Below are 57,671 nucleotides of genomic sequence, written 5' to 3'. Positions count from 1 at the left end.
GTATCGGATAAGGATAGAATGCTAGTCTCAACGCCATTATTCCACTGTGCTGCAAGTCATGTTTTTGTTGTACCGGTAACGTATAAAGGTGGTTCAATCATTATCGAAGAAGCATTTTCCACAGTCCAAACCCTTAACCTGTTACAAGGGGCAGGCCCGACAATGTTTTTTGGTGTACCGGCAATGTACACAATCATTTTGAACTTACCTCAAATTCATGATATGAAGCTTCCGACACTTCGATTATTTGCGTACGGTGCAGCTCCGATGCCTTATGAATTAGTAAAGAAACTAAAAGAAACTTTCCCGAATGTCAAAGTGCAAAATCTATATGGTCAAACGGAAAATACGCCAGCCGCTTCGACATTAAAAGATCATCTTGCACTTGAAAAAATAGGTTCGGTAGGAGAGGCACTTCCGCAAACTGAAATCAGAGTAGTTGATGAATACGGAAAGCCGCTTCCGGTTGGTCAAGTGGGGGAAATTGTCGTCAAAGGACCACAAGTAATGAAAGGTTATTTAAGAAATGAGGCAGCAACCCTACAAGCGATTAAAGATGGCTGGCTTTACTCGGGCGACTTAGGAAGATTTGATGAAGATGGACTCCTATATATCGTTGATCGGAAAAAAGATATGATCAATCGCGGTGGAGAGAATGTCTATCCGGTTGAAGTGGAAGAAGTATTGTATCAAATTCAAGAGTTGTTGGAAGCGGCAGTTGTCGGTGTGCCGCATGAAGTTTATGGTGAAGTACCAAAAGCATTTGCAGTGATGAAAGAGGGGAAATCGATTACTGAAAAGCAGGTTATTGAATACTGCAGAACGCAACTCGCGAAGTACAAAGTGCCAATAGAAGTGGAGTTTTTGGATGAACTGCCGAGAAATGCATCCGGGAAAGTGTTGAAGCACACACTTTGGCCGAAAGTTGAGGCAAAGGCGTGAGTCAGGTTCTATATGAAGTGCAGGATTAACGCTATTGGTATTACATGAAAGCAACTATAGATAATGAGATAGCCGATTCAATGGGAGAAATAAAACTCACAGGAAATTGTGAGTTATGGGGAGAGGAAGATGGGATATGAGTAATGTATACATCGTCGATGGAGCACGAACGGCATTTACAGAGTTTGGAGGATCTTTTGCGAAGGTAGGTGCGACGGAGCTCGGTACAGCAACCGCAGTGGAAGCATTGAGGCGCTCGAATGTGCAACCTGAACAAGTCGATCATGTCATCTATGGCAATGTGATTCATACAGGAAAAGGGGCCGCATATATTGCGCGCCACATTGGATTAAAAGCGGGCGTTCCTGAAGAAGTTCCAGCACTGACGTTAAACCGACTATGCGGGTCAGGTATGCAATCCGTAGTAACAGCGGCACAACATATTTTATTGGGCGAAGCCGAGATTGTTTTAGCAGGTGGAGCGGAAAATATGTCGCAATCTCCGTACGCCAATTTTGAACAACGTTTCAGTGGTTCGAAGCTAGGAAATTTGCAATTTGAAGATATGTTAACGGCGACATTGACAGATCAACACACAGGAAGTGGTATGGGCATGACGGCAGAAAAACTGTCTGAACAGTATTCGATTTCCAGGGAAGAACAAGATGCGTTTGCCGTCGAGTCCCATCAACGTGCAGCGAAAGCAGTTGAGGACGGCTTGTTTGCTGAGGAAATTATTACCGTTGAAGTGAAAACACGCAGAAATACAGTGTTGGTCGATAAAGATGAGCATATTAGACCAGATGTGGATGGTGCCGGAATGGCAAAGCTCCGACCTGCATTTCAAAAAGAGGGAACGGTTACAGCTGGAAATGCCTCGGGGATTAATGACGGCGCAGCTTCCGTTGTTGTCGCCAGTGAAAAAGCTGTACAAGCGAATGGATTAAAGCCAATCGCACGTATTGTTTCATGGGGAGTCGTTGGTGTGGATCCAACAATTATGGGAATAGGTCCAGTTCCCGCCATCAAACAAGCATTAAAACGGGCGAATCTGACCATTGAAGATATGGATATTGTGGAAGTGAATGAAGCATTTGCAGCACAATACCTAGCCGTTGAAAAAGAGTTGGGACTAGATCGTTCGAAAACAAACGTCAATGGCGGCGCGATTGCACTGGGACATCCGGTAGGCGTAAGTGGTACAAGGATTTTATTGTCAGCTGCTTATGAATTAAAACGGCGTAATGCGAGATATGCCGTGGCGAGCCTGTGCATAGGCGGCGGACAAGGCATTGCAGTGGTGCTTGAAAATGCTTAAAATCCCTGTGATTATTGCCCCTATGTTTTTAGTTTCTACACCAAAAATGGTGATTGAGGCAGGAAAAGCAGGCGTCATTGGTTCATTCCCTCTATTAAATGCACGTCCAATAGAGAAATGTGCTGAATGGCTACAAGAAGTGAAGGAAGGGTTAAATGATATTCCTTGGGCAGTGAACTTTCTTTGCCATAAAAAAACAAATACACGCTATGAGGACGATCTGGAATTAATTCGGAAATACGAACCTCCTATTGTCATTACTTCCCTCGGGCATCCGGGGGAAGTGAAAGAAGTCGTTCATGGCTATGGGGGTCTCGTTTATTCAGACGTGGCACATGTAAAACACGCGAAAAAAGCTGCGCAATCGGGAGTAGATGGCTTAGTTTTAGTGTGCGCTGGTGCAGGGGGCCATGGTGGGACATTAAATCCATTTGCATTTATTGCAGCGGTAAAAAGCTTTTATAAGGGGACAATCATATTATCAGGAACCATTTCAACAGGCGCAGACATTGCGGCTGCACAGTTAATGGGGGCAGATTATGCCTATATGGGCACGCGTTTCTTAGCGGCAGAAGAAAGCAGCGCACAAGAGGAATTCAAACAAATGGTCATCGATTCGACAATTGATGACATTGTTTACTCAGATTCATTTAGCGGCGTCCATGCAAATTATCTAATTCCGAGCATCATAAAAGAAGGCATTGACCCAGCAACACTCAAACCAAAAGAGGAAGTAGATTTAACGCATTTGGTGGAAGTCAAAGCCTGGCGCGATATTTGGTCCGCGGGTCAAGGTGTAACAACCGTTACGAAACGTGAAACAACAAAAGAAATTGTGGATTTGCTAATTAAGGAGTATGAGGACGGGGTCGCCCTGCTTAGTAAATCCTGAATTACTTAAATGAAAGCAACAGAATGACCAAGACATTTTAAAAGGAGTAACAAAAGGGGTGACAGTATGATTAGGAAAATTGCAGTAGTTGGCGCAGGTACAATGGGCAATGGGATTGCTCAAGTAGCAGCGGAAGCAGGTCATGAAGTAATTTTGTTGGATAAAAACCCAGAAGGTCTTGACCGTGGAATTAAGCGAATTGAACAAACGTTAAAGCGCAATGTAGAAAAAGGGAAACTAGATCAATCAGCAGCTAATCAAATTAGAAACAGCATTCAGCCAACTACTTCAATAGAAGACCTTAAAGATGTAGACTTTGTCATAGAGGCAATTATTGAGCGGATAGAGCCTAAAAAAGAACTGTTTACAGAACTGGATCAAATATGTAAGCCTTCGACCATTTTTGTTTCTAATACGTCTGGGCTAAGCATTACCGAAATGGCGAGCGCAGTTAGTCGAAGTGAGCAGGTGATTGGCATGCATTTCTTCAATCCCGTCCCTGTTTTGGAATTGGTTGAAATCATCAGAGGCGAACAAACGAGTGATGAAACCTTCCAAACCGCTCATGAACTAGCTGAAGAGTTCCATAAAGTCGCCATTTCAGTAAAAGAAGCACCATTGTTCGCTGTGAATCGCATCTTAACACCGATGATCAACGAAGCGATTTTTGTATTATCAGAAGGAATTGCTTCAGCGGAAGACATTGATAAAGGGTTGATGCTTGGAGCGGGTCACCCAATCGGTCCACTTGCGCTAGCTGATTTAATTGGTCTGGATACGCTGCTTTTTGTCGTAGAAACGCTTTACAACGAAACCAATGATTCCAAATACCGCCCAGCCCCTTTACTCAGAAAATATGTACGCGCCGGACGTCTCGGAAGGAAAACAGGGGAAGGCTTCTTTAAATACTGAGTGTTTCATCTGATGGAGATTGGCTATTTGCATAAATAGCCAATCTTCATTTTGTTTTTATTCAATCGGATGAATTTGTTAGATTAAACATCTGGACTTCATGCAGTTGGAGAATGTCCACCGAACCAGAATAGGGGTAAACTGATGATGAAAAAGAGACTGCTATTCGTCCCTTAAATTTACTATATTTATGCCCTGATAAAACCAAAAGCACACCACTAAAATATCTTAGTGATGTGCTTTTTGTTAATAGTATATGCAGCATTATAAACAAGACATGATCTTAATTAACCTCATGGACAATCAGTTGTCCTTAATGTTACAGAGTATCTTCTTTTTTCATTCATTATTGTGCAGTATATCCGCCGTCGACGAAGACTGTTGTACCTGTAACAAAATCGTTTTCAGCCAAGAAGATGACCGCATGCGCAATTTCTTCAGGGTTTCCAAGTCTTCCAACTGGGTGCTTGGCAACAAGTCCGTCATAGAAATCACCTAAAGCTTCTTTGTTTACAAGTCCTGATTCGATGAATCCTGGCGCAATAGCGTTTACTCTGATATTTCGCTTTGCGTATTCAAGAGCTCCTGCTTTCGTCATTTGGTTGACGGCACCTTTTGAAGCGGCATAAGCGAAAGCACCCTCTTGTCCAACAGAGCCTAAAATAGACGCGGTATTGATAATAGAGCCGCCGCCTGTTTTCAAGAATTCACGAATCGCATATTTCATCCCGAAAAATACACCATCTTGGTTTACTTTTATGATTTTTTGATATGCTTCATACGTAAGTTCATGCGTATCTGTCATCCCGCCAATTCCAGCATTGTTAACGATTACATCTATTTTTCCAAAATGTTTAACCGTTTCAGAGACAAGATTAGCCACGGATTCTTCATTCCCGGCATCCACTTTAACGAATAGAACATCTAAGCCTTCTGCTTTTAATTCTGCTTCTTTCGCTTTACCAAGTTCTACATTAAAATCAGCAATAACTGCTTTTGCACCTTTTTCAGCAAAAGCTTTAACCGTTGCCAATCCAATTCCGCTTGCTCCACCTGTTACAACTGCTACTTTATTTTTCAAATCGGTCATGTAAAACACCCCTTAGAATAATAAATTGAATTCGATATAAAATTAAGAATATATCTTGTATTCAAGATAATAGGTTTTAATCAAAATGTCAAAAGAAAACCATTAAATTCAAGTTGTTGATACTCCTGCATGCGTCGCTCAAGCTCAACGCACGACGGCCCAAAAATCGTCTTCATTAGCCCGAAAACCACCACCAACCGCCCAACCCCCACACGCGACCGCCCGAAAACCGCCGTCAACCGCCCAATCCCCACACGCGACCGCCCGAAAACCGCCGTCAACCGCCCAATCTCCACACGCGACCGCCCGAAAACTGCCGTCAACCGCCCAACCCCCACGCACGACCGCCCAAAAATCGGCTTCAACCGCCCAATCCCCACACACAACCGCCCAAAAACCGCCTCCAACCGCCCAATCCCACCAAAAGAATATCCAACAAACCACCCCCTCGTGGTACTATTAAGAAAACACCAAAATCATCCAATGCACCCAAACCATAAACTACAACAAATGAGAAAGGGGTAGCTAGAGTGGAAGAACAAACTAGATATTCCAGGCTTGCTAATATTACGAAGTTAATCAATACGAAACTCGAACTACGGGATGTACTTGGAGTGGTCGTAACCGCCATTTCTGAAGAAATCGTTCAATGCGATTCAGTGGGCATCTATTTGCCGGAGGAGGACGGATCATTCAGGGGGGTCGTTGGGAAACCGGAAATCATTAATGGAATGACGCTCGATATGCAGGTCATCGAAACGGAATACGATTTGTTGGCAAAAGAAGTCATTGAGACGCAACAAACAATTTATATAGCCGATACAAGTAAGGACAACCGTCCCGATCCAAGAGCGGTGAATGCCTTTCAGATTAAATCATTATTGGCTCTGCCGATCTCTTATGAATCTGAACTGTTTGGGCTTGTTTTTCTATTCGACTATGGAATTCCTATGAACTTAACAGAGTCAGAGATTCAGTCGGTTGAAGCGTATGTCAATATGGCGGCTGTCGCGATTCAAAACGCTGCGAATTTAACGCGCAAGGAAAACTTGATCGCAGAAAAGCAATTGCTACTGGATGTGACGCGTGATCTATCCATGTGTTCGTCGATGCAAGAGGGGATTGAGAAATGCTTTTTCTACGTTGGAAAAGTGCTGAATAATAACAATGTTGGGGTGCACTTACTCGATCCTTCCGCAGAACGCCTTATTAAGCCTGCGCACTTAAGCAAGGACAGTGATTGGACGGAAGAAGATTGGATGGAGACCCACGGCAAAACTAAAATCGAAGCCAGTACGGATGCTGCGCTACAGGAAGTCCTTCGAACGAAAAAAGCGCTTCTCATTCCGGACGTTTTTGCGGATGAACGAACAAACCACGACGGTTGCCGTGAATTTGGCATTAAAGGAATGTTTCTACTTCCATTAGTGTCAATGGGCGAGAGTTTAGGTGTCATTGCCGTCGTCGATTTGAAGGAGACAGGTATGGTTTATTCAGTTGCCGACCAACAGCTTGCACAGTCAATTGTTGACGCAACTGCTTCCACGCTGTCGAATTTATTGTATATGGAAAAGCAGGAAGTCATTATCGAAGAGCGAACGTCGGAAATAACGGAAAAAAACAAGGAACTTGAAGACGTAGTGACAGAGCTGCAGCACCTAAGCCGTGAAAAAGAGCTTATTCTTAACTCGGCAGGGGAAGGCATATTCGGTTTGGACCTGGAAAGGAGGATTACATTTTGTAACCCGGCAGGTGAATCGATGCTGGGCTATGAAACAAAAGGCGCGCTGATTGGAAAAACGTACAAAATTATTTTCGATAAAGCCAAATCGCGAGACCTGGATTTAGTATCGGATTTTATAGAAGCAAAAGAAGAGAAGTACAGTGCAGAAGGCTGCTTTATCAGAAAAGATAAGTCCATCCTAGCGGTTGAATACGTCATTTCCACCATTATCGAGAGTGACGAAATTGTTGGGTACGTCGTGACGTTTAAAGACATCGTGCAAAGGAAGCGGATGGAAGAAGAGATAAAATACCATGCCTATTACGATAGCTTAACAAATTTGCCGAATCGAATTCTGTTAAAAGACAGACTGGAACAAGGGCTGACCTATTCCAAAAACCATGGAGGCAAATTGGCCGTTTTGTATATGGATCTGGATCGTTTCAAAACTGTCAATGACACACTTGGACATAGTTATGGGGATTTGCTGCTCGGTTATGTGGCAAAACGACTAGCCACCTGTATTCCAAAAGATGCCACGGTGTCGCGGCAAGGCGGAGACGAGTTCATCATCTTATTACCGAGTATTACGAGTGAATCCGATGTTTTAGATGTCATTAACTCCATCAATGAAACATTCGTCAAGCCGTTCACACTTAGAGAGACTGAAGTCTACATTAAAAGCAGTATTGGGATCAGTCTATTCCCTGAAAACGGGGATACAGCCGAACAGTTGATAAAAAATGCGGATATTGCGATGTATCAGTCTAAAAAACTGGCGGGGGACAGCTACCACTTCTATGAAGCCGGTATGGATGCGGTCACTTTTGAGAGTCTGATTATTGAAAATGCGTTGTATAAGGCTGTTGATAATGAGGAGCTCGTGATTGCTTATCAACCGCAAATCAATTTTAAAACGAAAACAGTTGTCGGAGTGGAAGCGTTAGTCCGATGGAATCATCCAATTGAGGGGATGATACAGCCCGACAAATTCATCCCGATTGCAGAAGAAACGGGTTTGATCGTCCCTATTGGCGAATGGGTGCTTGAGAATGCCTGCAGACAAATTAAGCAATGGCAGGAACAGGGATATCCACGGCTCAGCGTGGCCGTCAATTTATCGGTCCGTCAGTTTGAAAAAAATGATTTGTTTATGGTTGTAAAAACGATTTTGGATGAAGTCGAGTTATCCCCGGAATTTTTACACCTGGAACTCACGGAAAATCAAATCATTAAAAATACAGCGTTAACGTTAAAAACGATGGAGCAGCTAAAAGAAATCGGCATCAAAATAGCCATCGATGATTTCGGTACGGGCTATTCATCACTAGGCTATTTGAAGGACTTTCCCATAAATTTGTTGAAAATTGATAGATCATTCATTTCAGAATTACGAAAAGACGATGATAGTGCGGCGATTACAAATACCATTATTACGCTGGCTCAAAATCTTAACCTCGATGTCATTGCGGAAGGCGTCGAAACCATAGAACAGGCAGAGTTTTTGGCTTCAAGAAATTGTTACTTAATGCAGGGCTTTTACTTCGGCCGGCCAATGAATGCAGAAGAATTCGAACAAAAATATCTCATAAACCAAGGAGGAATCATATGAAAGCAGTACGCGCAGTTGTAGATTATTTAAAAGACAATGGGGTTACGCATATTTTTGGTATACCTGCAGGATCAGTCAATGCGTTTTTTGACGAACTGTATGATACGCCCGAAATCACACCTATCGTAACAAAGCATGAAGGGGCAGCTTCTTATATGGCAGCGGCTTATGCAAAGTATGCGGGAGAACTAGCAGTATGCATCGCTTGCAGTGGACCAGGCGGAACGAATCTTGTAACAGGAGCTGCCAACGCAATGCGGGAACATTTGCCAGTATTGTTCCTAACCGGTGCCGTTCCAGTCAACACCGTCGGATTAAATGCGTCTCAAGAACTGGATGCTGAACCCATCTTCCGTTCCGTGACAAAGTATAGTGTAACAATTACGGACGCTCAAGACCTATTGAAAGAAGTGGTGAAAGCAACTGAAATAGCGCTATCCGGCGTGCCGGGACCTGTTCACATCGCTATGCCGATTGATGTCCAACTTGAGGAAATAGAACCGCTTGAAATTCCGCGTTTTCCGCGTAGAGCGCCGATTGAACCGAACCGCGACACGATTAGAACCGTAGCCAAAGAGCTAGTGAATAGAGAAAATGGCTATCTATTTGTGGGACAAGGAATTCGAAATTCTGTTGAATCAGTGATCGAACTGGCGGAACTACTAAACTGGCCAATCATGACAACACCGGTGGCAAAAGGCTATATTCAAGAGGATCACCCCTTACTCGTAGGCGTGTTCGGGTTTGCGGGGCACGAAGAAGCCTCTTTGCTCATCAATGAAGGCGACAGCCAGGCACTGCTAGTCATCGGTTCAAGTTTAGGTGAAACAGCAACAAATAACTGGAATGCCAATCTGACAAAAGACCGTTTTACAGTTCAGATGGACTTTGACGAAACCGTCTTTAACCGGAAATATGCCATTGATATCCCAGTACTAGGTGATATCGAGTGGAGTGTACAAGTATTAATTGAGGAATTAAAGGCTCTTGGTCTAACGAAGAAAAGTGTGAAGGTAGTAAAACAGGATAAAAAGAGTGAAGATGCAATCGAATACAACACCAAAAACGTCTTAGTGCAACTCCAAAAATTCGTCCCAGCATCGACGCGTTACACAATCGATATCGGCGAATACATGGCTTACGTCATTCACCATATGAATGTGCTGGCTTCCGATACCTATAGCATTAATGTCCACTTTGGTGCCATGGGAAGCGGCATTGGATCAGCAATTGGCTCAAAATTAGCCGAACCTGAACGTCCAGTTGTCTGTATAACAGGCGACGGCAGTTTCTTCATGCACGGCATGGAAATACTGACGGCCAAAGAGCATAAATTGCCGATTGTGTTCGTCATTATGAATAACGCTCGTTTAGGAATGGTTTACCATGGCCATTCCCAGCAGTACAAACGCACGCATGCTTCTTTTGGACAAGAACCCGTTAATATTGCCGCAATGGCGGCGGCTATGAATATTCCGAGTGCGCGAATTGAATCTATGGACGATCTTCATCAAGACGTCTTGAATAGCTTACTCAAAGTAGATGGACCTTCCATCTTGGAAATCGTTTTGGTCGATGAAACGGTTCCACCAATGGGCGACCGTGTGAAATTCCTATCGTCGTTTGGTAAATAAAGTAGATGGAAGACGAGGACAGGCTAAGTACCTGTCCTCATCTGATTAAACATCAGCGCTCCATCTCCGAATTGTTTCAATTAGCATGTCCATTGTTTGTTTTTTAAAAGAATTGTGAACCGCTTCTCCTGTGGGATTTACATACGAATAGTGTCCCGTCTTCCCATCACGGGTATAACCGAGTTGTGTCAAAGAGTGTTGTAAGTCGCTAGGCAAATCAATCTCTCCAGTTTTTTCCGTGAAATAGTCCGTTGGAAAGATACGTACATCTACATCGCCAACTCCCGTATCGACAACAACTAAATCGGTGTCATGTTGAACAATCCATTGCCCTTTGGAATACAACGAAATGCCGGACATCTTAAGTGAAGCAATGCCAACTAAATTCATACCTAAAAAGTGATTGATCATCACCCGAACTTCGTCACCCGTCATCGTTTTGCCGTATTGAGTGATATACTCATCCATCAAGGCTCTAGTTGAGGGTACAACGCTTGAACCACGATAGCGGTCAGGTAAAAGAGGTGCCAATTCTAAATTGATACCGAAAACGTGTTGAACGACTTTGTGAATAGCCAAACTCGTTAATTCATCACCATAACCCGCAAGGCAATCGTCCATCATTTCTAACGGTGTCATCAATTCAATTTGTTCGTCTGCCTTTAAGTTTGCCATGCAATATCCCCCTTGTTGAATGAATGAAAAATGTACCAACTCAACGAAATTATATCACAAACCAAAAGTCCCACACGAATCGGCAATCTGTCGAACTAGCAGACATGCATTAATCCGAAATGTCGAACTTTGCGTGTTTCGCTACATCGTAGAACTTATACTAATTGTCTTACTCATTATCGTTGTTTCTACAGGGTATTTCTATCGCTTGACAGTCTCCTATCACAAGCGGATGGCGGATTGAATACATTGGACGGCCACGCGAAAAAAGAGTATACGACAAATCACCAATCAAGACAAAAAAGAAGAAAACGCACGAGACATTTTGTCTCAGCGTTTTCTTCTTTTTTTAGGTCGTTTCATAAACAAAATTAGCCGTAAAATGATGAGAAACGTAGCCGCGCCCGCCATATCGAGAAGTACGTCTTGAACCGCCGGCGTCCGTCCACCCGTCAAGGACTGGTGGTACTCATCGCCAATTGCAACAAACAGTGTCAGCCAAGTAGCCGTCATGAAACGAAACAGATGCTTCGGCAAAACGAGATAAATTGCAGTAGCGATGAAGCCGAAAATGAAGAAATGCGCACTCTTTCGAAGCAGAAACTCAACAAACGCGTAATAGCCACGCTCATCAACTGAAATCGTCTCACCCCAATACGGGATGCGCAAATTCGATAGCAATGATGCAAACGGCTCGCCCGGCAGCCACTTCTCCAAAGTTGGGATTAGCGATTGCTGCTCATACGTTTGCCCCGATGAAAAGAACAAAACACCTAATAGAATTATCAAAACAAGTAATTTTCTCATAGACAAATTATACCATACTACTTGCGAGAATACATATACGTTAATAGGCTAAACATCAAAAATGAATACCGTCTGTGCAAGAGGTTTTATTAAAACTATTTTACAGGCTGAGCTCCTTTTTGCATTTTCAAACATTATTATTTGTAAGTGTTTTTACAGCTAAGCAACGGAAGTGGGTACTGATTTTTCTGTACAATGTAATTTGTTTCTGATAATATATGTAGTTACCCAGGGTAATAGTTACCCACGCTAACTATTTAAAAGGAGTGTTACTAATACATACATATCGAAAGTTTTTTAGACAATTCATGTTATTGTATCGACCTTTTGAGCATCATCTTAACACCCAACTAAGTAAGTATGGGCTTTACAGAGCACAATGGTCTACTTTGACCTACATATACAATAATGGCTCGGGAACACTCGTTGAGATTTCCAATTATCAAAGCGTGGAAAAACCTACCGTTACCAGGACCATTCAACGTTTGGAGGAGATGGGTTATATTAGCCATGCTCCAAGCAAAGACAAACGAGAAAAAAGGATGCAGCTAACAGAGCTTGGGGAAAAAGTGTATATAGATATCCGTGCTACCATTGATCAATTCGAACAAGTTATTTTAAAAGGAATCTCAGAAGAAGAACAACTTGAGACAATCAGAATTATGGAAGAAATACAGAATAATTTGAGAGAATAAGGGGATAGCGTTTTGAATCAATCTAAACAAAAACTGTGGACAAAGGATTTTCTCGTTGTTTCCTCTGTCAATTTCTTATTAACGTTAATTTTTTATTTGTTAATGGTGACAATCGCCGTATATGCAGTCACGGAGTTAGGTGCTTCTACCAGTGATGCTGGACTCATTACAGGTATTTTTATTGTCGGGACTTTATTTGGAAGGCTCTATATTGGACGTGTCATTGATATAATCGGACGCAAGAAAACCTTGATAATCGGGTTAGTCCTGTTCATTTTGACAACAGCTTTGTATTTTATAAATCTAGGCGTTCCTTTCCTGTTGTTTAACCGGTTAATCCACGGGATGGCACTTGGGATGGCGAGTACGGCAGCCGGCACCATTGTGGCACAGATTATTCCACCAAGACGAAGGGGCGAAGGCATTGGCTACTTCAGCATGAGTGCGACACTGTCTACCGCGATTGGACCCTTCATAGGGCTTTACATGAGCCGAGTTACGAGCTTTCCAATGATCTTTACTTTCTGTCTTATTTTAGGAGTCATCTGTTTAATTGTTGCATTCTTTGTACATGTACCGAAACTTGAAGTAACTAAAATGAAAGAATCCAAAAAATTCAAGTTCTCGAATTTCATTGAACCCAAAGCATTACCTATCGCATTCATCACATTGATGGTTTCATTTTGCTACTCTAGCATCCTGTCGTTCATCAATTTCTATGCCATCGAAATTGATTTAGTGGAAACTGCAAGCTTTTTCTTCGTTGTCTATGCAGTCGTGATTCTATTATCCCGTCCATTCACGGGCCGCTTAATGGATAATAAAGGTGCGAATTTCGTGATGTATCCCGCTTTCATCATCTTTGCAGCTGGAATGTTCTTACTTAGTTCAGTAGGTACGGGAGCTACATTACTTATAGCAGGTGGCCTGATTGGCCTTGGCTTCGGTAATATGCAATCAAGCACCCAAGCCATCGCTGTAAAATTAACGTCACCACATCGATTAGGTCTGGCCACATCGACATTCTTCATTGCCCTTGATGCTGGCCTTGGTTTTGGACCATTCTTACTGGGCTTCGTCATACCAGTCACCGGTTACAGAATGTTATTTGTCATTTTAGCCTTTGTCATTTTGGGGACTGCCGTATTGTACTATTTCTTGCATGGCAAAAAAGAAAGTGCAGAGAGAAGAACTCTCATATAGGAACCAAATTTGATTACACAAAAAAAGGAGCTTGCCTAAGCAAACTCCTATTTAACCTATTAAAGTCGATTACGATTATTCAAAGGATCGGTCAAAGGATTGTCATTTAAATCACTTCGCTCAAATCGCTTCGCTTCCAATGGATCAATGACCGTTTCCTCATGTGCATCCAGCAGATTATCCGTCCGGTCGATATCCGCTTCTTCACGACGCACGCTTTCACTGACCGTTTCCGTGTCATGGACTTCGCGCTTGCCAACGATGATTTCTTCACTGACGACAGGACGTTTTGTTACTTCAACCCGTTCTTCCATGACGGGAATATGAATGTTTTCGCCATCATCAAAGACTTCGCCGGCAGCAGTCTCGTCAGTTACAGCGCGCCGCTCAATATACACTTCTTCCCGCGTCACGGGCACTTCAACTGTTTGTATATCTTCTACAACATGCTTAGTGACGTTCACTTCGCCCGCCTGATAGCGTTCTTTGTCGACATTGAGCTTCTCTTCATGCAGTTGCAGACTTTCTTCTCGTTCTGCATCCATTGCTATATTTGTATGTTCATAATCATCAACGACAAGATTTGAGCCGATGTTCGGATCTGTATACCCGGCTTGGTATTCCGTCTCAGGATTTCCATAGAGATTTCCGTATTCACGGTCTACGTAAAGCAAGATTCCGCCAGCTTTGACTTCATTGAAATAGCGGTTGGATTCATCTTCACTGAACCCCATGTTCGTAAATGCGCCTCTGACGGGTTCATCTCCGCTAAGGAAAGCCATGAATTTGTCCATCCAGTTGCCTTCCGGTGTGCGAAGGTCGACATCTGTTTCCCCACGGACAATCGATAATCGATCCGCATCATTTGTCACAATATAAATATCATCATCAGAATACCCCTGTAGTTTTAACTCATCAATCTTATTCAAAACCTCGGTTTCATTTTGGAATGTACCTACAAATTTTTTGTCAGTCATATCAATTTTCCTCCTAGGATTTTTATTATTTTAATAGTGTTGGTGCTAGTAAGTGAAATACCCTGCTATCAAATATTAAAACCTGTAAGAAGATTCGGATAAAAAATTACAGGTGCCTATTAATGAACAGATAGGTTTCAACAAACGCTAGGGAGTGTCCAACAAACCCCGAAAGTGTTCAACCAATAGGGAGGTTTCCAACAAACTCCCCAAAGTGTCCAACAGAGAGCCGAAGAATGAATTTCAGGTACGCTGTTCGTGAAATAAATCGGAGTATACGCTACAATTTGATAATAATACAATCAAAATCAGCTGTATGGCTGACTGTATGACTAACTACTGTGAAATGCTTGTCTACGACGTTTAATGCACAAGCATTATTTTTAAGTCGGTGTATCGTTTCTTGAATAAAATAATTTAGTTTTTGTGAAAAGTTTGGGATAGGGTTTAGGTTAGTAACATTGATTTGATCAATATTGCATACATTTATATATGAAAACTTTAAGTAGAGGTATTGATGGTATGAATGAGAAGTTAATGATAAATGCCGATGCAAGCTATCGGTTGGCGGAGCAGAAGGCTGCTGATTATTTTAAATCACTTTCTGAACAGCTCGTGCAAAAAACGTATGTCCCTGTTTTGATAAAAGATATACAGTCTTGGAAACAGAACCACATTCATCCTTTCCCGATGCTATCTGTTTGTTCGCGCAGAAAGAGAAAAACTGGTTCAGAGGGCTATCACACTTATATCCAATGGCTGAATTACACAGGTAAACTAGATAATTACTTGGATCGGAGTATCTCCTATATTTACATGCGCGATCTGGGTAAAGCATTGAACTCACCGGATACGCAATCCAGGGTTCAACGTACAGTTGATAGTTTGAAAAATCACCTCATTGATTCCAATCTGAAAAATCCTGGAAGCAATTTGGAGATGTTTAGCATGGCTGGAATGTATCGGCTCGCCCAGAAGGAAGGCGTTGAATCCAGCATGATCTGGGTGATGGACAAAATAAAGTCTGTATCCGCCCATATTCCAGAGGGGATGGATGCTGAGGAAGCCAAGCGAAAACTTATCAAAATCATAGCGGGGGTCATCCTGCATGTGATCGAAGAAATGGATGCTGAGATTACACCTGAAGAACGTACTCGAAAGCTTCATGAGGCGATTAGGCTTGGGTATGCCTATGGTCTGACGTATCCATTCATTGACGATCTTTTGGATGCCAGTATTTTATCAAGTGAAGAGAAAAAACGTTATTCCGAATTAATTCGGTCCACGCTTATCACAGAATCTGTTCCTGAATTGGATAAGTGGACTGGGGAAAACGCGGAACTCATCCGGTTTGCTCATGCGGAACTCCGAGATGCCTTTGAGTATATTAAGGGCCAACAGCTCCCGGAGACAAGAAAAAGTTTTTTCGAGCAGTCCTATGTGTTTTTTAATTCCCAGGAAGTGGATCGTGTAAAGGATCTATCTAATGCGAATTACACCAATGAAGAACTTTATATCCCAGTCATTTTAAAATCCTCTTCTTCACGATTGATTACACGTTCAGTCATAAGTGCGCCTGAAGACGAGGGCTTCCATAATCGAACATTCTTATATGGCATTTACAATCAGCTGGCGGATGATTTTGCGGATATGTTTGATGACTTAGATGAAGGAAGCGTCACACCTTATACCTATTATATGAAATACCATGATACACGCGCGGATCTCATAAATCCCTTTGAAATGTACTGGACGGTGATCTTCAATTTGATCCATAATGTCTATGACTCAGATAGCAAAACGCGTGAGGTGATACTCGATCGTGCCATCAACGGGCTGAAACGATTTAAAAAGCGTATGGGCACTAAAAAGTACAATGAGGTTATGGAGTTATTCGCTTCGGGAAATCCTTCATTCAATCGTGTCATTCAACATATGGTTCGAAAAGCAGATGATGTGGATTTCTTTGATAAACTGCTGCGCGATCATATGATTACGAATCTAAAGAGTGAACGGGAAGAGCAGGATTCCTTTTTAGATACAATCGAGACTGTACGCAATCAAATCAACGAATTTTTACCTATTCCAGAGGTAGGGAATACATTTTTGATGAAAGAGCCAATCATCGATGCGGCAAATTACAGTTTGGCAGGTGACGGCAAGCGACTCAGGCCAATCATGACCTGGGTTATGGGTGTTAACGGATACGGGCTAAATGAGTCGTCAATCGTGCCACTTCTGAAATCATTGGAATATATGCATACGGCATCCCTTATTTTCGACGATATGCCATCCCAGGATAATGCGCCCATGCGGAGAGGGCGTCCAACCCTACATCAGGTGTATGACAGTGCCACAGCCGAATTAACTGGACTTTTCCTGACCCAAAAAGCGGTTGAAGAACAAACCTCACTTGACGGGTACGAACCGAAAACGGTGCTCCGCTTGATTCGCTATTCGTCTCAAATCGTAGCGGATATATGTAGGGGACAGGCGATGGACTTGGACGCCAGAGGGAAACCATTGACACTGGAACAATTGAATGAGATGTGCTTTTATAAGACCGGAATCGCATTTGAAGCCTCTCTCATCATGCCTGCCATTCTCGCCCACGCAACGGAGTTGGAAATGGCAGCATTGAAAAAATTCGCCCGACATGCCGGCATTGCCTTTCAGATTAAGGATGACCTGCTGGATGTGGAAGGCGATCAGAATGTACTAGGAAAACCCATTGGAAAAGATATAGAAAACAACAATACGACATTTGTATCCATCCTAGGAGTGGTCGGTGCCAGAAAAGCAATGTGGGATCATTATTGTTCTGCGATGGAAACACTGCAAGAAATCCCACGCAATACGACTTTTTTGAAGCATTTCTTGAATTATATCGTGAACCGAGATCATTGAGATAGTTAGCGTTCGTAAGCGAATAGAATACCTGAGTCACGCGCCTTCTGTATAGGGAGGCGCGTGACTTTTTTAGTGTGCGATATATCACTAACTGGAGAGTAGATACGTAACTGCGTCCCTACTTTTTTTATCGACAATTGATGGGTTATGCTCAGCCAATCTTGTTACATAACTGCCATGAGATATAGAATATGAAATACAAAAATCACCCAAAATTCGCAGTTTCAACAATCGGGAAATAGTGAACTTTACTAGTTCTAAATATACAGTAATGAAGAAAAATTCGAAGTCACTACGAGTAGTTCAAAATGCACATATGGTCTGTAATGCTTATGAACTCTTCTTTCGTTAAAAGGTATGAGATTGTAACTGTTTTGATTTTAATGGAAGGGATTGGTAAGCAAGGAAGGGAATACCCCTTTGAGTAGTCAAAATTTTCAGGGGATAGGAGTGTGCTCATGTGAAGATGAAAAAGAAGTTTAGGATTGTCATGCTGACTGCTTTAATTGCTATATCTAGCATTAATGGTATGCCTGGACATGTTTTTGAGTCGGGGATTGCGGTTGCTGCATCGGAAAAAGGGCAAAGCAATGCGGCTTTCGATCAAAAGGTCATTGCTCGAATTAGTGCGGCAAACTTGTATACAGATGCGGCTTTTTTAAGTGAAACGATTGGTCCACGTGTGGCGGGAACCAAGGAAGAAAAATACACGGCAAACTTTATAAAGGAACGGCTTCTATCCTACGGGTATGAAATTGAGGTACAAGAATTCAGCATTCCGGATAAGACGATAGGTCATTTACAAACTGCTAATGGAGATGAAGTGCTTATTACCATTCCCGCAGGTTCAGCGGCTACAGCCGATGGAGGATTGGTAGCCCAGCTTTATGATGCGGGTTTAGGGCGTACGGCTGATTTCAATGCGGAATCCGCAGGGAAAATCGCATTAATTTCGAGGGGAGAATTAACATTCCAGCAGAAAGTGGAGAACGCCTATGCAGCTGGCGCAGTTGCTGTGCTGATTTACAACAATGTTGATCAGGCTAGCCCTTTGAATCCGTCCATTAGTGATAATGCGCCAATCCCAGTAGGTGGAATCACGAAAATGAGCGGTGAAGCTTTACGGGAAGATGTCTTGTTGAAAAATGAAACTGTCACACTAAACGTGAAGCTTTTAGGGAATATGACTTCGCAAAACATTATTGCAAAGCGTACCCCGAAAAAGAATGGCAAACACGATATTGTACATGTATCTGCACATTACGATAGTGTTCCATTTGCACCCGGTGCAAGCGACAATGCTTCAGGGACGGCCGTTGCATTGGAAATCGCGCGCGTATTAAAAAGTTATCCAATTGAAAAGGAATTAAGAATTGCTTTTGTAGGTGCTGAAGAAATCGGTTTGGTCGGTTCCCGCTTTTATGTCAGCCAATTGACCGCAGATGAAATCGGCCGCAGCATTGGTAACTTTAACATGGATATGGTCGGAACTTCGTGGGAAAATGCAACTGCGATTTATATGAACACGGTTGATGGCAATTCGAATCTAGTTTCACAGACAGCTGCTGAGACTGCAGCAAGAATCGCCACACCTTCCGAGTTAATTCTTTATCAAAGAGGGGCATCTGATCATGTTTCATTCCATGATGCAGGAATTGCGGCAGTGAATTTCATTCGCCGTGAACCAGGCACCGCCAACTTGGAGCCTTACTATCATACGCCGCAAGACACGATTGAACACATCAGTAGGGAAAGGCTTAAAGAAGCTGGAGATCTAGTTGGTGCCTCTGTTTATAAAATGATTGGAAAGTGAGAAGAAAACAGTGCAGGTGACAGGTATGTAAACGAAATGAATTAATAAGTACATCTATTAAGAAGAATAGAAACAGGGAGAGGATTTTATTGAAAAAAGTCGGAATTAATCAGAGTAGGATGAAGAAAACATTACTAACGTTTACGCTAGCTGGAATGATGGTACTAAGCTCCTCACCGTTTGCATTAGCAAGCGCTGCACCTGTTAAACAAGCGCCGATTAGTTACACGGTCGCTGGAGAAAATGGGGGATCTGGTGCCGCGCATGATAATAAAGTTGTAAAAAGGGTCGAAGCACAAAGAGCGGTTGAACATGTCAAATACTTGTCAGAAAAAATCGGTCCAAGACCCGGCGGACTAGAGGCTGAAAAACAAGCCGCCGATTATGTAGCGAATACATTAAAAAGCTATGGATATGAGATTGAGTATCAATATTTCCCTGTTGCGGATCAATTAATAGCGGACGTTACGTTTGCCGATGGATCTGTATGGCAAATGGGAGCGGCCGCGAATGGCGTAGTAAGTGATGTGCCAGTGAATTCAGAAGTTATCTACGTAGAGGATGGCACAAAGGCAAGTGACTTTCCAGAGAATACCGTAGGGAAGGTCGTATTAGTGAAGCAGGCAAGTTCGACAGCTAACTACCGTTTGCAAGTCGAGAATGCAATCAATGCTGGAGCAGAGGGTGTCATTCTTCATAGTGTTGGTGGAAGTCGTGGAAACTATGGATCGACATTTAATCCAAGCCTGACAAAAGCAGTTGATATCCCAGTGTTCGGAGCGGCTTATATCCAGGGTGAATGGTTAAAAGAACGGTTGGCTAAAGGAACCGTCACTGTTGGATTAACTGCAAAACGCCATTCGAACTTGCAATCTGTGAATGTAATCGGAACGAAAAAAGCGAAGAGTAAAAATGGGAATGGAAAAGAAGTGTTGTTAAGTGCACATATGGATAGTGTTGTTGGTGCACCTGGGGCCAATGATAATGCATCTGGCGTAGGCTTAATGCTTGAGTTAGCACGCGTTTACAAAGGATATAACACGGACAAGGACCTCAAGTTTATTGCCTTCGGATCAGAAGAACGGGGCTTGCTAGGGGCAAGGTATTATGTAGATCAATTAACCCCAGCTGAAAGAGCTAATATCGAAGTCGTCTTTAATCCGGATATGGTTGCAACAAAATACGAAGCGGCTACAAACCTTTACGCGATGACTGTCGATGGCAGTAAGAATCTTGCAACTAACGCGACTGTAGCGGCGGGCGCTCGGTTAGGTAATTCTGATATTTTACCAGGGAAATTTGGATCTAGTGACCATGTTCCTTTCCATAATGCAGGTATTCCTGCAGCACTGTTTATTTGGATGGGGATCGATAGCTGGGACCCACTAGTTTACCATATTGAAAAAGTGTATCACACGCCACAAGATACAATAGCAGACAATATCTCCGTTGAACGTATGCAATCTGCTTTAGAAATTATCGGAGCGGGTGTGTTCGATGTCGTGCGCAAAGATGTGCCGGGGTTGACTAGGTAAGTAGATTTATTGGAAGAAAAAGTTGGGTGAAAATGGCAAAGGGGAGTGTTTGTTTTATGAAGAAAAAAATTATGAGTACGGTTGGCATCCTGACGCTATGCGCAAGTCTCGCAATGCCTGCATATGCGGCGGAAAAGCCGGACAATCAAGAATCGCATCATAACAATTCCATCTCGGGATTCACGAATTATGGTGAGATGCAAAAGACGCTTCAGCAAATTGAGAAATCGAGCAAGGGGAATGTCGTTGTAGAAGTCGTCGGTCAATCCAATAGAGGCCGGGATATTTACAAAGCGACCGTTGGGACAGGCAAAAAGGTTATCCTCATTGAGAGCGAAATTCATGGGAATGAAAAGACTGGGACTGAAGCGGTCCTCAATTTGCTCAAATCAGTAGGGTCTAGTAATTCACCTGAAGCAAAGAAGATTCGCGATGAAGTAACACTCGTCTTTCTGCCGAAAATGAATCCTGATGCGTCAGAGATGGACAAAAGACGGAACGACATGACTTGGGAAGAGATACTTGCGGACTTCCCACAGTTAAGTGGAGTAGCTCCTGCTTGGAACTATTTGAACCGTGGCATTAGCCAAATGTATGACTATAGTAAAAATCCTGGCTTTGACGTCAATCGAGACTTCAATCCGGATCTAAACTATGTCCCTCAAGCAAAAGACTTTCCAGGTAACTCTAGTTCACCAGGCTGGTTTATCACACCTGAAGCGCAAACCGTACGCGATGTATACAAATCGTTACAAGAGGAGTATGGAAAAGTAGATGTCTTCGTCGACCTGCATCATCAAGGAATGTATTATGTCGATGGTACTGCCGATGAAGTAACATTATCCTTATCAGCGCAATTTGTTCCGGACCCGAATACTTCGGCGGGTGCAAAATATGCGCAGTACAAAGATATATATAATTATGATTTCTCAAGACAGTTGAACCTTGCTGCCTATAATGAATTACGGTCCTACGGCAATTCGCCGTTCAAGAATATTACGCTTTATTCGCAGGGGCTCGACCTTCCTGGGACAGCACTTGGTACATTTGCTTTGAATGGCAGCGGCACTGTACTCTTTGAAGTAACTGGCCAAACACAAAATATGGGGCAAAAGAAAAAAGGACAACTCGTAAAAGCCGTTGAAAGAGGTCTGAGTGGTATTATTCACGCAGTTGCTGACGGATCAGTCGAAAATTTAAACCCTGATGACTACGAGAACATTCCATTGACTGCTTACAGGCCAACGAACTGAAGCGGGAAATTGGTATCGTAAACAATTGATAGTTAAAGAAAAGGGAGAGAATTAAATGAAAAAATCAATACTCGCATTTTCACTTGCAGGCGCAATGGTACTTAGCGCATCACCGTTTGCATCACCTATTGCAGAAGCTGTAGGAAACGGGCCTAACTATGGCGGTAATGAAACCATAAATACATCCATCCTACACACGTATGACGAAATGGTGGAAAGTCTCAAGAAGCAGGAAGCCAAACAAAAGGATATGAAACTTGAAGTAATTGGTCAAAGCGTGAAAGGAAGAGATTTGTATCTGGTTAAATACATGAAAAACCCCGAAAATCCAACGATTCTTTTTCTTACGCAGCAGCATGGAAACGAGCAGCTGACGACAGAAGGGACACTTGAGTTCATCAAACATCTCGGTACAGGCAAGATGAAAGGTGTCACTGACGGGGTTAATATCTTAATTGTTCCAATGCTCAATGCAGACGGCGCAATGGGAGATGTCGATTTTTCCCTAGATGATTATATAGCTAGCGGTGGACGAAATTTAACCCGTTATAATGCGCTAGGGGTGGACTTGAATCGGGATCACGTAACGAAATTTCAACCTGAAACGAAAGCGCTTCATGACAATGTTATGCAGGCATATGATATTGACTATATGATTGATTTACACCACCAAGGCGCCCAAAGTGAGCGTGATGGAGAACTAGTGTCGGGCTCCATTCTTTACCCGACAACACCGAATGTCAGTCCAGATGTATTACTGAAGTCAAAACAACTGGGTGCGGTTGTGTTTGATGCAGTCGATTCAACAGGCTGGGGACACCTAGGTAAATACAATGGAGGATCAGCTGAAACGATTAGCCGTAATGGAATCGCGGTTGAATATGGTATTTCTACGCTGCTGTTTGAGATGCGCGGCATGTCGGATCATTACAATGAGTCTGCCGTTCTAGGACAAAAAAGCAACGGTTACTTGATTAAGCAGACAATCACAACGCTTGATGCAACGGTGCGTGCGATAGCAGACCGTTCTATCGAAAACCAAGACATTCGTTTCTGGGAGACACTGGGTACACAGCAAACACGTTCTTCTGAAGAGTAAATAATGAGTAGGTCGTCACTTTCGGTAATTACGGCATGCGTAGTATAAGAATAAATCCCCCTTCAAGGTATTGTGATATGGAGGGGGATTCTTTTGTTTCTTTTATGCACTACACTATATTACATAAAGCAAATAAAAGGAATGCAGCCATATCAACAAATGGTCGCTTTCCTCGTTTAATCCGTATTCAGAGCCTAGAGGGGGAATAGTCCCTTAAGGTTTTCATTTTTGCTATAATGATGGATAAGCTAAAATTATCTAATTAACAGAGGAGCGGCATATGGAAAACAACGTCTTTGAACAGATGGCAAAAAGATATGATACGGAGTTTAGAATTGAATTGGCTAATGTTGTAGTGAAGGAAGTAAGACCTGTATTACGAAATAGTAAATCATTATCATTAATCGACTATGGGAGTGGTACGGGGCTAGTTAGTTTAGAATTGTCAGATCTGGTAGGTTCTGTATTATTGGTGGATTCATCAGAGCAAATGTTGGAAGTTGCGAAAGCTAAAATTGCGCACAAAGGAATTACCAATGCCAAAGTACTTCATTCAGACTTCACTCAAGAAACTACTGAACTAAAGGCAGACATCGTTTTAATGTCGCTCGTTCTTCTTCATATACCAGATACTCCAAAAATTTTGCAAGGCTTGTTCAACATTTTAAATAAGGGCGGCAAGCTCATTATTATTGATTTTGATAAAAATGATAAAATAAATCATCCGAAAGTCCATAACGGTTTTTCGCATGAAGAACTGAAAAAAGGATTAGCCGAAGTTGGATTTAAATCAATTGAAATGAAGACATTCCATCATGGAAATGAACTTTTCATGAATCAGGACGCGTCGATGTTTATATCCAGTAGTATAAAGTGATTTTGGTTTCTTAGTTCACACAAACTCTAAAAAGAACCATTCATATCAAGGGTTTTGGTCTTGTTTATTCCTTGTTTATGTGACTGGTTCTTTGTTTATTTTGGGCTAGTTTGGCTTTCTCATGGAAAATAAAGGCGGTCCACCGAGTTTGCTATTTTTAGTTGTCGAATGAAAGAGGAATACGTATGAAAAATAACGAATACAGAACTATGCTCTTAATCAGCTACCATGAAAATAAAACACCAAACTTGGCAAAAATAGCAGTAAGTAGTTAAAACAATAAGGGGGAAACGAATATGACAGAAGCAAATAAACAGTTGTCACAAGAACAACGTGAGGAACTCCTCGCAACATTGCAAACTCGTTTTGAGAAAAATAGGAACCGCCATGAAGGTGTTGAATGGGCTACAGTACAAGCTAAGCTCGAAGCGAATCCTGAAAAACTATGGTCTCTTAATGAAATGGAAGCAACTGAAGGGGAACCAGATGTTGTTGGCTTTGATGAAAAGGCAGGCGAATACATTTTTTGTGATTGTTCCGTAGAAAGTCCCAAAGGTCGCAGAAGTGTTTGTTACGACCTTAAAGCACTCGAATCCAGGAAAAAACACAAACCAGAAAATAACGCTATGGATATGGCAAATGCCATGGGTATTGAAATTTTAACGGAAGAACAATATCGGGACCTGCAGAAAATGATGAGTTTCGATATGAAAACGTCGAGCTGGGTGCAAACACCTGCCAATATTAGAAATCTCGGCGGGGCTCTCTTTTGTGATCTTCGCTACGACACTGTCTTTCTATACCACAATGGAGCAGATTCCTACTATGCTGCAAGGGGCTTCCGTGGCTTGCTGAAGGTCTAATTCTAAGCTGAAATTCAATTTGGTTTTCATCAAAAAATTAAATAGAAACGATAGGATCTACTTCCAGGTTTCATATGGCATTTAAGAATACGATGCACTGAATTACTAGAGCAAAACAAAAAGAAGAAGGAACAGATCCCTCTTCATGTATACTTTTCAAGCTAACAAATGCATTACTGGAACAACAGTTACGCTTTTCATATAGTAAGTGAAGACGCTTTTTCACTAACGAGAAGAAATGAGGTGATTGTATGTTAGAAAAGCTTAGAAAAGTTAATATGAAAACGGCTGTAAATATGGGGATCTGTTTTTACTCTTTGACATTCTTAATACAATTTCTTATTATTAGCGGGATTATTCCATTTACGTGGGTAAATGGTGGAAGGTCAGAATCCTTAGCAACTCAACTGCCTATATCTATTTCCAATATTATTATTTCTATCATAGGATTAGTTTTCACGCTAATTGTTGGCAGAAATAAGATATACAAATACAAAAGAACAATAACTGTTATATGTTGGTTTTTTGTAGTACTTTGGTCTTTTGGATTCATACAACAATTGTTAGGAACGCCTTTTGAAAAAATGGTTATGTCGTTAATATTGCTTCTTGGTGTCTTCTCAAATATACGTATGGCAATCGAAAAAAAGTCCGCAATAAAAACTAACATTAAAATTTGAATCAAAGGAACTCGTTAACTGAGTCTTTTTAAGTATAAATCGACTTTTTTAGTTCAACTAACGAAAGCGTTTCTACAATAAGTGGAGACGCTTTTTCACTAATGATGCAAGTTAGTTCAACAATAATAATATAGATTAATAGCAGAAAATGAAACATATATCCATATTAAGGGGAGGAACACTAAATTGAAACTGATTTGTAAATCCTGTAATTTAGAAGTTTCCAAACCAGTATCGGAGTTAAAAGACCTGAATTTATTGGATATGAATGTTGGTCACGGTTATATTCCTGAAGGCTTTTATGTAGTTGATGATGGAATAACTTACAAAGTAGGATTAAAAGGTTTTATCATAATAAACATTAAGGATCTAATCAATTCAAACTATCATTCGGATCAAAGCAGATTAAACGGTTGTTGCGGATTAGATGGTTGTGATGGTATGAATAGGAATTGCTTAGATAATCACGAAATCGGTACGGAACACTCTGATTGTTGGATGCCTCATTTCGTAGCCTTTAATCCAGAGTTAGTACAACTAATTTAACATATATATTTATTTTCTTTTTTCGCTAATGGTTGCTTCACTTCAAGAAGGAGTAAAGCCTTTTTTCTAATTGAACTAAAGAGCAGGTTAGTTGAAGAGTGTTGTTTAACTTGAGTTCAAAGATCGGGCCAGATTGTTGAATAGAATTATAAAATAGATATGAAAGTGAGAGAGGATTTTTGAAACGAACAAAAATAATTGTAGCTATCATTTCTTTTTTTACTTGGATAATTGGGGTATTCTTTATTTTTAATATTTACAGCCGAAGTGAAAGACCAATATTCATTCTGATTCTTGGTGCAGCTATCATTGGTTTTCAAATTATTGTGTCTAGATATTTGAATAATAAAGAGAAACAATATTAGGCAAACTGGTGCGATTGTTTAATAAGCGTCTCTGTTCTTATTAAACTAACGGTTGCTTTAGTTGAATAACATGGGGTGCTTAGGCAGCTCTTTTTTTCTTATTGATCTAATGAAGCAATTTAGTTGAAGAGGAATCTTTTTAAATCTCTCGAACTAAGGGGTTATGTTGTGATATTATGTTTGGGGAATTATGATTTTTATAAGGGGAAATACTATTGAAAAATTCAATCATTGGCGGTGTGATTCTCATTGAAAACGATTCAAAAGATGTATGACCATTTAAATTGGGCTAACCAACGTATCCTTGAAACATTGCAAAGTATTGAAGGTGGAAATCAAGAGGCAAATCGTTTGTTTTCTCATATCCTGTTTGGAGAAAGAATTTGGATTGCCAGATTACAAGGAATGGACAGTTCACAATTGCCGGTCTGGGAAGACGTTGATATTGAAATCTGTGCAGAACTTGTAATGCGTAATGAAGTGAGTTTTAAAGAGTATCTTACTGATTTAGTAGAAGCTGATATAGATAAATTAATATTCTATACCAATAGCAAAGGAACAGAGTTTAAGGAATCTGCAAGGGATATTTTGACTCATGTAGCATTGCATGGTCAGTACCATCGAGGACAAATTAATTCAAGGCTTCGAGCAGATGGTTTTGAACCAGTTAATATCGACTTTATTACATTTGTTAGATAAATGTATTCGAGGTAGCCTTGTTAGTGGAACCTAGTTTATGAAATGCGTCTAGCTTCCACTAACAAGTGCAAAGTAGGCATTTATGCTCTTCAACAAAAGAGGAAATGAAGTTGGCAATACCAAGAAATTCACACTACCTAGACAGCAAGTTGTCGATCGACAGTCCTGATTCAACATAAACAAATTTCATTTTTTCTTTTTCTTTTTAGCGGCGAAAATTGCGATAAAGGTACCTGAGAAAACAGTAATCCACAAAAATAAATCCATTTTTCCAGCTCCATTCGTTAGTCTGAAAAGCCAATTATCTTTGACCAAGATGTGTTTTTTCGAAGGGCAGATTGGAAATTATTTAGAGGAATATACTCACTAATATATTGCTAGGATTGATAGGAAAATACATATTAATGCTAAAGTAAATAAAATGAAGGAGTTTCTAAAATTTCTTCTCATTTTAATACCATAAGCACAAAAAAAGATAGCAGCGGCTAATTTGGAACTACTTTGAAAGTAAGCATTACTCGAGAAAAATGAACTACTAAAAATTACTGAAATGAGCAAAGTTGTCGAGATTAATATTCTAAACCACATAGGCTCGTCTAGGAATTGTTTAAGCGCAAACTTTATCCGTTGCATAATTGTATAAATCCCTTCCGAGAAATTTTCTTGATTATATATATCGTATGTTTGTCGATGCGAATTAGCCATGATTTCGAGATTTTAGTCATGTAACATAATCGCTTTAAAATACAAAACAGTGTGAAGCATTTGCCTCACACTGTTTTGTTAAATTAATTTACCTTTAGACAATTTCATTGATTTCGTTTCACTCACAAATGTTGCACCTAAAAGCAATGCACCACCTAGCATTTGAATAAATGTCATTTGCTCTTGCAAGATAATAGCTGAAATTAGTAATGATGTGATTGGATCTGCGTAGCTTAGTGCAGCGATGCTTTGCCCTTTTAATTTCTGCATACCTGAGAAGAATAACAAGAATCCAATACCTGTATGTACAATCCCTATGATTAAAATAAATGGAATGGAGGAGCTCGATACTTCCAAAATTCCGAATCCCTCCGTAAAGAAAACATACGGAATGAGAAGTATTGTCGCCGTTCCAAGTTGAAGTAATGTGGTTTCTAACCCATCCATATTTTTGATGAATTTATTTAATAGCATCAATGAAGCATATAGTACAGCTGCCATTAATCCATATCCAATCCCAATTAAATCATCCATTCCAGACGTGCTAATCCCAACATTACCAACAATGAATAACATCCCTAGCATGGCTATACCAATGCAGATTATTTTCTTAGCAGATAACTTTTCCTTGAGGACAAGTGGTGAAAGAATCAGGACAATCACAGGTGCAAAATAGTAACTTAATGTTGCGTTAGAAATGGTCGTATGCTTGAATGCCTGGAAAAAGAAAATCCAATTCCCCCCCAGTGCAATACTCGATAGGATTAAAACGAAAGCATTTACTTTAACCAATGCCCATGATATTTTTTTCTTCATGATGAACATGACTACCGTTAAAAACATACCGCCAATTAAACCACGCAATAAAGCGATTTCACTCGAAGATAAATCAATGTATCTTACAAATACACCAATTGTCCCGAAGAGTATCATTGATAGTAAGAACTGAATGTTAGATTTCATGGTCTACTCCTTCGAATCTGCGAAAGAGCGTATAGCTCTCAGATTATTATTTTGTTATTTATGTAAGTTTATAGATGGAGTAAACGGTGATGTTGAAAATGGCATGATAATTCCCCCCGTTTCTGAATGAACTCATTATACTGAATAAAATCATATTAGCCTATCTGGTTGCTTTATTGATCGAACAATAATGCCTTTCTTATTCGCTAACACTGCAAGGTAGCAGGTTTTTACTAGTAAGTCATAGAAGTAGTTATTGAACGAATAATTTTGACCTTTTAAAATAAAAAGTGAGGTATTCAAAATAATGATGAAAATAGTACCCCCTAAGCCTTTTGTCTATAAAGGTGGAGAGAAAGCTGTATTACTCTTACATTCATTTACAAGCAATCCCACTGATATGAAAAAGTTGGGAAAGTATTTACAAAAGGAAAATTATACTTGTTATGCACCATTATACAGTGGACATGGTCAAACAGCGGAAGAGCTTCTCACATATAGACCGTCAGATTGGTGGCAAGATGTACGAAACGGGTATCAGTTGTTAAAGGATGAAGGGTTTGAAAAAATAGCCGTGATTGGTCTCTCTCTTGGTGGTGTGTTTGCATTAAAAGTGGGGCAGGAGTTGGAGGTAAATGGCGTTGTTACAATGTCAGTGCCTATACATAGAGAAGCTACTTTTCTACAAAAGCGAGTCTTTTATTATGCAAAAAGATACAAACAACTTGAAGGGAAAAATGAAGAACAAATAAATTTAGAAATGAAACAGCTTGAAAATATGTCTATCGATTCATTAGTTGAGTTCCAACAGCTAATTGATAGTACGATGGATGAATTAACACTTTTAAAATCACCAATTCGTATTATGTATGGTGAATTAGATGAACCATTATATAAGGAGAGTGCAAAAGTAGTATTTCAAAGCGTTGCGACGCATCAAAAAACAATCATGGGGTATCCAAACTCTAAACATTTAATGACATTAGGTCCGGACATTAACGATGTGAACAAAGATATTCTTACATTCTTAAATGATCTAACTTGGTAGTTTTACTTCAAGAAGGAGTACTCGAACTTCATGATTAAATCACTTAACTAAAATAAATGAAACAGGGGTGCTCTATTACATGATTACACCTATCTTTCGAATTTTTGATATTGAAAAAGCCAACTCATTTTACATAACTTACTTAGGTTTTGGTATACACATTGAATTAAGTGAGGTCTTTATGGGGGTACTGAATTATAATGAATAATGAAATTACTTTGGAGGCCAGAAGACTGGTCGATAGAATTAAGATGAAATATCCCGATTTTGTTGGTGAAACAGTAAGCGAAAGTGACATAGCAAAATTAGAAAAAGAATTGAAGATAAAGTTACCGAATTGGTATATCGAACTTTATACAACTGTTCCTTTAATTGATACGGAGTTTGGGTTCCAAGAAGATGAGCCAGATGAGGATTATGACGGAATTTCTTATATGATATGTGGTGGTGTTGACGACATAATTGAAGAAAGCACTGAATTTGAACCTGGAATATCTGCATTAAAAGATGGATACGTTTTTCTAGCTAGTTGCTCTCATGGTAGCGGCGACCCCATATTTGTCAAACTAAACTCAGACGAGACAAGAGTGTACCGTATATATCACGATGATTTTACTAAAGCTCAACTAGTAGAAAACCTTGCATCTTTATTTGAGAATGCAATAGTCTAACGAATTCGATATCTGCACAGCTATTCAACGAAACCTTGTTCAACTAACGGAAATTTTAAGTCAATAACAAAAACACCAAATCTAATGTGAAATTTGATTAAGGAAAGGCGGGGAAATTGTTGGAGATATATCAAGCGACGATTGAGGATTTAGAAGGTGTGTCAAATTTATTTAATTTGTATCGGATGTTTTATGAACAGGAATCGGATTTAGAAGGTGCAAAAAATTACATAAAAGAACGTATAGAAGGCAAGGAATCCATTCTATTTGTCGTCAAAGCCAAACAAAAGTATGTAGGATTTACGCAGCTTTATCCTGCATTTTCATCCATATCTATGAAAAGAGCTTGGATACTAAATGACTTATATGTAGATGTAGAAGCCAGAAAACAAGGAGTTGGAGAAATACTCTTACATAAAGCTAGATCTTTCGCTGTCGAATCAGGCGCTAAAAGTATTAGTCTGAGTACAGCACCAGATAACGATTATGCCCAAAGGCTATATGAAAGAAATGGATATATTCGGGATTCACAATACTATCATTATGAATTAAGTCTGAAATAGTATATTCCAATATTGGGCTAACGGGTGCTAAGAAGGTTCTTTTTTCTTGTTCAACTAAAGGGCTTAGTTGAACAAGAATATTGTCTTATAACAAGGATATACTACCTAAAATTAGGTAGGTGGTTAGATGAAAAAAATATCATTAATATGTGTACTATTACTATTAAGTCTAACAACGTTGTTATATGTAACTTGGGGAAAACCAACAAAAGTAAAGGCAATAAACAAAGAGAAGCAACAATTATTAGAAGCCATTTCAGAGCCGTGTAGTCTAATATTGGAACCTGTTGATAAAAGTCTGACGAATGCAAAAGGTGTTGCATTAATCTATAAAGTGCAGTTAAACCCACCAAGTTTTGCAAGAACTAATATAAGTATTCTTGCTGTTCATCTTCCCAAACCATCTACTTATGGTGACTTCGATAGCTATGAAGGCTTTGCGTCTATTCCCAAAGAAATAAGTTGGCGTTTTAAGCTTTATCCAACGCCAGAGGATAATGGTCCAAGTTGGGCTGGACGATTTGATTTAATTACTGCAGAAATGAAGAATGTCGAAGTTCAGGTACGCCTCTCAAATTCTAAAACAGGACAGTTAGGACCAAGTGTTTTAACAAACAGTATTAGCAACTGTAAATAGTTAATGCAAAGTAACGGGTGCTTTACTTCAAGAATGGAGTAAAGCTTTTTTTCTTGTTCAACTAACGAGTGCGATTGTGAAATATAATCTTTCTTTATTGTATAAATAATAGTTCAGTTTTCATTAAGGACGATTAATTTGTAAGATATCGAATTCTGATTCCGAATGATATTATTGAAAGTTATACAATGATTGAAATTCCGGAAAAATATCATGATGAAATAAAGAATGAAATTATCTAAAGGAATGTATGTTACAGGAGAAGTATTTAACAATGTCATTTGAGTTTATGGGTATGTGGAGATGTAATGAAAAAGTTTAATAAACGGAGCTTGAGGTGAAGTGATGTATATTTTAGATCAAACGAACGAATGGGATGCCGATTTACCTGAGTTCGATGTGCGAAATGACGAAGTTGAAAATCAGCGGAAAATGCTTTTTGATTATTTTATTACGAAGGCCTCTACTGTGGATATATTGGTATACCGAGGTTTAGATGAAGAAAAGATGATAAAGCAAATGAAGAAGCTTTTTAAAAATAAGCGAGTAAAAACAGATCATCATGGTAAATGCTACAAGTTCTTTTTAGATGACGCAACAAGAAGTTGGATTTTAGCAAATAATATAAGTGAATGTACAAGCGTTATATATGATGAAAATGGCAAAGCGATTGCAGATTTTAATAGACATGTGTCCTTTTATGAAAAAGTGCCTGTGCCATGTAGTGTGTTGTCGGTGAAAGAGCTACCCATTCAACTTGAAATTTATATTCGTGAAGATGATAGAGAGTGTGATGTAGATTTACAAGAACAGGCTAAATCGTATTATATTAGTACGGACTATGATTGTATAGAAAAACTTGCTTTTGAAACAATTGAAAACCTTTATGTTTATCCATTGTCTATTTATATTGAAACGCACGATGGAGAGCAGCATCAAATGCAAAAGGATTGGGCAAAGTATGCTGTAGAATATATAGACTCCGGACAGCGTGTGTTTACCCTCTCTTCAAAAGGAATGTATCATGCAGAGGTCCCAGGTTTCTTTTTAACAGTAAAAAATACCGATGAATTAAAAGTTGTGTTCGAAGAGCTATTTTACTTAGCCTATCAAAACGACACATTCATCGTGTCTCAAAATAAGCTGAATATCCGAACTGGTCGTAATCGAATTTTCAATTCAGGTGATGAAATGGTTTTAACGTTCGATCATGATGCACAAGGGATTGTCCTATACACTGCACTAAATTTCGAAAAAATAACGAGCTATTTTACCAATTATATGATTACGCACATACAACAAGAGAGTTAGGAAACTAACTCTCTTATTAAATATCTTACAAAAGGGAGAGTGAAGGTTGATTATGAACCAATTATATTTGTCATTGAATAAAGCAGGTTTGATGTTTAAGGGTGAAACAGATAAAGGAGTGGTTGATTTCATTCTATTTGAAACCTACGAGAATGGAAACACAACATCAGTGGATGTAAATACATTCGAAACGCTATTCGAGGGTGTAAAAGGGAGTCCAACCTATGAAGCCTTGTCGGGATCTCATACTTTTACATTGGGGGATACGCAATACACCATGACTGCTGAAGAAATGGGTTATCAAAAGTATTTCGATCAATGGAAAGAACAAGGAGTGTTTAAATAACGAGTGCTTTGCTGCTTAGACGGCTCTTTTTCTTGTTCAACTAAAGGAGCAGGATTGCTGAATAACAAAGTTCCGGTAAAATATGCAAAATTCTCCTTGTAGGTAGAAATGATGAGTAGAATGCACGCACAATCAGAAATGCAGATGTCTTTTTATCATAGTAATCGTCCATTTGTTAATACTAGAATTTGAATAAAGGATATTACAAAATAACAGGATCATAGGAGGTATGAAAATTGAGGATTCGAAGAATGGATCATGTGGGTGTAATCGTAAATGATCTCTCTGCCGCTAAAGAGTTTTTTCTCGATTTTGGACTTGAGGTGAAAGGGGAATGGGAAATGGAAGGAGAGTTGATGGGATATGCAGTTGGGCTTAATGATGCTAAAGTTGCGTGTGTAGGATTGGGGATGCCAGAAGGCAAGACATGGATAGAGCTAATCAAATTTTTTACGCCGTTAGATGAAAAAGGTATTCAGCAAACCTTTGCAAATACACTGGGTATCCGACATATTGCATTTACTGTGGAAGATATTGAAGCTGTTGTTGCCAAATTGAAAAAGAAGGGCACGGAAATCTTTAGTGAGATACAGCAATACGAAGAAAGTTATAAATTATGCTATGTTCGTGGTCCAGAGGGAATTATTTTGGAGTTGGCTGAGGAAATCAAATAAGTACTATTAGTTAAAATGAAAGTACGACTCTTTGTTACTTTCAATTTTTTTAGTTTGTGAAGAAATGTACTTCGACTAACGGTTGCGTTAGTTGAGGAGTGTTGTTTATCTAGTGTTCAAAAACCGGGTGGAAAAATACAAGGGTGGGGTTAGTATGCTTTTACTTTGGTATGCTTCATTTTTGACATCAATTATCACATTGGCATTCGGGGTTTCTAGACGCTCTTGGCTTTTCTAACGAAAGGAGAAGGGAGTAGTACAAATGAAGAAATATATTAATAAAGGAAATATAAAGTTTTTTCTATTAGGATGTTTAACATATTTTATAATTTCAACGATAATAGAACTAATCAGATAAGGCTTCACTAAGATTAAAATGATGAATAGATAAAAAAAATTGAGGTAACGGGTGCGCCAGTTGAAAATCATCGAGTTGGTAATGTAGCTCTTTTTTCTCATTGAACTCCCATGAAAATTAAAAAACGCTCAAAATCTATAAAACTGCATAACAAAAAAAGCTCAGAAAAAGTTTTTTTAAAAAAGGCTGAGCCTTCAAAATGATTATATTAAGTTGAAAGTTAATCAGTAACCAACTCCATTCTTCATAGAATAAAGGCAGGCTGGTGCAATAACCAGAGTAGGATTAATCTCCCATGAGTGCTACTCGTATAGAGTGCGACAGTCTGTGATGCACCGTGGTCGTTGGAGTCAGACTAACGGATGGGCTCAATGGCACCATAGTTCATCGACCTTCTTCGCCAGCCGTAGTATCCAATACCCGTTCTGCATATATTTTCATCCTCTGTGGTGTAGCGCTGACTTTGCGCTACATGTATGGCTAACGGGCCAGGTTAGTTTAATAAGAGAGGTCAAATCTTTATTCTGAAGGATAGTCACCTTCTTTAAAGATGAAGAAAACGCACATTTTTAATAGGTTAAAATTGTGCGTTCGGTATATTATTCATCTAATAATTAGACAGTAAGGACAACTTTACCTTGAGCGTGACCTTTCTGGAAATATTTGAATGCTTCAGATACTTCGCTTAAATCAAACCGTTTATCAATTACTGGTTTTACTTTGCCAGTCTCAAGTAATTCCTTTATATAAATTAAATCTTTTTGGTTTGCTCTCTGTAAAAGGTTACTTATTTTCTTACTTCCAGTCATTGAAATAAAAGGTCCAAGAACTAACGTTTGAAACATTTGGGATTCGGCTCCACCTACGTGAACAAAATGCCCATTTGGTTTTAAAACACGTTTATAAGCTGAAATGGAATTAGACCCGTTAACACCAAGGATCAAATCATAACGCTCCTTTTTTTGGGTGAAATCCTCTTTTGTATAATCAATGATGTGGTCTGCTCCTATTGAATGCACTATTTCTAAATTTCTTGTACTACATACACCTGTTACTTCAGCCCCAAATGATTTGGCTATTTGTACCGCGAAAGTACCGACGCCTCCAGATGCCCCATAAATTAATACCTTCTGTCCTGCCTTAATCTTTCCTTTATCGCGTAGTCCCTGTAAGGCTGTCACACTTGCCATAGGTGAGGCAGCAGCTTCCTCGAAGGAGATGTTGGTTGGCTTTAAAGCTAAAGCAAATTCCGGGACAGACACATATTCAGCAAAACCACCCCAGCCACAACCTGAGAGGTCACCGAATATCTCATCCCCTGGTTGAAACTGCTTCACATTCTTGCCAACAGCTTCGACTATACCCGCTATGTCACCTCCCGGTATAGCGTATTTTGGTCTCAGTAGCCCAAAAGCCAAGCGAGCTAAGAACGGTTTGCCTTTCAAAAGAACCAAGTTACTAAAGTTCAAGGATGCTGTATGAACTTTTACCAATACTTGATTCTCTAAAGGCAAAGGCTTTTCTATCTCTTTTAATTCAAGTAGGTCAGGTGATCCATATTTGTTACAAACGATAGCTTTCATAAAATCCCTCCAATTTTATTAGATTTAATTGTATTACAAAGATATAAATGACCGGAAAAGAGAGATAGTAAAGTGTTATTATTAATATGGAATTACGAGTTGAAAGATTCTAAAGATATTTTAGGTTGGGAGTACTTTGAACAATGGAGAGTGAAATGTGTCTGGAGATTACACTTCAACTAACTGGCCATTTTGGGAAAGTTTAAAATGTAACATATCTTTATAACAGTCGTCTAAGGCTTAATTGAAATAGAATTCCTTATTGGACTAACGGGGTTAGTGGAAGAAGCACGAGGCTTTAGCCAAGAAAGAGACACTTATTTTTATTTTATAACGATACCCCTCTATCCTTATCCAACTCTTTTTTCTTGTCCTGGACCCGTTCTTTAAAGATTCCAAGACTCGCAGAGATGCGTTCTGTCCTCTCTTGTAACGGTTCATGCATATGTTTTTTAAACCGCTTAGAAAAAGAATCAACAACATTTGCAGCTGTCAGTGTTACAGCTTTTGAAGCGACGGAAACCACTGGTTTTTCTGCCATCGAAATTTTTTCCTGTGAACTTGCTTTTGAAAATGGGCTAAATTCGTTTAACCAACGAGACATTTTGTGTTCTTCTTCGGTCCATTTTTCACGGTTAAGTACGTCATCAGTACCACCAAAACGTTTTGGGAAGCAAAAACTTCCAAAATCAAATATATCTTTGGCAATAAACCTTATTGATTCATCATTTAACCCTTGAATGTCGACGTCTAAAAATCCGTCTACTCCATTTTCGCCACCTTGTGGCATTTGTTTATCGTAAACTTTAACGATTCGATACAAATTTTCTCTTACTTGATTTTTCAGAAATTCTTCCGTTTCTGCTTTTTCTCCCACAGCTCTTGAATCTGCAATTTCTTTTATTACTTCATTAAACTTTTCCATCGCCAATTTTTGCACATGTGGTTTAAGAGTGTACTTGCGATAAGCGATGTACTTTAACTCCTCATTTCTATGTATAGTCCACTCTGTATCTTCGTCCGCAATTTCTATAATTTTTTCTTGGAAACTGCCGTCCTCAATATCCGATAAAGATAATAAGTAATTTGATACCCGGGAAATTGAGTAATGATGGTACTCCTCGTTTAGTTTGAATTCCGGAAATCCCGTAAAACTAACAATGAATGGTTTATCCAAAGAGTTGATAATGTCCTTTAAAAACGCAATGTAACGGTTCGCGCTGTATCTATCTATTGTATAGGTTGTCCCTAAAATCATTAGTCTCGTATCTTCCATTTCGTACATCTCCTCTAAATAGTAGTTAGACACCATTTAAACCTCTTAATCAACTCGTTTCACACTTTTTCCAAACTGTATTTCTCTACGGAAAGATGCGATGAAAAACGCGAAACTCTCGAAGCTTTTGAGTGATTCAAGGATTGTTTCGGTTTCAAAGAAGCGCTCGGACTCAGACATGTCCAAAACAATCATAAGTACCGATAAAACGTACTCTTCCCCATACTCCCGAAGTTTGATGTAGTCATCAATAGGAAAACTTAAATCAACTTCTTCTGAAGGTATTTCAAAGACGATTTCGATTGCGTTTTTAACAGCAATTTGATTTAAATCATACAAGTCATTTCTCAAAAAAATGAAGTTATCATAATCCTCTTTTGATAAATCATGTTCGAGGACAACAGGAAGACTATCAGACTGCTGCACTGTGTATTTAACCGAGCCTTTAATCATTTTGTCTATGTATTCATCACTGTGGACGTACTTCGGTTTTGTTATGGTCATAGAACCGTCCTGTTGATTGATTACAGATAGGAAGTAGTTACAGACATCAAGATGCATTCAAAAACGTCTCGAACTCTTCTAGAGGCAAGTAATATATTTCAACGCCCAATGATTGATGTACATCCATTAACCAATGACTACACCTCACCAGGTCTCCAAGTGATTACGGGCAGTGGAGAATCTATCAGAATCGCATCAAACTTGGTCTTAAAGTGGTATTCATAACCTATCTTCAGTAACGTCAAAATTTCACGTAATGTTGCTGCTTTTCAAGTTCAACAACCGTCTCCACTATGCCCTTATCTTCCTTACCCAATCCCAATAAATTCAACAAACCCATCTCCAACACTCCTTTAATCTATATTATTATACCTCAAAACACTCAAAATTCAGCTTTTTCTTTTTTGTATCCAAACATCAGGCAGTTTTGAGTGTGAAAAAGCCGTTTTTCGTTGATTTAATAAGTTCAATAAGAAAAAAGAGTTCAAAGTGATATGATTAAACAAGAAATTTTACAGGGGCTTAATAGGGGAGATGGAAATATTGAAAATATTAAAAGTTATCTTATCAGTTATTGTTATAGCATTAGCAGGTTATGGTCTAATTACTAAAAAATTTGAGTTTATGCCATATATGATATTGTTCTTAGGTGTGTTTATGTTGGTTACGGGGATTTCGGAACTACAAGCAAAAAAGAAAACAAGTGCGGTATTTTTTATCCTTGCAGCAGCGTTTTTATTTTTTGTTGCCATTTACACTTTTTAAGCTAACGGGTGCTTTACTTCAAGAAGGAGTGAAGCTTTTTTCTTATTGAACTAACGGAGCAGTTTAGTTCAATAAGAATGCTAAAATAAATTGCCTAAATCTATTAATGGTTTATGGAGGTGTAAAATTATGAAAAGGTTCTTAACAGCAGCACTATCTGCTATTTTATTTGCAACAATATTTTCTTGGTTTTTCTTTGTACCCAGCTCTCAACGGGAACCTAATGTGTATTATTCGAGTTTTTTAGAAACGTTTACCTTAGTCATTATTTATGCCGGACCTGTTTTTTTCTGGTAGGATTACCTCTTTCAATCTTTATTGATAAGTTAGTTGCGAAGTTTAACAAAAGTTTAAGATGGGCACGTTACTTTTTCGGGTTAGGTCTATATTCGATAGCTGGTATACTTTTTGGTGTTGTTTTTCTAAATATACTTAACCCAAATATCTATCTAGAAGATGTTATTCCATTTTCAATATGCTGTTTTATAGCGTCTAATATTTACTATCACTTGCTATTGTGGTTTCGAAAAAAGATTCAGTATTCAACTAACGGGTGCTTTAATTTAACAAGGGTTGTCTTGAAGGGTAGCTTTTCTTTTTGAGCTAAAAGGTGTTGAAGAAAGTCTAAGAAGATTGTTGAGAAATATATACTAACAAAGGGGGGGGATAAAATGACGAATTATTATTATTTTGCATCAGACCAGAAGATGGGGTTAGGTAATAGTTCACTTGATTTTACAGAGACAGAATTACACATTCCAGGATTCGATTATCCGATTCAGGTAGAAATCTATAATGGGATTGAAAAAGCTTGGGAGTTGCGGGAACTACTACAGTATATTCTTCATCACACCGAACCTTATAAGGTTTGTATTGTACAAATAGCTCATTTAATAAATTCAAATCGGATTGAACTAAAGGTACAAAAAAAATCTAATTTATTATTGCACCAAATTGTTGACCCGAAGCAACTTTTACTACAAGAAGGACATTTGTTGACAATCAAAAAAGTACCAACCTTTTAATAGCTCTTTTAAGGAAGATAAACTAAAAAGGTTGTTTTTACGATAGTGCTTGTTAAACTAACGGGTGCTTTATTTCAATTAGAAAAGGAGCGTCGTTCAGCGTTTGAATTCCTTCTCACACTAACGAGGCAGTTAAGTTGAATAAGGATTAGTTTAAAATTTAATCGATGAAGGAGTTTTAAAATGGAGCTAATCTTGATTAGTATCTTCTCAGCTATAATAATATTTACAACGGTTTATTTCATGATTAAAGTATTAAATATTGCCTATAAAAGGGAAGAAATATCGCTTCGAAAATGTAGACTCTTAGTAGCTTCTTCAATCATAATAGGTTTACTCGTAAGTTCGATTTTGCCCTTTGTTTATCAAAAAATAATTGATGCAATTCTCTAAGTACTTTTGTAGCAATTTTGTCGAGTAATACCTGTCTAGTGTTGAGCGTATTCTATTAACGGGGCAGGTTTGTTCAATAACAAGTATTGAAAGGAGATTTTTTGTGAGAACTATATGGTTTCCGTTATTATCATCAGTTGGGACAATGGCTCTATTATATTGGATTGGAAATAAATTTAATTTATCTCTTCTTAGGTTTTCAATTGATCTAAATGAACCGTTAGAAAATGGGTTGATTTTTGATGCGAATATTGCAATACTTCCCCTTGCTATCGGCTTAATAGTTGGATTTATTGTTCAACGTATAGTTAAAGTTAAAAGCAAACCAGGTACAATGAAGAGGAAGAGATAAGATGAAGGATAAAAATGGGATCAATAAGGTCAGCTTTTGATGAAGGTGTTATTCTACTAAGGGGTGCTTTACTTGAAGATTGTTGAGCTGCTTAGACGGCTCTTTTTTTGTTCCACTAAAGCAGGAGGTTACATCAATAAGCAAACATGGATTATTTATAAATTCAGGTTCATTTTTTATGATAAAATATATACTCAAAAACTTAAATGGAGGGAAAGTTATGAAAATAACTCAGCAATGGAATCAAGAAGACAGTGATTTTATTCGTAAAAAGGTAATTGAACACAATCTTTCTAAACTACCGGATGATGTAAAACACCCAGTCAAAAACATTAGCTTTATCCTTAGAGATGAAGAGGAGAAAATTTTAGGTGGCATTACAGGAACGATTTTTTGGTATCACTTACATATTAATTTCTTATGGGTTGATGAATCTCTAAGAGGTAAAGGATACGGAAAACAGTTATTAGATAATATAGAGGATATTGCAAGAGAAAATAGGTGCAAACTCATACAACTAGATACATTTAGCTTTCAAGCACCGAATTTCTATCAAAAACATGGTTATGAAGTAGTTGGTATTATAGAAGAACATCCTATTAAAGATAATCAACAGTATTATCTTTCGAAGAAACTAGTTCATTGAGATACCTTGTTCAACTAACGAGCGCTTTAGTTAAAGAACGAGGGTTTTCTTAGGTAACTCTTTTTCAGGTTTGTTGAATAAACGAGTATGTCCCATTTTTACAAGAATTAGAAGTACCACTCAGGTTAGAATAGAGATGAAGAATATTTAAGAATTAATTCTAATAGGAGGTATATGTATGAATGACAAAATAACAGAAAGTGAGTTTCAAGAGATTATCCGTAGAAGAAGTAACGGCGAGATAACCTTTTCGCAATTCCTAGAAGAACTGTCTCAAAGAGGCATAAAAGAATACGAAATAGAAGTTGCTACGGGTCAAGCCACATATAAAGGAGTTCATGCGGCGTTTAAAACAGATTCCCAAGTAAGCTTGGTTATCTCAGATAAATTCAATAGAAATAAGGTGGTTGAGGCAATCTCTAACATCTCACTTCCCTTCTTAGCCTTCTTAGAAGAGATTGCTGAGGGTGGAATTGTAACCTATCGTGTGGACATACCTGAGAAAAAGGTTACTTATATTGGAATCGGAGAAGAAAGTATTGAAGAACAGCTTAAAATTTAAAGAAATTCTAGAAATAGGAGAGTCCTAAAATGAAAAAGAAAATGAACTATTTAATCTTACTGTTAACGACCATCTTTATGGTGGGTTGTACCAACTTAGAAGAAGCATCCATTTCAGAAGTAGAAACAGATCCACAAGAGGTAACCACAGAAGAATCTATCACTACGGTTGTTGAAGAACCAGTAGTAGAGGAAACACCAACCCAACCAAATAAGGAACTGTTCACAGGATATAAACTTATTGAAGTCGATGGTGGTGATTTGTCTGGATATCGTGAGCCTAACGTCGTCGTTGACATTGGTTACGGGGACCGTGAATATTGGGCATTTACTAATGAATACGGGCAACTAGTACGTGTCATTACCGACGAAGTCATTATGCAAGATGACAGCAATGAAACTGTATTATCGTCTGGCAGATACTATTCTGATGAGGCAAAGGTTCCTGGCGTCGAAAGTGACGTTCTAGATGAAGGACATATAATTGCGGATTCTCTCGGAGGTGTATCGAATGCTTATAATATTACCCCACAAGATAGTACGCTCAACCGACATGGTGATCAAGCTTATATGGAAAACGTGATTCGTAGCACAGGTGGAGCTACGAATTTTGAGGCAATAATCACATATCCGAATACGAAAACGCAGATTCCTTCGAGTTATCAGTATACCTATACTTTAATGGGTAACGAGATCGTTGATATATTTGACAATGTGAACCCTGATGAAGTAAACGCATCGCTCGGTTTAACAGGTAGTGAGCCTTCTGATTCAACTAGTTCAAACACAAACGGTGATATTTCTAGTGTTGATACAAACGGTAATGGACAGGTGACGATCAAAGAAGCAAAAGCAGCAGGTTTTAGTATGCCAATAACGAGCGATCATTGGTTATACCCCTATATGCGCGATAATGATAATGACGGTATGGTGGGCGAGTAAGCCCCCTAGAACTTTGAGGCAATATGAATGAACGCAAGAACATTTTTCTCGTTGGTCGATTTATAACAATTTGTAAACGGGTGTCTATGCAGTAACAACTGAAGTAAATGGTCATATCATCTATAAAATTTGTTAGTGAAAATATATATAATTTTCACTAACAAGTGCTTTACTTCAAGAAGGAGTAAAGCCTTTTTTCTTCATCCACTAACGAAGCAGGTTAGTGGAAGAAAAGGTATTTATAGAGGCGTGTTGAAGTAGTTAATATATGTAGATAATTCAATTCAACATCTTTTTAGGGGGAAATTGATTTGAAGAAAATAATCAATTTATTATTTACAATAATGCTTTTAACAGCTTGTTCAGAGACTACGTACAATGATTATAAATTTAGTGGAGAAAGTGAACATTGGGAAGCTGAATACACCTATAAAGGAACTGAGAAATCGGGAGGAAAAGACGGTTCTTCGAATAAAGATAGTTATGAGTTTAGATTGAAATATAAAGGTACTTTAGAAGAGTTGTCTTCATTACAAAAACTTGAATACTCTTATGAAACTAATAGTAGTGGAGGAGATAGCACTGAAGAGTTCACGGAACCCCCATCAACAGTAACGTTTTCGTCTTCAGGTCGTTCAAAAGGGGGAGCAAAAATAGGGGAAGACGAAGTTATAAAAGTAAATGTAAAATGGGATGACTTTGAAGAGTCATTTGAACTGCATAATAAAAGTAAGTAACTCTGTTGAACTAAAGGGTGCTTTAGTGAAAAGTAATGGGGTTGCCAGAGGTAACATTATGAAACAGTGCTTTAATAAAGGAGTTGTATAAAATGAATGAAAATAAAGGTACAGAAATAAAACGCTCTTCAAAAGCAGAAAACATTCTCCCTCAGATCAATAGTAAAACTAAGCTAGGCGACTTACGAAAAATCGCGAAGGACATTAAAAAAGATCACGAACTAGCTATGGAACTTTGGTCAACCGAAGAGTTTTTGCCCAGACTATTAGCAATCTTAATTATGGACAAAAAACTACTTTCACAAGATGTGCTAAATAAGCTTGATAAGGATATGCAGACTCACACTTTTGATGAGCGAAATAACTTAATGGATTGGTTAATGGCCAATCAGCTCACCAAAGACAAGAAGAAAATTGCATTGATGGAGTCATGGGAAAATAATCCTTCTGCTCTTCAAAGGCGAGCTTTCTGGTATTATCAAGGGCGATTGAGATGGACTGGACAAACACCGCCTGATAACACCGCAGACTTGCTATCTGCAATAGAAGCTAATATTACGCAGGAAGAACCGGAAGTTCAGTGGGCTATGAATTTCACCGCATGCTGGATAGGCGTTTATGATGAAAATAATCGTGCACGTTGTATTAAACTTGGTGAGAAAACGGGTCTTTACAAAGATGAAATAGTAGCAAAAGGATGTACTCCCAGCTATTTGCCGGAGTTCATTACGATTGAAGTTAACAAACGACATAATAATTAGTTACCTCTGAAAAGTTCATTTAACTATTCTTAACAGATGATCTGATTGTGAATGTATACACTTAAACTAACGAAGCGAGTTAGTTCAATAATGGTGTTACTAATGACGCTTCTCTTGCATAATATACAGATACATTATGTGAAAGGCGGCCATTTTCAATGGTAAACCAAATGCCTAATAATAGTCAGCGAATCACTACCGAACAGGCAATACAAATCGCCCTTCAAATGATACCTGGGCAGGTTCTACATGTAGACCTGGATATGGAAAACGGTATTTTGTTCTATGAAGTCTTCATTTTAACACCTCAGAACATGACATACGAAGTTGAGGTAAATTCAAAAACAGGAAGAATTCATAAGATTGATCAAGAAAATGATTTTGATTAAACCATAAAGTAGTTGTTTCACTATCGGGTAGCTTTAGTTCAAGAAGAATAGGACTTGCGTTTATGATTAAACTTCATATATGTAAGTCCTTTTGTTATGCCTTCACACATAGATAAGTAATAGAGCGATGACTCTATCGCCTGCTAGTGGTTCTTAGGATTCTTTGGGTAATAGGAAATTATAAATCACATGGTTGTTATGCAAACACCAATCTTCTATATCACCTCTCTACACCAATATTTGTAAATGTGTTACGCTATACCTAACGACTGACTATTCTGCTATTAAACTAACTAGGCAGGATTGTTCAATACGAATGAAAAGTAAAGGTGAATTGTAAAGCGAAGTGAGGATGATGAATCAACATGAAAGAATGTTGTTTTAAGATTAATTTATCTTTAGAAGAAGCTAAAAAAAGTTATTGTAGTTGAATGAATGAAGAGATTGAATTTGAATTGGATGAGTAGGACGAAACTAGCAAATGGTAGATCTGTTATCTATGTTTACTATGATGAAGGTTTAAATGTAGAGCTTATAGTAATAAAAAATGGTGCGTTAATAAGAGAGTTTTCACTTTATGAAGATGAACCAGATGCTAATGTGAATTTTGGAGCATTTGAATATGAAGAACATTCACCAATAGAAGATTGGATTGATGTAGTTACTTTTCTTGAAAAAGAATTCCGAGCCTAGATGATAGTTAAATCAGGAACCAACTCCATTATTCTTATAATAAAAGCAGGCTAGTGAAAAAATCAGAATAGGATTAATCTCCCATGAGTGCTACTCATATAGAGTGCGACAGTCTGTGGTGCAGCGTTTTTTGCAGCGTGGATGGCTAACAGGTTTGTGAAATTAAAATAAAGAACAGAATCCCCCAAAAAGAGGACAACGAATGACAAAGCTCAATGCTGTTATCAATCGTTGTCCTCTGGTTGGCCAAGGGGACTTATTTAATCTAAACCACAGTTCTAAGCAGAATATAGTAAAAAAATGAAGTAGCCGTCTTACATCATTTTAGCTCATTGCCGCTTCTTCGTTTTCTTATTATTATGTCTCTCTGCCGGTGTCAAGGGTTTGTTTGCAAGTTCATGATCGAACTCCCTTGATAAATTCTTACTATCCGCTTGCTTATCACTAGCGTTACCACTTAAATTGTTCTTCGGGCTGTTGCTCACTATATACACCTCCATGATTTTAGTTTGCCACGTGGTGTCCTTAATATGCATTTTTGTTAAATCTTACGGCTGTTTTTTCTTGTTCACTAAAAGTAGCAGGTTACTTCAATAAAATTGCATTATGCTAGGATAGGTTTCAATCAAGTTGTACTGAAACAATAACTGATAATGACCAAAACACTCTAATTTTTGATGAAGGGAGAAACATCATGTATATTCCTAATCATTTTAAGGTCACAAATTTTGAGGAAATCAGGAGATTCATTTGGAACACTTATCACCACCAAGAAAGGGAAACCAATTGCAACTCACTTACCCTTGCAGTTGAACAAAAAAGAAGATGATTACTATATAACAGGGCATATGGCTTATGGGAATCCTCAATGGAGAACATTCGAAACCTGTGAAGATGTATTGATTACTTTCCAAGGACCACACGCATATATCTCTTCTTCTTGGTATGAACAGGAAAATGTCCCGACATGGAATTATCAAGCGGTCCATGTATATGGCGCAGGCGTTATTATGGACGTAGAAGAATCGAAAGAGGACCTGACAATGTTGCTGCAAAAATACGAAAAACATCGAGAGAGTCCAATTTTGTGGGAAAAACTTTCTCCACAGTTATTAGAAAAAGAACTAAAAGGTATTGTTGGATTTAAGATTAAGGTCCAAGAAATTCAAGCTGCCGATAAACTAAGTCAAAATCGTAACGAAGAGGACTATCAAAACATCGTTAATAAACTATATGAGGAAAAGGATATGAACTCTCAACAAATCGCACAAGTTATGGAGAGGAAATTAAAATAGGACAAATAATTAGATAGATAAAACTATCTTCAACTATTGAGTAGCTTTAGTTGAACAAGGTACCCCTTTATACGAATTAATTTAGGTGATAAGGAATAGGAGGTAGACTATGAAAGAGAATGAGCTGTATGTTTATCACATTGTTACTAGAAATAAAATGAGTCTAGGTCAAATAATTAGCTTTGACAAGAACCATAGAAATACCTTATATAGCTTCTTTTTTGAAAGAGAGCAATTGAATTCTAAAGGAGAAGACTTTTTTTAGATTTTAACAGAACATTATTCAACTGAAGGCTTGTACTTGAATAAGGAAAATGCCGATGTAGCTATGAAGTACGCAGACCAAACAATAAGAGCTATCAGAGAAATGATAGTTGAAACGGTCAGACTACAAGAATATCCACAATACCCTTCAAGAATGTCTTGTTTATTTGCTGCAAAAAACTATGAAGATGTAATGAAATGGAAAGAATTATTCGATTCATATAATCGGGAGGTTTTGCAGATTGTTAAACTTCGAGTGATTGGTAATTCTTTTGAGGGCGATGGAAACCTTTTACCAAAAGAAGATGGGATTCCATTCTCTCGGAAATTTGAACAAGCTAGGGAATATTGGCAGGGAAATGTAAATAACGAACTTCCTGAACTTTTATTTGACGGGAAAATAGAAGTGGTTGAAGTTATTGATGATTTCACTGCTTAAAAACAAATTTGTTAGTAACAGATTGTTTTATTTTACAGAGAGACAGATCAATCCTTCTGTTCAGCTTCATTAGTTGCTAACTGAACTAACAAAAGTTTCTCCTTATCGGTGCCTGTAAGTACTTAAATTATACTTAAAGGAGTGGAAAAATAATGGTGAAAAAGTTTCTAAGTATTATTACAATAATTGGATTATTAACGGCTTGTAGTAACGAGGGTAGTCAAACAAATAAAAATCAAATCATCAATGATCCGGAAAAAGAAATACCGGAAAATGATAAAAATCAATCGAATTCAAAAGATGAGGTTGAAGATAATGAAACTAGCATGGAGATTCATACAGGCTCTACCGAAACAGTCATTAGAAAAAATGAAGGACAGGACCAGGAAATTAAAGTTATTAATTATCATATACCAACCTATGGTGTTGCTTATCAATTAGATGAAGTATTCGGTGTACCTGAAGTGAGCAACAACCAAATAACTTATTCAACTCAATACGATGACTATGAGATAACGTTAGAGATGATAGAGCACGCAAATCTTGAAAAAGCTGTATCGAATCTGCAAGAAAGATTTGAAACAGAAGGATATGAAGAAAGTTTTGAAGAAGGTTATGAATTGAAAAGCACACCGGTTGAAGAAAATGGTTTGATAGGAAAAACACAATTTTATGGCGACCATCCAATGAAAGGATTTATTGCATATGAGATTGATGAACATGCACTAGTGATTACTTTTCAATATCCAATAGAAGGTGCAGATGCGATAAACCCACTTTTAGAAGACTTACGAAAATCGATTCATGTACAATAATTAATTATTGAACATAGCAGGTTGGTTCAATTAGAAGTCACAAGTGAGGTAGGTAACGAAAAATAAATGTGATTATATCGTTTATAACATCAGTATTTGTACTTTCAGTTTCAGCTTACACTTTCCTCCATTAACGGGTGCTTTACTTCAAATAGGAGTTAAGTACCCTTTTCTAGTTCAACTAAAGTGGAAGGATTGCTGAAAAGACATACATAGATTTTGTCGAGATTGTACAACTAATATACAATAAAATTAAGAGGAAATTGGATACAAAATTTGTTAGGAGTGATCATTTTGACAGTAGAAAAAAGTGCAAGGGTTTGTGAAAAGGGACATACGTATTACAAAAGCAGTGAGTGTACAAGTTGTCCTACGTGCGACAAAGAGAATAAGCCTAAAAGTGGCTTCCTTGCGAAACTTAGTTCACCAGCAAGAAATGCTTTGATTCACGCAGGGATTGACACGTTGAAAGAACTATCACAGTACACTGAAAATGAAATCTTAAAAATTCACGGCATCGGACCAGCTTCCTTACCTACTATGAGAACTTTTTTAGAAGAAGAAGGGTTGTCATTTAAAAAATGAAATTAATCGCATAAATCGAATTCGATGAGCAAGACTTGAACGTTTTAAATGTTCGCTTGAAGTCGGCAGGCCTTTAAGGATTGTTGGGAGAATCCCTCAATCCTTTTATTAGCTTTATCTAGAAGAATGGAGGGAAGTTATTATGAGAAAAACTGAAATCCGTCCTTGGACTGAAGAATGGGAAAAGCGATATAGTCACGAAGAGAAATTATTAAAAGGGATATTGATTGATGAACTAGTTGATATTTTTCATATCGGAAGCACCTCTGTACCAGCAGTAGGTTACGCAAAACCAATAATTGATATTTTAGTTGTCGTTAAGAATATTGAAAAGATTGATATATTTAATGATGAATTACGGAGTTTTGGATATGAACCTAAAGGTGAGAACGGGATCACAGGAAGAAGGTACTTTCCGAAGGGGAATGAAAATAGAAGCCATCACCTACATATATTTCAAGTAGGTAATGAAAATATAAAGACGCATTTGGATTTCAAAGAATACTTAGTAAAACATCCGGAATATGCTATAAAGTATGGAGAAGTTAAAATAGAATTGGCAAAACAGTACCCAGATAATCATTATAAGTATCAAGATGGAAAGCAGAAATTTGTTAATGAATTAGTTCTTAGGGCAAAAGACTGGGCTGCAAAAAGAAAACAGACAGGAGATTGCAGCAGCAACTGAAGAAGAGAATGGGGGTTTTTAGGTCGCATTTGACACGAAATAAGAAACAAAGGGGATGTGCAGAAATGAATAACAAAACTAAATCAACTGTTTCTACAGGCATTACATTCGGTTCAGCTTTAGCTATTGCAATTTCTTGGAGTGTACACAAATCTATATTGTGGGCTTGTATACACGGGGTATTTAGCTGGCTGTATGTAATTTATTATGCAGTGACTCGTTAAATTATTTCAAAAGTCGAATAGGACTGACAACTTTAAATTCATGATTTTGAACTAATGGGTGCTTTAGTTGAACAAGAAATAGTAAAACGGATTTTATTCATCTTCAACAAACGGGTGCTTTACTTCCATTAGGGGTTAAGCACCCTTTGCATATTCAACTAAAGAAGCAGTAGAGTTTAAGAGTTAACATTAAAAATGCGAAGAAAGACAGGCTGAGGAGTAAATGAAAAAAATAATAAAGATGATTTTTGGTATCAGTTTCATATTCTATTTGTTAGTACTGGTAATGCTGTTGTTTGTGGGAGTTATGTTTGTGGGAATTAGAGGTCATATATGGACAGACTTATCGTTGATAGAATATATAAAAGATTCTTCAAATTTTGTTCCGTTTAAAACAATCAGTACATATATTCAGGCGTTATTTGATGGCAGTATGAAAATTGATATACCTATCAAAAACCTTGTTGGTAATTTATTTATGTTTTTGCCAATGGGTATTTTTCTCCCATTTTTCATAGTCAAAATAAATAAAGTCAGGATATTTACTATTTCAATGATTATATTGTTATTCTTTATCGAAGCTATACAATTAGTTACAAGAAGGGGAAGTTTTGATATAGATGATTTCATTCTTAATACGCTTGGTGCTTTGATAGGTTTTGGGATTTGGAAATCGAAACTCGTTCAGAAATTACTTAATTAACATTTATTTCTTCTTATTAAGCTAACGGGTGCTTTACTATATGAAGTAATAAAGCCTTTTTCTTATTGAACTAACGAAGCAGATTAGTTCAATAAGGAAAAGAAAAAAATACCATATCAATTACATTGATATATTGTTAATATTTGAAATGTAAAAAAACTGATATAAGAAAATTGGAGGATATTATGACTTTTGAAGAGCTAACAAAAAACAAACCAACGGTAGAATGGAAACAAAGAATGGATGAAGATGAAGATGATGACCTTTTTACCGACGAAAATATTTATGCAACTAATGAGGTTCTTAATTCTTACATCAATAACCTAAAAAAACTTGGAGATAATACGACAGAGGAAGACATATTGGAATGTGTTAAAGAAGTGGTAATCAATTTAAATGAACTAAATGAGAAATATGATAACTTTATTGAGACAATGGAGAGAGAAGAACTATGTGATTTTATTATTGAGGCAACAAGTATAGTTGGCTTTGAGTCCGAAGAAGACATAACTGAAGAATGGAGAGAGTGGTAAGAAACGGAAATGCTTATTGAACTAACGGGTGCTTTACTTGAAGATTGTTGAGCTGCTTAGACGGCTCTTTTTTCTTGTTCAACTAAAGGGGCAACAATCGGACCATATTACTGCATAAACTGCGAGGGTGAGAGGTAATGAAAAAAATATATAGAGCTATCCAAGTACTCTTAGTGATATTATCTATAGCGATAATTATGGTTAGCAGCTATTCTACAACGGCAGTAAATGTATTAGGAACAATAGGTATAGCGGTTTCTTTGTTTTATATATATTTTCATAGGAAACTTAAAAAGGATCACGTTCAAGATTAAGTCAGCAATCGAGCGCGATTTTTTAATAAGCGTCTCTGTTCTTACTAAACTAAAGGGTTAGTTGAAGAGTGTTGTACAAAAAAACTTCATTGAATCACGGATTTATAGTTTTGTCACACAGGGAGGAGGAATAGATATGAAGAAAAAAATTATATGGTTTGCTATAGGTTTAATTATACTCATTATCGTGGCGATTCCTTTTGGTTTCTTTTATGTGCTAAGCAACGGAAACCCTTATACAAACTATATAGCGGATAAAAATGTTCCAGTATATTTAGAGGAAAAGGGATACACGGAAAACGATATAGAAGAATCGCATTATGTAGAGCCGAAACACATCATAAATAATGACTTTTATCAAGGTCATTATATGGTTATCTTTCAAGATGAACCAGATGTGACGTATTATTATGGTATAACCAAAAAGGGAAAACAGGTTAAGCAATTTTGTAAAAAAGACAAATTATTATCTGATGGTGTTACAGACATAGTTAAAACTGAAACAAAATATAGTGAAAAAAAATGCGTTAATTCTCTCGATAATCGAAATTAAGGCTTAAAGCAATTTCGTTAGATGCTTCGTGGATCCTTTTTAAGAATAGGGTGCGAATGTTCAATAAGCGTCTCTGTTCTTATTAAACTAACGGTGCAGTTTAGTTGAATAGTGTTGTTTAACTTGTGTTCAACAACCGGATCAGATTGCAGGAGGGTAGAGAAGTTGAAATTTAAAATCGTGGTGACTCTGTTGACGCTCAGTATAGCTGTGAATTTTTTCGTATTAGGAAAATGGCTACTCTTTGAACAATGGTATACGCCTTCTTCAGAGGAAAATATTATCTTAAGCGAAATGATTCAAAAAACAGTCGAGAGCGAAGATTATAAAAAGATTGCTGAAGCTGAGAAGATAATTGCTATTGAAGAGAGAATGGACAGGAACAAAGGTGGAGTTTTTCCTTATTATTTCGGTGTCAGTGTTCGCACTGATAAACAAACCTACATATTCTCTTGCAGCAATAAGCAATGCAATACAATGGAAAATGGTTCGTGGACATACTCCAGATATCAAGACGAAAAACCCCGTCTTCCCTTTAGCAAATAAAAGTGCATATGGATATTCAACTAACGGGTGCTTTCGTATTATAAGGTTAACCAGTAATTTCTGGTTGACCTTTTTTTAATAGGATTTAATATATCAGTAGCCAGGGTAGGACGTACGGGTGCGTGGGACAGTGATCCCGTCAACTAAACTGTCCACCCCCTACTTGTAGAAACATGTTTGAGGCTGGTTGGGACGTAGATCTCGTATAACAAGCGAAGCTATGATACTACAAGAAGGATTAGGGGTACTGGCAAGTAGAAATTTGAGGAGGAATAAAAATGAATCCAGTAGTTGGCCTGGATGTGGCAAAAGGAGAAAGCCAAGTTCAGGCATTCTTAGATAAATCAAAACCGTTTGGAAAGAGCTTTTCTGTGAAGCATACGAGAGAGGAATTACATCGCTTTATTGGATTTTTAAAAGAGATTGAAAAGATGACAGGACAAATGCCTATGGTCATTCTAGAATCCACAGGTCATTATCATACCCCCGTTGTTCAATACATGGAGGAACATGATGTTTTATATATCTTGCTTAACCCTATAATTTCTTATCAGGCTAAGAAGTCCAGTTTAAGAAAGGTGAAAACGGACGCGATCGATGCGTATCAGTTATGTGTGCTTTATTACAAAGAAGATTTTGAACCTCATAAAAACAGAGGACTTCAGCTTTTAGACCTTCGAAATCTTTCAAGACAACAGGAGATCGTTACGAATATGTATGTAGAAGCAAAACTTCAGTTTCATACTATTTTAGATCAAGTATTTCCTGAATATCGGAGGGTTTTTGGTGATCTATATTCAAAGGTTTCATTATTGATGTTAGAAGAATTTCCGACTTCAGAAGCCGTATTATCAGCTGGGGAAAGTAAACTAGCCGTGCGTGTTGCAGAGTTCTGTCCTAGTCGTTCTGTCCAATGGGCAAGAGAAAAGGCAAAAAAATAATGGATGCCGCAATGCGAAATCCATTTCAAAAAGTCGTGTATCAAAGTCATTTAATCAATCTTCAAATGTATATTGAGATGCTTTTTCAGTACCAAGGACACCTTTCAATTTTAGAGAATCGTATTGTGACCTTGGCAAATGATCTAGAAGACTACAAGATAGTCCAATCGATTCCTGGAATAGGAGAAAAAATCGCTGCAACGATTATCTCCGAAATTGGTGAAATCGATCGGTTTAGTCATCCCAAAAAACTAGTTGCCTTTGCAGGAGTAGATCCCAGAGTTTATTCATCAGGAAAATTCACTGCAACAACTAATCGTATTACCAAAAGAGGTTCAAGCAGATTGCGTCACGCCTTATATCTAGCCGTATTATGCGGAATAAGAAGTTCAAGGAACAAAAAGCTTAAAGAATTCTATGATAAGAAAAAGTCAGAAGGAAAGCCTGCCAAAGTAGCGATTGTAGCCTGTATTAATAAATTACTTCATTGGATTTATGCATTATTAAACAGAAAAGAATCTTTCCTTGATATAGCTTAATTAACAGTTTTAATAATGAGAGAGAAAATCTTCCAAAACGTTTTTGGAGGGCTGTTTGGCATGCTCAAAATAGTATAACATAGGGTTAATAAGAATATTAGAGAAAAGTATTGACATCCTATTAGCTGGTTTAGTGGAACAACAGTAATGCTTTTCTAATTAAACTAACGAAGCAGGTTACTTTGAGAGTCGAGTATTTAATTAAACAACTTTATTGTAACCGTTCAGGTTATTACGTGTTTGAGAACAGAGAAGGTGAGTGTGCAATCTATAATTTAACAAATGAAAAAACAACGGTAAAAGTGCATAGTATCCTTTTACCATTGCTTTATTTCAATATATAGTTCGGAATTTGAATCTTTAATACTCGAACTCTTATATAGAATAAGGGGAACATTCTTCGTTAATGAATCAGTGCTTCATGACAACTCAAGAAAGATTATTTTTATCTATCCTATGACTTATTCAGAAACTTTAATGACAATTTTACCAAAAGCACCTCGACCTAGATGCTCGTACGCTTTGATAGCCTCGTCGAAAGAGTACACTGTATCTTACTTTACTAAAAGTAGAGCCTTTTTCATTTTTTTCGTACTAACATAAGGCACTTTCTTGGATTAAGTATTTCGTGAAGCCTCATTTGAAACAATGACTAAACCACTTAATTGTAGAAATAATTTTCTAGTAATGAAAGCACTAAACAGGGTAGGAGGAATGATTATGTCAAATATCGTAAAACAGAGAAGGATCATTTTAGATTTAGCAGTGACTTTAGATGGTTTTATTGAAGGGGAAAATGGAGAAGTTGATTGGTGTATTATGGACCCTGATATGGGGTTCACTGATTTTTTGAATCAAATTGATACGATTATATATGGTAGAAAAAGTTACGATTTATGGGGACAATATATTCCGAAAACAGAAGACTCTGCCAGCAAAGAACTTTGGGGAATGGTTCATAGTAAAGAGAAATATGTGTTTTCCAGAACACAAATAGGGACCGATCATCGAGCACTCTATATCAATGAAAATATTCTTGAAGAAGTAAATAAATTGAAGAATAAGCCTGGTAAAGACATCTGGCTATATGGCGGAGCAAGTCTCATTACTACTTTTATAAATTTAGAGCTTGTCGATGAATTTAGATTATCCATTCACCCTGTTATTTTAGGAGCAGGAAAACCGATGTTTATAGATATAAAACAGAGGCTGAATTTAAAAATGGTACAGCAAAGAACGTTCTCTTCTGGCGTTGTGCAACTAATTTATCATTTAGATGGCAAGTAATAAAAAATTGTAGTGAATCTCATAAGATAAGACTCGATAGTAGCCGTCACTTAAACTACCAAAGGATAGAATTATTACAATAGAAGTGGAAACCCTAAGATAATGGGTTTCCCTTAAAATTGTTGAAGAAGGTTTCCTTATTGGTTAGATAAGTTATTCATTGGAATGATCATCGATTGCTTGGACAGCTAGTTCCAGCGATGTAATTCTTCTTTCTAAAAGCGTTCTCTGCGAACTACCTACTTTTGACTTAGCGTAAATGTTCTCAATTGAAGGGAATAATCCGGTAAGCACATTGCGAGCTTCCGCTAAATCTTCCTGGGTATAAGAATGGGGTAATTGATTCCAAACGTTTTCTAGCATGGCTAAGCCGATGTAAAGAGCATTGAGTCGTTTCATTAATAAGGTAGTATTTGCGCCTTTCTGAGTCATCTGAGCTAAGGCCTTTTCGCATTTACTGATTGTCGATTGAAAGGATTTAATGGATTCCACTTTATCAACTATTGATGCGTTTTCCATGTTCTAGCTTTCCTTTCTTCGTCTTCGAATTATTTTGAACCTGATTTCGCTATTTCTGTAACCAAGAATATCATTTTACGTTACTTAAAAAGATTAACCAAGTTTATATCCACTATCAAAAAGACGATGGTCTCCATTCCGAAAGAGCTTCTGGTGGGCAACTAGAATTCGCATACCTCATTCTATCAACTCTCCCATTTTAGACTATCAAACTAACTTACACACTTTATGCGACAAACCCTCTGAATTTATACTTTACGCACCATTTCCACTAGTGTCTGTGCAAGCCTATGTTGTTCATCGGTAGATCCAGTTTTCAAAAGTTCCATTACCATATTCAATTCCAGGCAGCTGGGTTCTTCGTGTTCGACGGGATAATTTGTAACTAACTCCGTAGGTTTAACATGCTTTTCATCACTTAACCCCATGTTTTTACCTAACTCAACTCTCTCTAAATGCATGTAGGGTCACACTCCTTTAATGTTATATATATAGCATGGGTAATTCTTGTCAAAATATACAGTAGAACCATAGTGAATTTCGATAAGTGAAAGTCGGCTTCATTTTAATAGGACCCAACTTCATTCAATTACATCCTTAATTGCTGTTCTTCAAAGGCTTTAAAAGAAGTTATTAATGCAAAATCAGAAAATGAATGAACAGTCTGAGGTGAAAACAAAGTGAAAAAACACTTCGGGAAAATTAAATTAGAAAACAAAATTCTGCAACAAGTAAAGTAGGGGCTGTCCCCAAAGTCAATGTTGACAATGGTACAGCCCCAGTTTGTTATGTTTCATCCCGTCCATATGCAAGTATGTTTCGTTCAGGATGTTTTTTCCTTATTAGCCTCTAATGTCATCGTTTTCTTGCTCCCAATTAGATACAATAACAGAATAACAATCATGGAAGCTGCAGAATAAGTAAAGGTCATGCCGTACCCAACATTTTTTGCTAAGAATCCAAGTCCTACTGATCCGACGGCCAAACCAAAATCTATAAAAATAAGAAGCATAGAATTGGCTGTTGCTTTTTTCTCGGGTGGAACAAGAGTTAATGCCCAAGCTTGAATAATTGGATGGATTATGGCAAAAGCGATACCGAATAATACCCCTGAAACGATAACCATCCACATCTTAGTTGAGAAACCTAACAAGATCAAACCTACTGCCCCTGAAATGGCACCAGGAATAATAAGAATTCTGTGACCGAATCTGTCGAATATTTTACCTGAGAAAGCACGAACTAATACCATCGCAATTCCCTGTGCGATAAAAAACTGTGAAATACTTCCTCCAACCTTGATTTCTTTACCAAACGGCCCCATAAAGTTTACAGTTCCTGCAATTGCCATATAATTGAATGCTACCAAAATACATGGAAGAAGGACACGCTTATCGAACATGTACGTATAGAAAGGTTCTTTATTTGTCTCCTGTGGACTTTCCTTTTCTGTTTTAACCGTATTTTTTGTGAAAAAACTGCACAAAAATGAAAAGAACATAAGACCTAGAGTTACCATCATCATCGATCGGAATGAATAAGTTGTGAGATAAGAAATAGCGATTAGTGGCCCAATTGTTGTCCCAACGCTTGTAGACATTGCGAAATAGACAATGCCCTCACCTAACCGAGATTTAGGAACAATATTACTTGATATCGTAAAGACTAAACTCGTCAGCATACAAAATCCAATACCTTGTAGTGCTCTAATGACTATTAAAAATCCGATGGAGTCGTTTATAAAAGTAAGACCGATTGTACCCATAAAATACACTAGGGATATGATGAGGAGCAATTTCATATTCACTTTTTGGATAATTACACTCGCAAAGAAGCGCGTAATTAGTGATGCTGTCATTAAGGTCGTGGTCATAATTCCTGCAATTGTAGGATTATCACTAATGGTTGATACAAAAATGGGGAAACCTGCTGTAATCATATAAAATGAAGCGAACATTACTAAAGACAATAATATAATAATTAAATATTGGTTTGTCCATAGTTTAACTTTTCCTTTACCCATCGTATATAAGACCGCCTCTCAGCTATTTTTAAAAATAGAGATGATTTGTATGTGAAAATTGCTAATTAAATCATGACAAATTTATTCTTCCCTTGTTATTAAAAAATATGTAGCGTTTTTTTAAATAACTCAGCTTTAGCATTATCTAAAAACAGCTGTGAAATACTTCCCTTGGAGAAGGAAAGAATTTCACAGCTGTTTTTATAGTTTGATGTCATGTAGCTAAATATCTTCAACTAAGAGGGTTTAATTGAAGCAAAATCCTTTTATTTCTCTCGAATAAGTGGGGTTGAGTTAGCGCAAAACACCTGAATAATAACTGGGCACTGAATAATTCCGATTTCCTTCAATCCCGTTGATTTCCGTTCCGAGCGGACGCT

General features: G+C 38.1%; 58 protein-coding genes and 4 pseudogenes (1 of these 62 running past the window's edge). 48 read left to right on the top strand and 14 right to left on the bottom strand.

The features are described 5' to 3' along the window. The 4 genes from AC25Y6_RS11660 to AC25Y6_RS11645 form a co-directional block, all read left to right on the top strand. On the top strand, positions 1-942 hold the 3' portion of the coding sequence (locus AC25Y6_RS11660) for a class I adenylate-forming enzyme family protein (protein ID WP_488143148.1). The gene continues 561 nt to the left of window position 1, outside the view; only the last 942 of its 1,503 coding nucleotides appear in the window; its start codon lies beyond the left edge, outside the window; the stop codon is at positions 940-942. Between the two features lie 136 nt (positions 943-1,078). Further along, positions 1,079-2,260 carry an acetyl-CoA C-acetyltransferase gene (locus tag AC25Y6_RS11655; RefSeq protein WP_488143147.1) on the top strand — a complete coding sequence of 394 codons (1,182 nt, stop codon included), beginning with the start codon at positions 1,079-1,081 and terminating at the stop codon, positions 2,258-2,260. Then, on the top strand, positions 2,253-3,152 hold the full coding sequence (locus AC25Y6_RS11650; protein ID WP_488143146.1) for an NAD(P)H-dependent flavin oxidoreductase: 900 nt from the start codon (positions 2,253-2,255) through the stop codon (positions 3,150-3,152). The genes AC25Y6_RS11655 and AC25Y6_RS11650 overlap by 8 nt, the downstream gene beginning before the upstream one ends. A 66-nt stretch (positions 3,153-3,218) precedes the next feature. After that, positions 3,219-4,064 (top strand): 3-hydroxyacyl-CoA dehydrogenase family protein, encoded by an 846-nt coding sequence (locus tag AC25Y6_RS11645; RefSeq protein ID WP_488143145.1) that lies wholly within the window; start codon positions 3,219-3,221, stop codon positions 4,062-4,064. Positions 4,065-4,410: 346 nt separating this feature from the next. Here AC25Y6_RS11645 and AC25Y6_RS11640 read toward each other — a convergent pair whose 3' ends face one another. Continuing rightward, the gene (locus AC25Y6_RS11640) at positions 4,411-5,154 is read right to left on the bottom strand and encodes an SDR family NAD(P)-dependent oxidoreductase (protein WP_488143144.1); all 744 of its coding nucleotides are present in this window, start codon (positions 5,152-5,154) and stop codon (positions 4,411-4,413) included. A 144-nt stretch (positions 5,155-5,298) separates the two neighbouring features. Continuing rightward, a complete protein-coding gene (locus AC25Y6_RS11635; RefSeq protein WP_488143143.1) occupies positions 5,299-5,598 on the bottom strand; it encodes a hypothetical protein in 300 nt (99 codons plus the stop codon). Between the two features lie 86 nt (positions 5,599-5,684). On the opposite strand from AC25Y6_RS11635, the gene AC25Y6_RS11630 reads away from it, so the two are divergent. Beyond that, a complete protein-coding gene (locus AC25Y6_RS11630) occupies positions 5,685-8,489 on the top strand; it encodes a bifunctional diguanylate cyclase/phosphodiesterase (protein WP_488143142.1) in 2,805 nt (934 codons plus the stop codon). Next, the gene (locus AC25Y6_RS11625; RefSeq protein ID WP_488143141.1) at positions 8,486-10,123 is read left to right on the top strand and encodes a thiamine pyrophosphate-binding protein; all 1,638 of its coding nucleotides are present in this window, start codon (positions 8,486-8,488) and stop codon (positions 10,121-10,123) included. The genes AC25Y6_RS11630 and AC25Y6_RS11625 overlap by 4 nt, the downstream gene beginning before the upstream one ends. Positions 10,124-10,168: 45 nt before the next feature. Here AC25Y6_RS11625 and AC25Y6_RS11620 read toward each other — a convergent pair whose 3' ends face one another. Beyond that, positions 10,169-10,798 (bottom strand): hypothetical protein, encoded by a 630-nt coding sequence (locus AC25Y6_RS11620; RefSeq protein WP_482104143.1) that lies wholly within the window; start codon positions 10,796-10,798, stop codon positions 10,169-10,171. Positions 10,799-11,128: 330 nt separating this feature from the next. Beyond that, positions 11,129-11,605, bottom strand: coding sequence for a VanZ family protein (locus tag AC25Y6_RS11615; protein ID WP_488143140.1), 477 nt, complete (start codon positions 11,603-11,605; stop codon positions 11,129-11,131). A 308-nt stretch (positions 11,606-11,913) separates the two neighbouring features. On the opposite strand from AC25Y6_RS11615, the gene AC25Y6_RS11610 reads away from it, so the two are divergent. Continuing rightward, the gene (locus AC25Y6_RS11610; RefSeq protein WP_488143139.1) at positions 11,914-12,300 is read left to right on the top strand and encodes a MarR family winged helix-turn-helix transcriptional regulator; all 387 of its coding nucleotides are present in this window, start codon (positions 11,914-11,916) and stop codon (positions 12,298-12,300) included. 12 nt (positions 12,301-12,312) lie between these two features. Further along, the gene (locus AC25Y6_RS11605) at positions 12,313-13,503 is read left to right on the top strand and encodes an MFS transporter (RefSeq protein ID WP_488143138.1); all 1,191 of its coding nucleotides are present in this window, start codon (positions 12,313-12,315) and stop codon (positions 13,501-13,503) included. Positions 13,504-13,562: 59 nt separating this feature from the next. On the opposite strand, the gene AC25Y6_RS11600 is transcribed toward AC25Y6_RS11605, so the two are convergent. Continuing rightward, entirely contained in the window at positions 13,563-14,480 is a 918-nt protein-coding gene (locus AC25Y6_RS11600; RefSeq protein ID WP_488143137.1) for a YsnF/AvaK domain-containing protein, read from the bottom strand. Positions 14,481-15,002: 522 nt separating this feature from the next. Between AC25Y6_RS11600 and AC25Y6_RS11595 the strand changes: the two genes are divergently transcribed. The 10 genes from AC25Y6_RS11595 (at position 15,003) to AC25Y6_RS11550 (ending at position 27,120) form a co-directional block, all read left to right on the top strand. Continuing rightward, positions 15,003-17,387: a polyprenyl synthetase family protein gene (locus AC25Y6_RS11595; RefSeq protein WP_488143176.1), complete on the top strand. Its 2,385-nt coding sequence runs from the start codon at positions 15,003-15,005 to the stop codon at positions 17,385-17,387. 469 nt (positions 17,388-17,856) lie between these two features. Continuing rightward, complete coding sequence (locus tag AC25Y6_RS11590; RefSeq protein WP_488143175.1) at positions 17,857-19,203, top strand: M28 family peptidase; 1,347 nt, start codon at positions 17,857-17,859, stop codon at positions 19,201-19,203. A gap of 119 nt (positions 19,204-19,322) precedes the next feature. Continuing rightward, positions 19,323-20,738: a M20/M25/M40 family metallo-hydrolase gene (locus AC25Y6_RS11585; protein ID WP_488143174.1), complete on the top strand. Its 1,416-nt coding sequence runs from the start codon at positions 19,323-19,325 to the stop codon at positions 20,736-20,738. A gap of 56 nt (positions 20,739-20,794) precedes the next feature. Then, positions 20,795-21,991: a M14 family zinc carboxypeptidase gene (locus AC25Y6_RS11580; RefSeq protein ID WP_488143136.1), complete on the top strand. Its 1,197-nt coding sequence runs from the start codon at positions 20,795-20,797 to the stop codon at positions 21,989-21,991. Positions 21,992-22,046: 55 nt separating this feature from the next. Beyond that, positions 22,047-23,090 carry a M14 family zinc carboxypeptidase gene (locus AC25Y6_RS11575; RefSeq protein ID WP_488143135.1) on the top strand — a complete coding sequence of 348 codons (1,044 nt, stop codon included), beginning with the start codon at positions 22,047-22,049 and terminating at the stop codon, positions 23,088-23,090. A 280-nt stretch (positions 23,091-23,370) separates the two neighbouring features. After that, complete coding sequence (locus tag AC25Y6_RS11570) at positions 23,371-23,967, top strand: class I SAM-dependent methyltransferase (RefSeq protein WP_488143134.1); 597 nt, start codon at positions 23,371-23,373, stop codon at positions 23,965-23,967. A gap of 296 nt (positions 23,968-24,263) precedes the next feature. Continuing rightward, the gene (locus AC25Y6_RS11565) at positions 24,264-24,830 is read left to right on the top strand and encodes a DUF4256 domain-containing protein (protein WP_488143133.1); all 567 of its coding nucleotides are present in this window, start codon (positions 24,264-24,266) and stop codon (positions 24,828-24,830) included. Between the two features lie 251 nt (positions 24,831-25,081). Then, entirely contained in the window at positions 25,082-25,510 is a 429-nt protein-coding gene (locus tag AC25Y6_RS11560; protein WP_482104134.1) for a hypothetical protein, read from the top strand. A 186-nt stretch (positions 25,511-25,696) separates the two neighbouring features. After that, positions 25,697-26,056: a hypothetical protein gene (locus tag AC25Y6_RS11555; protein WP_488143132.1), complete on the top strand. Its 360-nt coding sequence runs from the start codon at positions 25,697-25,699 to the stop codon at positions 26,054-26,056. 614 nt (positions 26,057-26,670) lie between these two features. Beyond that, entirely contained in the window at positions 26,671-27,120 is a 450-nt protein-coding gene (locus AC25Y6_RS11550; protein WP_488143131.1) for a DinB family protein, read from the top strand. 186 nt (positions 27,121-27,306) lie between these two features. Here AC25Y6_RS11550 and AC25Y6_RS11545 read toward each other — a convergent pair whose 3' ends face one another. After that, positions 27,307-27,435 (bottom strand): hypothetical protein, encoded by a 129-nt coding sequence (locus AC25Y6_RS11545; protein ID WP_488143130.1) that lies wholly within the window; start codon positions 27,433-27,435, stop codon positions 27,307-27,309. 468 nt (positions 27,436-27,903) lie between these two features. After that, the gene (locus AC25Y6_RS11540; RefSeq protein WP_488143129.1) at positions 27,904-28,788 is read right to left on the bottom strand and encodes a DMT family transporter; all 885 of its coding nucleotides are present in this window, start codon (positions 28,786-28,788) and stop codon (positions 27,904-27,906) included. A gap of 307 nt (positions 28,789-29,095) precedes the next feature. On the opposite strand from AC25Y6_RS11540, the gene AC25Y6_RS11535 reads away from it, so the two are divergent. The 8 genes and pseudogenes from AC25Y6_RS11535 to AC25Y6_RS11500 all read left to right on the top strand — a co-directional run bounded on the left by AC25Y6_RS11535 (position 29,096) and on the right by AC25Y6_RS11500 (position 34,038). Next, complete coding sequence (locus AC25Y6_RS11535; RefSeq protein ID WP_488143128.1) at positions 29,096-29,836, top strand: alpha/beta hydrolase; 741 nt, start codon at positions 29,096-29,098, stop codon at positions 29,834-29,836. A gap of 67 nt (positions 29,837-29,903) precedes the next feature. Then, a pseudogene (locus AC25Y6_RS11530) lies at positions 29,904-30,002 on the top strand (glyoxalase superfamily protein); the annotation flags it as partial. 34 nt (positions 30,003-30,036) lie between these two features. After that, entirely contained in the window at positions 30,037-30,507 is a 471-nt protein-coding gene (locus AC25Y6_RS11525) for an SMI1/KNR4 family protein (RefSeq protein WP_488143127.1), read from the top strand. Between the two features lie 119 nt (positions 30,508-30,626). After that, entirely contained in the window at positions 30,627-31,070 is a 444-nt protein-coding gene (locus AC25Y6_RS11520; RefSeq protein WP_488143126.1) for a GNAT family N-acetyltransferase, read from the top strand. Between the two features lie 127 nt (positions 31,071-31,197). Then, the gene (locus AC25Y6_RS11515; protein WP_488143125.1) at positions 31,198-31,707 is read left to right on the top strand and encodes a YoqH family protein; all 510 of its coding nucleotides are present in this window, start codon (positions 31,198-31,200) and stop codon (positions 31,705-31,707) included. 345 nt (positions 31,708-32,052) lie between these two features. Then, positions 32,053-33,018 carry a hypothetical protein gene (locus AC25Y6_RS11510; RefSeq protein ID WP_488143124.1) on the top strand — a complete coding sequence of 322 codons (966 nt, stop codon included), beginning with the start codon at positions 32,053-32,055 and terminating at the stop codon, positions 33,016-33,018. A 52-nt stretch (positions 33,019-33,070) separates the two neighbouring features. Next, entirely contained in the window at positions 33,071-33,364 is a 294-nt protein-coding gene (locus AC25Y6_RS11505; RefSeq protein ID WP_488143123.1) for a hypothetical protein, read from the top strand. Between the two features lie 236 nt (positions 33,365-33,600). Continuing rightward, positions 33,601-34,038, top strand: a complete 438-nt coding sequence (locus AC25Y6_RS11500; RefSeq protein WP_488143122.1) for a VOC family protein — start codon at positions 33,601-33,603, stop codon at positions 34,036-34,038. 972 nt (positions 34,039-35,010) lie between these two features. On the opposite strand, the gene AC25Y6_RS11495 is transcribed toward AC25Y6_RS11500, so the two are convergent. The 3 genes from AC25Y6_RS11495 to AC25Y6_RS11485 form a co-directional block, all read right to left on the bottom strand. Continuing rightward, entirely contained in the window at positions 35,011-35,979 is a 969-nt protein-coding gene (locus AC25Y6_RS11495) for an NAD(P)-dependent alcohol dehydrogenase (RefSeq protein ID WP_488143121.1), read from the bottom strand. A 328-nt stretch (positions 35,980-36,307) separates the two neighbouring features. Continuing rightward, entirely contained in the window at positions 36,308-37,288 is a 981-nt protein-coding gene (locus AC25Y6_RS11490; RefSeq protein WP_488143120.1) for a hypothetical protein, read from the bottom strand. Positions 37,289-37,300: 12 nt separating this feature from the next. Next, entirely contained in the window at positions 37,301-37,816 is a 516-nt protein-coding gene (locus AC25Y6_RS11485) for a hypothetical protein (protein WP_488143119.1), read from the bottom strand. 477 nt (positions 37,817-38,293) lie between these two features. On the opposite strand from AC25Y6_RS11485, the gene AC25Y6_RS11480 reads away from it, so the two are divergent. The 10 genes from AC25Y6_RS11480 (at position 38,294) to AC25Y6_RS11435 (ending at position 45,023) form a co-directional block, all read left to right on the top strand. Then, entirely contained in the window at positions 38,294-38,524 is a 231-nt protein-coding gene (locus AC25Y6_RS11480; RefSeq protein ID WP_488143118.1) for a DUF3953 domain-containing protein, read from the top strand. 671 nt (positions 38,525-39,195) lie between these two features. Further along, the gene (locus tag AC25Y6_RS11475; RefSeq protein WP_482103424.1) at positions 39,196-39,549 is read left to right on the top strand and encodes a hypothetical protein; all 354 of its coding nucleotides are present in this window, start codon (positions 39,196-39,198) and stop codon (positions 39,547-39,549) included. Between the two features lie 496 nt (positions 39,550-40,045). Then, the gene (locus tag AC25Y6_RS11470) at positions 40,046-40,294 is read left to right on the top strand and encodes a hypothetical protein (protein ID WP_482103425.1); all 249 of its coding nucleotides are present in this window, start codon (positions 40,046-40,048) and stop codon (positions 40,292-40,294) included. A 220-nt stretch (positions 40,295-40,514) separates the two neighbouring features. Further along, positions 40,515-40,940: a GNAT family N-acetyltransferase gene (locus tag AC25Y6_RS11465; protein WP_488143117.1), complete on the top strand. Its 426-nt coding sequence runs from the start codon at positions 40,515-40,517 to the stop codon at positions 40,938-40,940. A gap of 178 nt (positions 40,941-41,118) precedes the next feature. After that, the gene (locus AC25Y6_RS11460; protein ID WP_488143116.1) at positions 41,119-41,502 is read left to right on the top strand and encodes a DUF1398 family protein; all 384 of its coding nucleotides are present in this window, start codon (positions 41,119-41,121) and stop codon (positions 41,500-41,502) included. Positions 41,503-41,531: 29 nt separating this feature from the next. Next, complete coding sequence (locus AC25Y6_RS11455) at positions 41,532-42,443, top strand: DNA/RNA non-specific endonuclease (RefSeq protein WP_488143115.1); 912 nt, start codon at positions 41,532-41,534, stop codon at positions 42,441-42,443. A 311-nt stretch (positions 42,444-42,754) separates the two neighbouring features. Next, on the top strand, positions 42,755-43,180 hold the full coding sequence (locus AC25Y6_RS11450; protein WP_488143114.1) for a hypothetical protein: 426 nt from the start codon (positions 42,755-42,757) through the stop codon (positions 43,178-43,180). Between the two features lie 92 nt (positions 43,181-43,272). Next, complete coding sequence (locus AC25Y6_RS11445; RefSeq protein WP_488143113.1) at positions 43,273-43,941, top strand: DNA alkylation repair protein; 669 nt, start codon at positions 43,273-43,275, stop codon at positions 43,939-43,941. A gap of 158 nt (positions 43,942-44,099) precedes the next feature. After that, on the top strand, positions 44,100-44,330 hold the full coding sequence (locus AC25Y6_RS11440) for a PepSY domain-containing protein (RefSeq protein WP_488143112.1): 231 nt from the start codon (positions 44,100-44,102) through the stop codon (positions 44,328-44,330). 435 nt (positions 44,331-44,765) lie between these two features. After that, positions 44,766-45,023 (top strand): hypothetical protein, encoded by a 258-nt coding sequence (locus tag AC25Y6_RS11435; protein ID WP_488143111.1) that lies wholly within the window; start codon positions 44,766-44,768, stop codon positions 45,021-45,023. A 329-nt stretch (positions 45,024-45,352) separates the two neighbouring features. Here the strand turns inward: AC25Y6_RS11435 and sspO are convergent, their stop codons facing one another. Continuing rightward, entirely contained in the window at positions 45,353-45,508 is a 156-nt protein-coding gene (gene sspO / locus AC25Y6_RS11430; protein ID WP_482103488.1) for a small acid-soluble spore protein SspO, read from the bottom strand. A 209-nt stretch (positions 45,509-45,717) separates the two neighbouring features. Here sspO and AC25Y6_RS11425 point away from each other — a divergent pair. The 12 genes and pseudogenes from AC25Y6_RS11425 to AC25Y6_RS11370 all read left to right on the top strand — a co-directional run bounded on the left by AC25Y6_RS11425 (position 45,718) and on the right by AC25Y6_RS11370 (position 54,749). Continuing rightward, positions 45,718-46,318, top strand: a pseudogene (locus tag AC25Y6_RS11425) (FMN-binding negative transcriptional regulator). Positions 46,319-46,427: 109 nt separating this feature from the next. Then, positions 46,428-47,021: pseudogene (locus tag AC25Y6_RS11420) on the top strand (DUF2441 domain-containing protein). Between the two features lie 152 nt (positions 47,022-47,173). Then, a complete protein-coding gene (locus AC25Y6_RS11415; RefSeq protein WP_488143110.1) occupies positions 47,174-47,836 on the top strand; it encodes a hypothetical protein in 663 nt (220 codons plus the stop codon). 294 nt (positions 47,837-48,130) lie between these two features. Further along, on the top strand, positions 48,131-48,421 hold the full coding sequence (locus AC25Y6_RS11410; RefSeq protein WP_488143109.1) for an RNA polymerase alpha subunit C-terminal domain-containing protein: 291 nt from the start codon (positions 48,131-48,133) through the stop codon (positions 48,419-48,421). A 142-nt stretch (positions 48,422-48,563) separates the two neighbouring features. Then, a complete protein-coding gene (locus tag AC25Y6_RS11405) occupies positions 48,564-49,109 on the top strand; it encodes a GrpB family protein (RefSeq protein ID WP_488143108.1) in 546 nt (181 codons plus the stop codon). Between the two features lie 65 nt (positions 49,110-49,174). Further along, positions 49,175-49,333 (top strand): hypothetical protein, encoded by a 159-nt coding sequence (locus tag AC25Y6_RS11400; RefSeq protein ID WP_488143107.1) that lies wholly within the window; start codon positions 49,175-49,177, stop codon positions 49,331-49,333. A gap of 223 nt (positions 49,334-49,556) precedes the next feature. After that, complete coding sequence (locus tag AC25Y6_RS11395) at positions 49,557-50,036, top strand: VanZ family protein (RefSeq protein WP_488143106.1); 480 nt, start codon at positions 49,557-49,559, stop codon at positions 50,034-50,036. 185 nt (positions 50,037-50,221) lie between these two features. Next, positions 50,222-50,569 (top strand): hypothetical protein, encoded by a 348-nt coding sequence (locus tag AC25Y6_RS11390; RefSeq protein WP_488143105.1) that lies wholly within the window; start codon positions 50,222-50,224, stop codon positions 50,567-50,569. A 450-nt stretch (positions 50,570-51,019) separates the two neighbouring features. Beyond that, positions 51,020-51,436: a DUF3139 domain-containing protein gene (locus AC25Y6_RS11385; RefSeq protein ID WP_488143104.1), complete on the top strand. Its 417-nt coding sequence runs from the start codon at positions 51,020-51,022 to the stop codon at positions 51,434-51,436. 165 nt (positions 51,437-51,601) lie between these two features. Then, positions 51,602-51,982, top strand: coding sequence for a hypothetical protein (locus AC25Y6_RS11380; RefSeq protein WP_488143103.1), 381 nt, complete (start codon positions 51,602-51,604; stop codon positions 51,980-51,982). Between the two features lie 278 nt (positions 51,983-52,260). Beyond that, positions 52,261-53,462 (top strand): annotated as a pseudogene (locus AC25Y6_RS11375) (IS110 family RNA-guided transposase). A 720-nt stretch (positions 53,463-54,182) separates the two neighbouring features. After that, positions 54,183-54,749, top strand: a complete 567-nt coding sequence (locus AC25Y6_RS11370) for a dihydrofolate reductase family protein (RefSeq protein ID WP_488143102.1) — start codon at positions 54,183-54,185, stop codon at positions 54,747-54,749. A gap of 153 nt (positions 54,750-54,902) precedes the next feature. Here the strand turns inward: AC25Y6_RS11370 and AC25Y6_RS11365 are convergent, their stop codons facing one another. The 3 genes from AC25Y6_RS11365 to AC25Y6_RS11355 form a co-directional block, all read right to left on the bottom strand. Beyond that, positions 54,903-55,268, bottom strand: coding sequence for a hypothetical protein (locus AC25Y6_RS11365; protein WP_488143101.1), 366 nt, complete (start codon positions 55,266-55,268; stop codon positions 54,903-54,905). Between the two features lie 248 nt (positions 55,269-55,516). Then, the gene (locus AC25Y6_RS11360; RefSeq protein WP_488141603.1) at positions 55,517-55,729 is read right to left on the bottom strand and encodes a DUF3243 family protein; all 213 of its coding nucleotides are present in this window, start codon (positions 55,727-55,729) and stop codon (positions 55,517-55,519) included. A gap of 362 nt (positions 55,730-56,091) precedes the next feature. Beyond that, positions 56,092-57,291 carry an MFS transporter gene (locus tag AC25Y6_RS11355; RefSeq protein ID WP_488143100.1) on the bottom strand — a complete coding sequence of 400 codons (1,200 nt, stop codon included), beginning with the start codon at positions 57,289-57,291 and terminating at the stop codon, positions 56,092-56,094. Positions 57,292-57,671: the final 380 nt, after the last annotated feature.

This window comes from Sporosarcina sp. Y1004 (assembly GCF_057669665.1).
The sequence above is the reverse complement of the archived record's forward strand: the minus strand, read 5'-3'. Positions and strand labels throughout refer to the sequence as shown.

Bases quoted from the DNA above. Each gene is read 5' to 3' on its own strand.
- AC25Y6_RS11655 (WP_488143147.1), top strand. From the start codon at position 1,079: ATGAGTAATGTATACATCGTCGATGGAGCACGAACGGCATTTACAGAG.
- AC25Y6_RS11650 (WP_488143146.1), top strand. From the start codon at position 2,253: ATGCTTAAAATCCCTGTGATTATTGCCCCTATGTTTTTAGTTTCTACA.
- AC25Y6_RS11645 (WP_488143145.1), top strand. From the start codon at position 3,219: ATGATTAGGAAAATTGCAGTAGTTGGCGCAGGTACAATGGGCAATGGG.
- AC25Y6_RS11640 (WP_488143144.1), bottom strand. From the start codon at position 5,154: ATGACCGATTTGAAAAATAAAGTAGCAGTTGTAACAGGTGGAGCAAGC.
- AC25Y6_RS11625 (WP_488143141.1), top strand. From the start codon at position 8,486: ATGAAAGCAGTACGCGCAGTTGTAGATTATTTAAAAGACAATGGGGTT.
- AC25Y6_RS11620 (WP_482104143.1), bottom strand. From the start codon at position 10,798: ATGGCAAACTTAAAGGCAGACGAACAAATTGAATTGATGACACCGTTA.
- AC25Y6_RS11615 (WP_488143140.1), bottom strand. From the start codon at position 11,605: ATGAGAAAATTACTTGTTTTGATAATTCTATTAGGTGTTTTGTTCTTT.
- AC25Y6_RS11610 (WP_488143139.1), top strand. From the start codon at position 11,914: ATGTTATTGTATCGACCTTTTGAGCATCATCTTAACACCCAACTAAGT.
- AC25Y6_RS11600 (WP_488143137.1), bottom strand. From the start codon at position 14,480: ATGACTGACAAAAAATTTGTAGGTACATTCCAAAATGAAACCGAGGTT.
- AC25Y6_RS11595 (WP_488143176.1), top strand. From the start codon at position 15,003: ATGAATGAGAAGTTAATGATAAATGCCGATGCAAGCTATCGGTTGGCG.
- AC25Y6_RS11590 (WP_488143175.1), top strand. From the start codon at position 17,857: ATGAAAAAGAAGTTTAGGATTGTCATGCTGACTGCTTTAATTGCTATA.
- AC25Y6_RS11585 (WP_488143174.1), top strand. From the start codon at position 19,323: ATGAAGAAAACATTACTAACGTTTACGCTAGCTGGAATGATGGTACTA.
- AC25Y6_RS11580 (WP_488143136.1), top strand. From the start codon at position 20,795: ATGAAGAAAAAAATTATGAGTACGGTTGGCATCCTGACGCTATGCGCA.
- AC25Y6_RS11575 (WP_488143135.1), top strand. From the start codon at position 22,047: ATGAAAAAATCAATACTCGCATTTTCACTTGCAGGCGCAATGGTACTT.
- AC25Y6_RS11570 (WP_488143134.1), top strand. From the start codon at position 23,371: ATGGAAAACAACGTCTTTGAACAGATGGCAAAAAGATATGATACGGAG.
- AC25Y6_RS11565 (WP_488143133.1), top strand. From the start codon at position 24,264: ATGACAGAAGCAAATAAACAGTTGTCACAAGAACAACGTGAGGAACTC.
- AC25Y6_RS11560 (WP_482104134.1), top strand. From the start codon at position 25,082: ATGTTAGAAAAGCTTAGAAAAGTTAATATGAAAACGGCTGTAAATATG.
- AC25Y6_RS11540 (WP_488143129.1), bottom strand. From the start codon at position 28,788: ATGAAATCTAACATTCAGTTCTTACTATCAATGATACTCTTCGGGACA.
- AC25Y6_RS11535 (WP_488143128.1), top strand. From the start codon at position 29,096: ATGATGAAAATAGTACCCCCTAAGCCTTTTGTCTATAAAGGTGGAGAG.
- AC25Y6_RS11525 (WP_488143127.1), top strand. From the start codon at position 30,037: ATGAATAATGAAATTACTTTGGAGGCCAGAAGACTGGTCGATAGAATT.
- AC25Y6_RS11515 (WP_488143125.1), top strand. From the start codon at position 31,198: ATGAAAAAAATATCATTAATATGTGTACTATTACTATTAAGTCTAACA.
- AC25Y6_RS11510 (WP_488143124.1), top strand. From the start codon at position 32,053: ATGTATATTTTAGATCAAACGAACGAATGGGATGCCGATTTACCTGAG.
- AC25Y6_RS11505 (WP_488143123.1), top strand. From the start codon at position 33,071: ATGAACCAATTATATTTGTCATTGAATAAAGCAGGTTTGATGTTTAAG.
- AC25Y6_RS11495 (WP_488143121.1), bottom strand. From the start codon at position 35,979: ATGAAAGCTATCGTTTGTAACAAATATGGATCACCTGACCTACTTGAA.
- AC25Y6_RS11485 (WP_488143119.1), bottom strand. From the start codon at position 37,816: ATGCATCTTGATGTCTGTAACTACTTCCTATCTGTAATCAATCAACAG.
- AC25Y6_RS11480 (WP_488143118.1), top strand. From the start codon at position 38,294: ATGGAAATATTGAAAATATTAAAAGTTATCTTATCAGTTATTGTTATA.
- AC25Y6_RS11475 (WP_482103424.1), top strand. From the start codon at position 39,196: ATGACGAATTATTATTATTTTGCATCAGACCAGAAGATGGGGTTAGGT.
- AC25Y6_RS11465 (WP_488143117.1), top strand. From the start codon at position 40,515: ATGAAAATAACTCAGCAATGGAATCAAGAAGACAGTGATTTTATTCGT.
- AC25Y6_RS11460 (WP_488143116.1), top strand. From the start codon at position 41,119: ATGAATGACAAAATAACAGAAAGTGAGTTTCAAGAGATTATCCGTAGA.
- AC25Y6_RS11455 (WP_488143115.1), top strand. From the start codon at position 41,532: ATGAAAAAGAAAATGAACTATTTAATCTTACTGTTAACGACCATCTTT.
- AC25Y6_RS11445 (WP_488143113.1), top strand. From the start codon at position 43,273: ATGAATGAAAATAAAGGTACAGAAATAAAACGCTCTTCAAAAGCAGAA.
- AC25Y6_RS11440 (WP_488143112.1), top strand. From the start codon at position 44,100: ATGGTAAACCAAATGCCTAATAATAGTCAGCGAATCACTACCGAACAG.
- AC25Y6_RS11435 (WP_488143111.1), top strand. From the start codon at position 44,766: ATGAAGAGATTGAATTTGAATTGGATGAGTAGGACGAAACTAGCAAAT.
- AC25Y6_RS11415 (WP_488143110.1), top strand. From the start codon at position 47,174: ATGGTGAAAAAGTTTCTAAGTATTATTACAATAATTGGATTATTAACG.
- AC25Y6_RS11405 (WP_488143108.1), top strand. From the start codon at position 48,564: ATGAGAAAAACTGAAATCCGTCCTTGGACTGAAGAATGGGAAAAGCGA.
- AC25Y6_RS11400 (WP_488143107.1), top strand. From the start codon at position 49,175: ATGAATAACAAAACTAAATCAACTGTTTCTACAGGCATTACATTCGGT.
- AC25Y6_RS11395 (WP_488143106.1), top strand. From the start codon at position 49,557: ATGAAAAAAATAATAAAGATGATTTTTGGTATCAGTTTCATATTCTAT.
- AC25Y6_RS11390 (WP_488143105.1), top strand. From the start codon at position 50,222: ATGACTTTTGAAGAGCTAACAAAAAACAAACCAACGGTAGAATGGAAA.
- AC25Y6_RS11385 (WP_488143104.1), top strand. From the start codon at position 51,020: ATGAAGAAAAAAATTATATGGTTTGCTATAGGTTTAATTATACTCATT.
- AC25Y6_RS11370 (WP_488143102.1), top strand. From the start codon at position 54,183: ATGTCAAATATCGTAAAACAGAGAAGGATCATTTTAGATTTAGCAGTG.
- AC25Y6_RS11365 (WP_488143101.1), bottom strand. From the start codon at position 55,268: ATGGAAAACGCATCAATAGTTGATAAAGTGGAATCCATTAAATCCTTT.
- AC25Y6_RS11360 (WP_488141603.1), bottom strand. From the start codon at position 55,729: ATGCATTTAGAGAGAGTTGAGTTAGGTAAAAACATGGGGTTAAGTGAT.
- AC25Y6_RS11355 (WP_488143100.1), bottom strand. From the start codon at position 57,291: ATGGGTAAAGGAAAAGTTAAACTATGGACAAACCAATATTTAATTATT.